Genomic DNA, 57,671 nt, shown 5'->3' on the forward strand with positions numbered 1-57,671 from the left:
CCGCACCAGAATCCAGCATTTTAGATTCTAGCGCCTTATATGATTCTATCTCCTTGCTTTGCTCTAAGTATTCGCTAAAGTTTAGATAGCTTTCCTCCACGCTAGATTTTGCGCTAGATTTTGCGCTAGATTTTGCGCTTGATTTTGCGCTTGATTTTGCACTATTTTTGCGCGTTTGCGCGGCGCTAGATTCTGACAAGCCCACGCCAAGCGACTCTGGGCCAAGCGACTCTGGACTATGTAGTATCAAAAGCTTGTGCGCTAGCTTATCCACAAAATACCTATCATGACTCACAAAAATCAGCGCGCCATCAAAGCGCCGCAGATGCTCTTCTAGGATATTTATCGTAGCCATGTCAAGGTCATTTGTCGGCTCATCGAGGATGAGGCAGTCATAAGAGCGCGTGAAAAGCAGGGCTAGCGCCACGCGATTTTTCTCGCCGCCACTTAGCGCGCCGATTTTTTGCGTCAGCATTTCTTTGGGGAAAAGGAAGCTTTTGAGATAGCCAAAAACATGGATATGCCGCCCCTGCACGCTTATGTGATCGCCGCCATTTGGGCAAAATGTCTCGATGAGGCTTTTGTCATCATCAAGGCTCGCGCGGTGCTGGTCGAAATACCCAATCTCTAGCTCGCCGCGCTTGATACTCCCGCTGCTGGGGGCTATCTGCCCTAGAAATGCTTTTAGCAGGCTTGATTTGCCAGAGCCATTGCGCCCGATGATGGCGATTTTGTCGCGCTGTAGGATTCGCAAGTTTAGATTCTCGACGAGTCTTTTTTGGCCTAGTTTTAGGCAGAGATTTTGGCATTCGATTATCATTTTTTGCGCGTTTTTGCCTTCAGCGCGGTTGAAATGGCGCGTGTGCGTCCTCTCGCGCTCAAGCTCTAGGCGCATATTTCGTATGATGCTGGGGTTTGATTTGGCTTTGGCGCGGAGTGTCTCTAGGCGCTCTTTGCGCCCCTCATTGCGCTTTCTGCGCGCTTTGACACCCTTTGCCAGCCACTCTTCTTCAGCTTTTAGGAGCTTTAGCAGCTGCTCGTGCTCTTTTGACATATTTTCCAAAATCGCAGCTTTTTGCGAAAGATAGCTCGCATACCCGCCTGCAAAAAAGCTAAGCTTGCTAGAATCCACCTCGATGATGCGCTTCGCACAGCGATCGATAAAGTAGCGATCATGGCTGATAAACACGACACTTGATTTAAGCGCTTGAATCCGCTCCTCGAGAAACTCCACAACCTCGACATCAAGGTGGTTTGTCGGCTCATCCAGCACATACAAATCCGCCGGCTGCATGAGAATCGTAGCCAGCGCCAGCCGCTTCTGCTCGCCGCCAGAAAGGCTCGCCGCCTGCCGCTCGCTCAAATCCTCCAGCCAAAAATGCTTCAGCAAATCCTGCGTCTTTTTCTCGACATCCCAGCCATCCATATTATCCAGCATCGCGCTAAGCGTGCCTAGCTCGGACAGGAGGTCTTTTTCGCTGGCGGGCGGTGGTTGGGTGGCGGTGGAGTTTTGGGGGGATTGCACGCTTTGTTGATTTTGCGGATTATTTAGATTCTGCGCTGGGTTTGTGGTTTGCGTGGATTGCAAACTTTGCTGATTGTTTGGATTCTTGGCTATATTTGCGTTTTGTGTCGTTTGCGAGCCTTGCCCTACTTGCGCGCTTTGCTCCGCTGCGTTTGGATGCGTGGTATTTTGATGTTTGCTAGATTCTAATACTTTGTGTATTTCTTGGATTCTGCGGTGGATTTGCGTGATTTTTTGCAGGCTTTGCGCGCAGATTTCTTTCACGCTTAAGTTTGCTGGGAATTGCGGATTTTGCGGGAGATAGAGGATTTTTAGCATCGGCTTTTGCGCGCGCTCGCCGCTGTCGATTTCAAGCCTTTGGCAAAGGATGTTGATGAGCGTGCTTTTGCCAGCGCCATTTTTGCCAACAATCGCTATGCGCTCGTTTTCCTCGATAGATAGGCTTATGGATTCTAGGATTTTTTTCGCGCCAAACTGCTTGCTGACTTGGTGTAGAGAGATGAGCGACACGCTTTTCCTTTGCTTAGGTTTAGTGTTTTTGATTTTTATTTTATTTGCTTGGTATTTTTGTGAGGTTTTATTTTTTTATTTTTTTGGATTCTGGTATTTTTATTTTTCTGCTTGCTTGTTCTTCCATTTGTTTATTCTTGCACTTATTTATTCTTGCACTTGCTTATTTTTTGTCGTTTTTTGTGATTTTGACTTCTGCGCGCTGGTTCGTTCGCTGGCTTGCCAGAATCTATTTTGTCAATTTTAGATTCTGCTTTTTGGCTAAAATTTATGCTAATCGCAAGCGGAATTCAAAAACTAAAATACAAATTTACCCTAGATTCTGGCTTTTATTTTATCAAATCTGCGCCAGCACGCGCACAAACGCGACAAACCAAGCCGCCTTATTCTAGCAAACTACCAGAATCTATGCTTTGGCGCATAAGTTCTTGCGATTTTCTGATAGCCTCAAGTCGCGCTTCTTGTGAGCTTTCTGCGTCATTTTGGCTATCTTTTGGCGATTGCGTTGATTGTGCTGGTGTTTGCGCTTTGTTTTGGGTCGCTTTTGGCGTCGCAGGTATCACGCCCGCGGGCATTTTGACAAATGTATCCTCATAATTTTTGCCATCTTTCCTGTGGCGGATATACACATCGCCGCTCTCGGTGTTGTAGATGTATGTGTCTTTGCCATCGCTAAACATCTGCCACGCGGCAAATGCGGGCGTGCCAGCAAGCGTGCCGATAGCGCAAATCGCCAGAATCCAGCGCGATTTTTTATATGAAATTTTCATAGCATTTCCTTAAATATTTCCTTGAAACTTTTTCTTAAAACACTTCAAAACACCTTCTTGAAAAAGGCATTTTAAAAAGCATTTTGGCAATCTAGATCCTGCCTAGAATCTAAAATATATCAAACAAAAACCGCGATTATACCACAAAAATGCTAAGCGCAGCAGAATCTAAATCAAAGCACGCAATCAAGCGAGCTAGCCAATCGCGATATTTTACATATAAAATATATTATATTTATGAAATTTAGCGCGATAAAATATTTTTATTTTCTAGAAATTTTTGGCTTACTTATTTTTCTCAAAACTCAAAGATAGCGAATTGACGCAATGTCGCGTGTTTTTGTCTGTAAAGCCCTCGCCTTCAAACACATGCCCCAGATGCCCGCCACACCGCGCGCATACGATCTCTACGCGCCGCCCATCAGCGTCCCTTTGCCTTTTTACCGCGCCATTTATCTCATCATCAAAGCTCGCCCAGCCGCATCCCGAGTGGAATTTGGCGCTTGAGTCATACAGCGGCGCGCCACATTGCCGACACACATAAACGCCGGGCTCAAAGTGATCGGTATAGATTCCGCTAAATGGTGGCTCGGTAGCCTTATGCAAAATCACCGCCCTCTCCATATCATCCAGCGGCAGCGTGGTTTGCCAATCTTGCGATTTTGCTTCTTTTTGCCTATCTTGCGACATTTTTATTTCCTTCTAGAATCTATATTTGCATTTTATTAGAATCTATTATTTTGTGTTTGCTGTATTTGCGCCAAATTTTAAATAAAAATATTTTGCGGCCCTTCTTTACTCCCACTCTATCGTGCCCGGCGGCTTGCTTGTGATGTCATACACCACGCGATTTACGCCCTCTACTTCGTTTATGATTCTATTTGCTACGCGCTCTAAAAAATCATGCGGGAGATGCGCGAAAGTCGCTGTCATGCCATCCAGCGCTTCTACTGCACGCACGCAGATTGTGTTATCATAAGTGCGGTTATCGCCCATAACACCAACACTGCGGACATTTAGCAACACGCAAAACGCCTGCCATACACTATCATACAGCCCATTTTTTCGCAATTCATCGATAAATACGCTATCAGCGCGCTTTAGCACCTCCAAATCCTCCCTATTCACCTCGCCCATGATGCGAATAGCAAGCCCCGGCCCCGGGAAAGGGTGGCGCATCAGCATAGATTCTGGCATACCAAGCTCGCGCCCAAGGCTCCTCACCTCGTCCTTAAACAGCTCACGCAGCGGCTCAATCAGCTCAAAACGCATCCATTCAGGCAGCCCGCCGACATTATGATGGCTTTTTATCGTTTTGCTCGGTCCCTTCACACTCACAGATTCGATGACATCAGGGTAGAGCGTGCCTTGCGCGAGGAATCTTATCTCGCCATGCGTATTGTGCTTTTTTGTCTCGCGCTCAAACACCTCAATAAAGGTCTCACCGATAATCTTACGCTTTTTTTCCGGGTCGCGCACGCCTTTTAGTCGGTTCAAAAACAGCTCGCTAGCATCCACGCTAATGAGCGGGACTTTCAAGTTTTCTTTAAACATTTTTTCCACAGCCTTGCGCTCGCCAAGCCGCAAAAGCCCGGTATCCACAAACACAGGGATAAGATTCTCGCCGATTGCCCGATAAAGCAGGGCGGCGACTACGCTAGAATCTACGCCGCCGCTTACAGCGCAAAGCACCTTGCCGGGCGTTGTCTCTTTACCGGGCGCGTCTTTTGGGTGAAAATCGCGGAGTTTGTCGCTCGCTTCGTCGATAGGCGCTCCAGCCTTATCTCCTTGCTCGCTTCCGCACAGCCGCGATTTTTCCTCCAAAATACTTTGCCCTTCTCTTGTTTTTTGAGTGTCGTTCCCTTCGTCATTGCGAGCGGAGACGAAGTCGGAGCGTGGCAATCCATTTTGGTCTTTGGGGGATTCTATGGATTGCTTCGGGCTGTCGCCCTCGCAATGACGGATGCTAGAATCCGCGCCCACAATTTCGCGCAGTTTGGCAATCTCCGCTTCTGCGAAATTTTTCATATTCCAATCATTGCTAGCGCCACAGATTCTAAGCGCGAAATTTTGCAGAATCTGCGCGCCCTGCTCGCTATGGACGACTTCTGGGTGAAACTGCAATGCGTAAATTTGTCGCGTAAAATCTGCAATCGCGCAATAATGCGTATTTCCACTTTTTGCTAATTCAACAAAGCCCTGTGGTAGCGTCTGCACTTTGTCAGCGTGGCTCATCCAGACGATAGAGTCTTGCTTTACTCCAGCAAACAAATCCTTATGTGGCGCTGTCTTTTGGGCGGGCGCGTCTTTTGGGCGTAAATCGCGGAGTTTGTCGCTCGCTTCGTCGATAGGCGCTCCAGCCTTATCTCCTTGCTCGCTTCCGCATAGCCGCGATTTCCCCTCCAAAATACTTTGCCCTTCTCCTGTTTTTTGAGTGTCGTCCCCTTCGTCATTGCGAGCGGAGACGCAGTCGGAGCGCGGCAATCTATTTTGCTCTTTGGGGGATTCTATGGATTGCTTCGGGCTGTCGCCCTCGCAATGACTGATAAGGGGCTGTGGATTCTGCGAATCCTCGCAATGACGCACAACGCCAGAATCTAAAGTTCTAGTATTTTGCGGTGTGGCTGTGGAGGCTTTTGCGGGATTTTCAGAGGTTAGCGCACTTGGCGTGCGTGCCTCTGGAAATTCCGCAAATCCTTCGCATTGCATACCCGAAGACGAATTTAATAAATGAGGCGCATTTAATGAAGCAGAATCCAAAATTGTCAAAACAGCCTTCCCAAACTCCTGCGCCTCCGCGCGCACCACCTCGCCCCCAAAATGATGCGCGATAAACTGCATCCCATAGCAGATTCCAAGCACCGGCACGCCCAGCTCAAACACCCTGCTATCCGGCTTATACGCACCCTCCTCATACACACTAGCAGGACCGCCACTTAGGATAATGCCACGCGCACTTTTAGCCTTTATGTTTTCGATACTTTCAAAATATGGCACAATCTCGGTATATACGCCCGCCTCACGCAACCGCCGCGCGATGAGCTGCGTGTATTGACTGCCAAAATCAAGGACTAAAATCTGTGGGCAAGCAGAAAGTTGCGCAACGGAAATATTTGTTTTGTGCATATACTTCTCCAAGGGCTATTTGCAAAATTTTTGCGCGTATTATAATCAATTTTTAACCAAAGTCTTGCTTTTGTAAGGGCATTTCTGTATAAAATTTCAAATATTAATATACTAAGTTAAATTTATTATAATTTAAAATCAAATAAAATGGACTGTAATGGCTTAAATGACAAGCGACGAATATCATGCCAATAAAGACCATAGTAAAAACGGGCTAGGCTAGTAAAGACATAGTATAATTTTTCCAAGTTAAGGCAATGCGGCTTTTGGCTGGGTTGTTATGAAAAATATTTACAATTTGCGAGAGGATAAAATTGCATAAATGGTTGCAAGGATAAATTTAATATAAATTATTCAAAAATTAAGAGGCAAAATATAGTAGATTCGCCGCTATTAAAAAGCTTTCTGCAGAACAACAAGCGCAGCGAATGAAGAGAAACAAAAACAGAATGGAGGAATTCTTTAGGGGGGAAAATATCGCAATAAAAGCATATTTTGTAGGTTTGGCCTTTTGATGTTTGCATTTTGCTTATAGGGCGCCTTGTATTGCTGATATAAGAACTGCAACAACTCTATATTTTTTATATCTAAATTGTATTTTCCTAGTATTTATACCCCACTTATGCCCAGAATTGCCTGCCGACTTCATAGGCTATCGTCGGTGCGCTGGAGGTGCCGGCGTAGTTGGTGGTGGAGATGGTGGGGTTTTTGGCATCTAGGATATTGTAGATGTCGATATTTACATATAGCGTGTTGCCACGCCACACATTGACTTCAAAGCCCACGCGCATATCCCAAGTGAAAGCATCGCGGATTCTCTGGGCTACAAACTGGTCTTTGTCGTTGTGGTTTGCATCATAGCCTTCTCTCGGGCAGTATCTTGAATCGGTAGCGCATCTATCGTAGCTAGTGCCTGCGGTGTGGATTTTAGCCACTGCATCATACGCGCTTCTATATCGGAAAAAGTTATTCCAAAGCCACTTTGTGCGCCACAGCCTAAATGTATGCGTAGTCGTAAGGCGCAGCGTGTATGGGCGCACGAAGTTACTCGCTGGGCGCTGGCTATATGGCACGACTTGCCCCTCCCACAAAATATCATTATCTTGCAGCTGGTCTTGCGTCATAGAGCTTGCATAGTCGGTGAAATTGCGCTTGACATTCGTCCAGTCAAAGGCAAATAGCACAAGATTCTGCACGCCTAGAATCTGCAAGGGCTTGGAGTTTTGCAGCGACACGGTGATGACATCTGTCCATGATTTGCCCTCATTGGTGTATGTGTAGTATGTCTGGGCGTAGTTTGGGTCGCTCGGCAGCCCCACATAGTCGCTCCGCACATAGCGTATGTCGTCTTTGCCCTCGCGATAGATGTATTTCGCGCCCAAATCAAGGCTGAAAAATCGCTGCGCGAAGCCTACCATTAGCTCATCGGTGTATGGGACTTTTAGTTGGGAGAATTTGGTGGTGTTTGAATAGTAAGATATGCAGTTGTTATAGTCTGCACTGCTGGAGCATTCTCTACCCATCGCCTCGACTTCATCCCACGATACGCCGGGATTACTCCTTCTTAGGCGGTATTCTAGAGCTTCTATTTTGTCTGCTAGCGCGTAGGCAAAAATATTGCGTCCATAGTAGCGATTTGCTCCGCCGGTGATTTGTGTGGCGAAGTTGTGCCCCCTTTGCCAAGTGTTCCAAGGAAACTCATAGCTTAAACTTAGGCGCGGTGCGAAAGTGATTTTCCCCATATAGCTATCAGCATCTACGCGCAAGCCCGGGCGCGCGTTTATAGAGCCTGCTCGCCCTAGTGTTATAGCGATATCATCTTGCAAAAATACGGCGCCAAGAGTGTTGTTTATATCAATCTTACCCTGTTTGTAGCGGTCTATATGTCTAATATACTGCCCATATTGCCAAACACCATTTGCTGAATAAGCTGGCGATGTATTGCACCATTGTATATCGGTTTGTTGGCACAATAAGCGGTCGGCTTCTGTTGTTATCTGAACAGCACTGCTATTATTGCGCGCGAAGTCAAAATCTTTTGCATAGCCTCGTTTCACATATTGATAGCCTATCTCCAAACCTACTTGGAAGCTATGCGTAGTATTTGCTAGCTTGAAAGGTGTAAAATCCTGTATAAGCTTATTGCTGGCGGTGTGCTGCGTGGATTCTGAAGGGATATATCCACCCTCTCGCACAAAGGCAGAGAAGCGCCCCCAATTTTTACTTTCAGATGGATACCAATATTTTGTGGCATCATAGTTTGCATCAATAGAATAATCCAAAAATCCATAACTTAGCGTATTGGTAAGCATCCCCAAGCCATTTTGCCAAATAGTCTTTAGTCCGACATTGTGCCCGCCAGAATCATATATATAGCGGTCATCTTTTGTGCTTGGCATAAAAATTTCATTGTATTGTGGTGCATAGGTGTAGGTAAGCTCTAGGCGCAGATTGTCGCTTGGGTCATAGTAGGTTTTTAGTAGATAGTTGTAGCTTTGGCGTTTTTGTGTGCGCTCGCGTGTGGTTTGGTCTGTGGGATCGACAGGGCTTGCTTGAGAGCTTGATATGCTGCTATTTGCTCGCAATGGGATGAAACTCTGCGTGGTAGTAAAGCTAGCCAGCACGCCAAAGCGGTCGCTGATTTTGGATTCTGCGCTAGCGCGGATGAGATGTTTGGTGAAGTTTGGCTGGTTGGATTCTGAACTAGAATTCAAGAAGTTATTTAGCGCTTCTGCATCTTCATCATAAATATGATAGTTTGTCATCGAAAATGCGCCGGGCGTGGCATCGCCCTGCGTGATTTGATAGCTGATATTTGCGCCAAATCTTTTAACCGGGCGGCGCGTATTTGCCTCGACAACCCCACCGGTGAATCCGCCATACGCCGCGCCCACATTGCTATCTTGCACTTTTATGGATTCTAGCAGGCTAGTGTCGATATTTAGCCCTTGAGAGTTGCCGGGTATGCCATCCCAGCCGCCCGATGCTGTGCCAGCGGGATTTATGTCATTATTTATTCCTACGCCATCGAGGGTAAAAAGGTTTTGGTAATGCAAGCCTCCGCTTATGCTGATTTTGGCAGGGTCGATTTCGCCGGGCGTGGTGGATTTGAGCTGTGAGTTGTCATACTGCACATTTGGCAGGATTCTAAGCAAGCTTGTGATGTCGCCATTGCCGCTTGGGTTTGACTCTATCATCCGCTGGCTGATGTCGCCGGCGGTGGATTGGTAGCGCTGCGTGGGCTCTTGGCTTCTTTTGTGCTTTGCAGTGACTTTGTTTAGGGTTTTGGATTCTAAATCTGTGGCGGTGGAGCTGGTGCTGGTATTGTCGGCGTTTGTGTTAGCGTCGTCTGCGATGGTAAAATCATCTAGATAATCCAGCCCGCCAAAGTCGCTAGAATCTGTGCTTATATCTGCAAATCTTATCGCTACTTTATTTTTGGTGAGTGGCTTGTTTAGCGCGTTTGCTTGGATGATTTGGCGCGAGATTTGGTTTGACTTCTCCGCAATCTCAGAGTGATGATAGGGTGCGCTCTGATAAAGTGCCGGTGGCATCAAATATATAGCCAATATATCGCCTTTTGCGTTTGTTGCCCCCCCCCCTATAGGATTATTATATGTTTTATTAGAAGCCACATTATAATGCATTTTGGCGCTTAAATGCGTGGTTTTGGCAGAATCTATTTTGGCGGGCTTGTGAGAATCTAGCGCAAAAGTAGCCAAACCAGAATCCATAGAATCTGCCAAAAGCGCCGAAGCGGGCAAAACGCTACAACTAAGCGCGCTCACACAAACGCACGCTAAACCAAAATTGCCAATGCCAAAATTACTGGCGCCAAACTTGCCAATGCCAAAACCACCAACACTAAAATTACTGGCACCAAAATCACTAGCGCGCATCATAAATCCTTTGAGGCTAGATTTTTAGATTCTACTTATCGCAAAGTCATAGGAACTATTATCAGAAATCAAGCGCGAATTGTAAGCCATTATCACTTAAATAAAAATAAGATTATCTATTATTTATAGGGCATTGTGAGAATTATAGATAGTTTTATGTAGGCAGGTTTCTGTCTTGTTAAAGAAGCTAGCTTTGTTTGGAACTATGCTGTTACTACTGCAATTTTGCAGCAAACCTTCGCTTGGAATCTATGTCAGCGAGGTGGTTTGGTATAATCGCATGAGTTCTGTGTAAAACTCTTCTTCGCTTTTGTGTAGCAGTATGCCTTCATTGGAAGGGATGAGATCATAATACAGCTTTTGGAGGTTTTTGAAGCGGTTTGGCGTGAGGTGCGCTAGTATCATCGCAGAGATTCTGGGGCGCACCAAAATCGCTGGCGGTAGCAGCCCCGTGCGGAAAAACTCCAAAATAGATTCTGCATCATAGCTTATATGATGATGCTTGCCATGCGGGCATGTTTGGTGATTTACAAGCATTTTGCAGACATTGCAATACACATACGCGCCTTTTATGGTAGCGCGGATGTCTTTGATATTATCAAGCATGGAGTGCGGGGCGTGATCATCATAAAACATCGAGAGATTTGGCGTGCTTTGCGAGACGATGAAATGCGTGCAGCCGTAGTTTTTCGCCACTATTGCGCGCAGCAGGACTTTGTTTGTCCCCATGAAAAGATAAGTGTCATCTAGCGGGATGATGCATATCCGCTCATTTAGCAAGAAATTTTTCGTCGCAAACTCAAGACAGCGCCGCTGCAACTCATAGCTTATGAAGCTTTTGGTGTAAGGCTTTAGCAAAAATACCACGACCAAATCGCTATCGCCAAGCGCATCTCTTATGAGTTTTTCATGTGCGCGGTGGAAAATCTGCCCATCAAGCATTATGCCTGTGATTGTTTTTGCCTTGTGCGCTTTGATTTTGGCGTTTAGCGTGGCTTTTGCTTGCGAAATGTCTGGGAAATCCACGCGATAATCCCCGCACACGCCATAATCTCCAAGCCTCGCATAAATGCGCTCAAACTCCTCGCCAGAATCTGCGTTGGCTAGATTCATCGCGCGCGCGTGTCTATCGATGCCAAAAACTTCTTTGACATGCAGGCTGCCTACGATTTTGGAATCTAGCACGATGTCTAGCTTCTCGCCGCTTTTGGCGCGCTTTAGCACTTCTTGGTTTTTCTTGCCAGCGGGATTTAGCGTAAAAGGCGTGAGATAGGGGTCAGCACTTTGCAAAGAGGCAGCGTCTGCGAGCTTAGAGATAGGTAAAAGCAGTCCTTCTTGCACGAGCGCTAGTGATGAAAGCGCTTCTTTGTCGATGTGGAGTTGCTTGGTGGATTCTGCTTTTGGCGCGGATTTTGGTGTGGTGGGTTTGGTGGTGGATTTTGCGCTGGCGGGCTTTGTGCGTGGTGCGCTAATGGATTTTGGGGCAGTAGATTTTTTGGCAGAATCTACTTTTGGCGCGCTAGCTTTTAGCGCAGTAGTTTTGGTGGTGGATTTTGCACTCTTTGGCGCGACTGCCTTTGTTGTGGCGGATTTGGATTCTGCTTTGGTGTTTTTGGCGGGGTTCATTTATATCCTTTTATTTGATTTATTGGCAAATAGAGATTCTAGCAAAAACTATAAAATATTTATGTTTATATTTTGGATTCTGTTTTGTAGCAAGCCTAAAAGCCAAGCCAAAGCAGGCAAAATCACGCCAGAATCCAAAAACTAGATTTTATGTAAAAATTAGATTCTACAAAATCCATAAATGAGAACTCAAACTAGAATCTAAAAAGATAGATTCTGCAAAATCCGCGCGCAAGAATCTAAAACAGATTCCAGAAAATCTGCGCGCTAGAATCCAAGCGTAAAAATCCAAAATTGGATTCTGCAAAATTGCACGAGAATCCAAAAGCGGATTCTGCCCCTAGAATCTAAATCGCGCCCGCCACCAGTCAGCCACCAAACACTGCGCGCCACCCTCCAAAATCCACCAAGCGCGTTTAAATCAGCCGATAAACGCCACAAGCGCACGCCAAAACGCCAAATCGCGCCAAAACGCCAAATCGCGCCAAAAAACACTAGGCGCCCCCTCCCAAAAACGCTTATTTCTTCCTCAAAATCCCGTATTTTTTCCTTTTTTCCCACAAGCTTTTGCGGCTCATCCCTAGTTTTTTGGCTAGCTCGATGTCTGGATAGCGATTTTCAAATTTCGCGATAATCGTTTTCACATAGTCTTTTATCGACATTATTTCGCCGCCTAGTTCTTGCGTGTTTGGTATGTCGCAGATATCGATGACTTGCGCGAAGCTTACTTTGTCAGTCGAGATAAAAGAAATGATGAGCGGATATTTGCACGCAAGATCTAGAAACTCCTTGCGGTCTTGCTTTTTTAGCTCTTCGAGATTTGTCACATAGCTTATTTTGTTTTTTTGTGGCGGGTTTTTGAAAATGCTTTTGTAGTCGATATTTTTTAGCGAGATAAACTCAAAAAGTATTTTTTTCTCCCTTGCATATTTCATCGCGTATATATCAGCGCTTCGTTGCGAGGTGCTTTTGATGATAAAAGGCGGGTTGTATTGCAGAGGGGCTGGCGTGTTTAGCTCTTTTTGCACGAAGTTAAAATACTCATTGTAAAAATCTAGCACCTTTTGCATTTGCGCGTATTCATTGTAATGGTGGATTTTACGCACGAGCTCATCTATCATAAAAGGCTTTAGCACATAGTCCTTCGCGCCCGCTAGCATGGGCTTACTCACGGTATCATCGCTGATATAAGAAATCATCATGATGATAATCGCATCCGGATGTCGTTTGATGAATTGCTCGCAATTTTGATTATAGATATTTGATGAAATCAAAATCACATGAAAATCCACTTTATCGACAGGCACACTTTGGCTAATCACACACTCATAGCCCACATCATTTAGCTTCCCAGCGATGCTTTGCGCCAAATACGCCTCATTTTCCAAAATCAAAAGCTTCATAAAACTCCCTTAAAATGAAATAAGCCTAGCTTAGGCTAGAAAGATTTAGCATCTCTGCCTGCCTTGCGACTTCTTGCAGCGAGCGCAGTCTAAGCGAGACGCTACTTATCACGCAAACCCCTTCCTCACGCCCCACAAAGCCTAGATGCTCCGTCGTCGTCGCTTTGACATTGATAGCAGAGAGCGGCGCGCCTAGCAGGCGTGCGATATTGGCGCGGATGGTTTGTTTGTAGATTGATAGTCTAGGTTTTTGTGCGATGATGGTGATGTCTGCGTTTTGTAGCGCAAAGCCCACACTCCGCGCAAACGCCCACACTTCGCCAAAAAGCACGCTAGAATCCGCCCCGGCAAACTTCATATCAGAATCCGGAAACCACTCGCCTATATCCCCAGCGCCCATCGCGCCCAAAATCGCATCTATCAAACTATGTAGCGCCACATCGCCATCGCTATGGGCTTTGAACCCATACTCACAAGGTATGCTAATCCCGCCTAGCTTCATCTCTTTGCCATCTTCAAAGCCATGCACATCTAAGCCATTGCCTATAAAGGTGTGGTTTGTGGAAATATTGTCAAAGCTATGTGGTGCGCCAAAAGGGCTTGCAAAATAGCTTGGGTAAAGATTTGGATTCTGCGCGCCATGCTCTTGCGCGCTGGCAAAAGCTATGAGTGAAGGCAAATCCTCGATGAAGGTAAGTTTTTCTAGCCTAGAATCCCCTTTGATATACTCTACTTTTGCGCCGATTGCGTGCATTATCGAGCTTTCATCAGTGCTTTGGCGGGATTTTAGCGCTTTTTGTAGTGTGGCGGTGCGCGATAGCTGGGGCGTTTGTATGCGAAGTAGCTTTTCCCTATTTATATATTTATCATCATAGATAGTCGTATCAGATACGCCTAGTGCTGGGACGATGCAGTCAGCGGGCGTTTTGTCTGGCGCGCTGGCGCTGGCTTTATCATCCGCGCTGTTTTCATCACGCGCGCTATTTGCGCTATTTTTTTGCGCGCATTGTATCAGCTCGCGCAGGATTCTGCTAGGTATGTGATAGCGCGCCACATCGCTCACCAGCACCCACTCGCTATTTACGCCATTTAGCGCGTTTTCTAGCGATTCTTGGCGAGTGGCGCCACCTTTGATAATCGTATAATCACAAAGTTTTTGCATATACGCAGCATCGCGCGCATTGGCAGTGATACGCACTTCTGCGAATGGATATGCCGCGCTTATGTAGTCTGCGACAAAAAGCCACAAAGGCTTATTTGCGATGCGAAGCCATTGCTTTTTGATAGGGATATATTGCGCGGTTTTGGGGTCGTTTGCCGATGTCTCTGATGTGTTTTTGGGTAGAAAGGCGCTTGTGAAGCGGCTAGATTCTCCGGCTGCCATGAGGATTAGCGTGATTTGCGGGGTAGAATCTAGGCTAAAATCAAGCTTAGAATCTCGCGCAAAATCCTTCTCAAAGTCAAAGGCAAAAAACTTAGGCATCAAAAACCTTTCAAAACCCCATATCATAGAATCTAAGTTTCAGAATCTCTGGAATCCGCGCTCAAATCTATGCCGAAATCTCTGTGAAATAATGTTACAAAATTATACGATTTTTTCCTTAAAGAAAATTGTAGATTCTGCTTATTGTGGAGTGGTTTTAAATATTGGCACTATGGGTGCGCCAGGATTTAAACACAATAAAATGTGTTTTGTGATATAATTGTGCTTTTCTCAAGAGGTGTTGTTTATAGGTGCGATTAGTGGTATTTTGACACTTTGGCATTTTGTTTGCTTAAGGCTTAGAATCCAAGGCATAAGTGCAGAATCTAGTGCTAATCTGTTAGAATCTGGCGCAAACTACAACACAAATCCACGATAAAGGATTATCCATGAATAGATTCCAATCAAATATCGATACAAAAAATACTGCAAAATCCAATATGCAAGGGTTTTGTCAAGCGGGCGTGCAAGCATCAGCCAAAAAGACATCTATATCCTCTATCGCCGCGCGCGTGGTGCTAGGCGCTAGCGTGGCTACTTGCGCGTGGCTAAACGCGCTAGAGTTTGGGCAAATGGGTAATATATCTGCGGGTATGGGCGGTGCTGGCGTGGCGCTCAAAAATTCGCAGTGGGCGATATACTACAACCCAGCACTTCTAGCGGTGAATAAAAAATCAGGCTTTGCCTATAGCTTTGGCGTGGGGTATAAAGAGACAAACCTCACGCGCGCCACATCGATTGATATGGATAATCTAGAATCTATGCCCGATAAAATCGATGGACTTTTCAAAAATCCGACTACGCGCACCACGCGGGCTGTGCGAGCACCTGGTGCTAGAGCTACAGATCTTGGCGTGAGCGGTGTGTTTGGCGATGTGCTAGGAAATATGGGTAGTGCTGGCGGAATCAAAACCGATGATGACTTGAAAAAATACTTGGAGGAAGTGGGTAACAAGAGCGGGATAGTCGTAGATACAAACAAAACGCCAGATCAAATCATGCAAGATATCCAAAATGATCCAAAAGGCGATGCTGCACTAGAATCTATCAAAAAAGATATGCAAGATGCTATAGTCAAGACAGAGCAAAATGATCCAAATGCTGATCTAGGATTTTTGGGCGCGATAGTTGGGGGGCTTACGACAGAGAATCTAGGCGGGCTTTTGGAAGCAGTAGGCAAGGGCGGCTCTGTCGAGCTAAAAGATTTATTAAAAAGCGGCATCACTCTAAGCACTGGCTCGGATGCCTCACTAAACCGCTTCATCCAAGATGTAGAAACTATCAATGCTATCATTAATAACAACGACTTAAGTGTCGTCAGCCAAAATGGGCTAGTGATGAATTTTGGCTCCAAGAAAAAGCGCGGGACGATATCGTTTGCTATCATGCCTAGTGCTTTTGCTAGTATGAATGCTAGAATAGATTCTACGCATAATAAAATCATCATAGACACCGGCAGCGGCGATTATGCAGAAGTAGGCATAGGCGATGGCAGGATAGTGATAGGCGCTTCAGATAAAGCAGGCTTTGACAGCGGCTCGATAATGAGCGATCAAGCCAAACACGAGCTGCGCGCTTCTAGCGTGGCTATCGCGGAAGTGCCTATTGGCTATGGGCATCTTTTTGAGACGAAAATCGGGAATTTTGCGGTGGGCTTGGCCGGGAAATATATCTTTGGCACAGGCTATATGATAGAGAAGCAAACCGGCTTTAGCGGGATGAGTGATATCACAAACTCGCTTATGCCAAAGCAAAGCGATATTTTTATGACGCATACTTTTGGGCTAGATGTGGGCTTTCTCTACTCGCCGCGCGGACTTAGCAGTTTCAATATCGGGCTTGTCGCCAAAAACCTAAACGCGCCCAAAATCAAAACAAACACTCGAAATGTCGTGCTAAATACGCAGGTGCGCGCGGGGCTTAGCTACTCTATGTGGAAGGAGAGGGTGACGATAGCAGCGGATGTGGATTTGCTGCCAAACGACACACTCTCACTTTCGCGCCCTAAATCACAAATGATAGGCGGGGGCGTGCTGGTGGATTTTAAATATGTCGATTTCCGCTTGGGGAGTATGTATGACTTCCGCAACAATGGCGATGAGGGCATGATACTCACAGCCGGGCTAAATATACTAGGATTCCTCGATGTCGCGGTGCAAAGCAACCTGCATCTAAGCTCGCAATATGAAGGCATCTCGGTGCCAAGCTACCTAAATATCAAAGTCGGCGGCGGGTTTAGTTGGTAGGCTGGCAAGATTTTACAAACAAGGGAGGGGATTATGGAAAAAATCACAGACAAAAAATTAAATGAAATAGAAGATAAGGTAGCAAAAGATGAGAAATATAGAAAATATTTCCCATTGATAAAAAATGCACTTACCGCATATAAAGATAATAATAATAAATCAATTGTTGTGATGAAAATTGCGCTTATTGATTTGACAAATGGGACTAACCTAGCAAGAAATCTAGGCAAGCGCGGTATGCTTGATGAGCTGGCAGAGCAAATAATGAAAGTAAATTTTGATGAGCGGGTGAAAGAGGGTGACTGGAAATTAGTCAATGAGTTAGCAGAATGGACTAAAGATAAAAAGAATATAGGCAAAAATCTATTTTCTTTCATTAGCAAATACTGCGCATATCATAATATATATTGCTATGACAGAGATGATTTTATGATTTATGATTCTGTGATGGCAAACAATATACATAAATATGTGGCGACAGAGCAATGCAAAAGTGTAAAAAATAAACTTGCAGAATGCAAGAAAAATTACAAAGAATATGTGGATATTATAGATTTGATAATAAGGCAAAATAATATAACAGTAGAAAAGCCGCGCCGCAAGGTTGATTTGTATATATGGAATAAGCATAAAAAAAGAAATAGTGACAAGGAAAATAACGAGGATGATTAAACTAGATTCTGCTATTTGTGCGATTGGCTAAGCAGAATCCAAAAGCACACCAGAATCTAATCTGCGCTAGAATCCAATCCGCGCTAGAATCTAAATTTGCTCCAAAATCCAAACTTGCACCAGAATCTAAACTTGTGCCAGAATCCAAACCGCACGAAACAAAACCTAATTCACACCAAAATCCACACCTACCAAAATCCATATCCACCAAAATTTACATCTGCCAGAATCCAACTCGCGCCAAAATCTACATCCACCAAAATCCACGCCTCTCCGCACCCGCTCAAAAGTCAAAACTTAGTTTATCTTTTTGCCGACATTTTGCCAGATAACGCAAAAAGGTTGTTTTTATTTTTACCAAATCATCGTTTATTGGCATTATCTTAGCCAATTTTAAGGTATATTTTAGTCTTTTCACTCTACAATCTTTCCCAGAATCCACAGCGTAATAGCAACAAATCACAACAACGCAAAAGGAGAGCACATGCAAATCAAGGATTCGACACAAGCGATGTTTGAGCGGGTTTCCAAGCGCCTAGCCGCGCTAGAGAGCCTCCCTGCTTGTAGCGACAAGCAGCTTGCTAGCGAGCTAGCAGACAAAGGATTTTCGCGCCGCGATTTTATGAAATGGGCGGGCGCGATGACAGCGGCACTTTCTCTGCCAGCTAGCTTTATCCCGCTAACCGCCAAAGCAGCGGAGATGGCGAGTCGCACGCCTGTCATTTGGCTACACATGGCAGAATGCACCGGCTGCAGCGAGAGCCTGCTTAGGAGCGAAGATCCAAGTATAGATTCTATACTTTTTGACATCATAAACCTCGAATATCACGAGACTGTCATGGCAGCCTCTGGCTATCAAGCAGAGCAGAATCTAGAAAATGCCATCAAAAAACATCATGGCAACTATATATTAATGGTAGAGGGCGGAATCCCCAAAAAGACAGAATACTTCTTGACGATAGGCGCTAGCGGGCGCACTGGCACAGAAGAGTGCCGCCATGCCGCAGAAGGCGCGCTAGCGATACTTACTATCGGGACTTGCTCTAGCTATGGGGGCGTGCAAGCCGCCGCGCCAAACCCTACCAATGCTCAACCGCTTGATAAAATCATCTCAAAACCCATGATAAAAGTGCCCGGCTGTCCGCCTAGCGAGAAAAATATCGTGGGAAATGTGCTTTATTTTGTGATGTTTGGTGCGACGCCGCCGGTGGATGCTTTTGGTCGTCCGACTTGGGCGTATGGACATAGAATCCATGATTTGTGCGAACGCAGGGGGCATTTTGATGCGGGCGAGTTTGTGCAAGAGTTTGGCGATGCCAACGCAGAAAAAGGCTACTGCCTCTATAAAGTCGGCTGCAAAGGTCCTTATACTTTCAACAACTGCTCCAAATTGCGATTCAACAGCCACACGAGCTGGCCTATCCAAGCAGGGCATGGGTGCATAGGCTGCAGTGAGCCAAACTTCTGGGATACGATGTCGCCATTTGAGCGACCTTTGGGAAATACGCCATTTCATACCGCATTTAGTGGCTATGGCGCGGACAAGACAGCAGACACCGTAGGCAGCGTGATACTAGGCGTAGCGGCTGTGGGATTGGCAGCGCACGCAGTCGTATCTAGTATGGTAAAATCCAAATAGCCAGAATCTAACAAAAGGGAGAGAGCATGACAAAAAGAATCATCGTAGATCCTATCACCAGAATCGAAGGACACCTAAGAATAGAGGTGATCGTGGATGAAAATAATGTAATACAAGATGCGTTTTCTGCTTCTACTTTGTGGCGCGGGCTAGAAAAAATCATCGTCGGGCGCGACCCGCGCGATGCTGGATTTATCGCGCAGAGAATCTGTGGCGTCTGCACCTATAGCCACTATAAAGCAGGTATCATGGCAGTAGAGGACGCGCTAGGGATAAAAGTCCCGCTAAATGCGCAAATGGTGCGAAGCCTCATGAATATAGCGCTTTTCTTGCACGATCACACGGTGCATTTTTACACGCTTCATGGGCTTGATTGGTGTGATATCGTAAATGCGCTAAGTGCCGACCCTGCCAAAGCAGCAAAAGAGGCATTCCAATACACAAGCGAGCCTATCTATACCGGCGAGGATGAGCTTAGAGCGGTGCAAAAACGCGTGGGTGATTTTGTCAAACAAGGCGCGCTTGGACCATTCCAAAATGCGTATTGGGGGCATAAGACTTATAGATTCTCGCCAGAGCAGAATCTCATCGTGCTTTCTCACTATCTCAAGCTTCTAGAAATCCAGCGCGAAGCAGCGAAGCTTATGGCGATTTTTGGCGCGAAGCAGCCACACCCTCAAAGCCTAACCGTGGGTGGCGTGACTTGTGTCATGGATATCATGGATCCAACAAGGCTTGGCGAATGGGAGTTTAAGTTTAAAAAAGTGGCGGATTTTGTGAAGCGCGCGTATTGGGCGGATCTAGTGATGGCTGGGCGCGTGTATGCCAAAGAGCCTTCAGTCGCAGAGCATGGCTGTGGCTTGAAAAACTTCATCTCTTATCGTGAGATGCAAATAGGCGCTGATGAGTGGCTCTATAGCACAGGTATCGTCAAAAATGGTGATATAAGCAAGCTAATCGAGATAAATGAAGACCTAATCTCTGAAGAAGTCACCAACTCTTGGTATAAATACGAAAATACCGATAAAGTGGGCTTGCATCCATACGATGGGCAGACGACGCCAGAATATACTGGCTTTGTCGATGGCACGAGCATCGGACCAGATGGCAAAGAAATCCCTACCAAAAACCTGCAGCATGAGGGCAAATACTCTTGGATAAAATCTCCAAGATATGATGGCGAGCCTATGGAAGTAGGACCGCTAGCCACTGTCGTCGTGGCACTAGCAGCCAAAAATAAATACATCACGCCTATCGCGCAGCAGTTTTTGAAAGAGACAGGGCTTCCGGTGGAGGCACTTTTCACGACACTTGGGCGCACAGCGGCGCGCGGTATCGAAGCACGCACGATTTGTGAGTATGGGTTGCAAGCACTAGAAACGCTCATCCAGAATCTAAAAGTGGATAAAACCACTTGCGCGCCTTATCATATCCATGAAAGCAAAGAATACAAAGGGCGCTACATCGGCAATGTCCCACGCGGTATGCTTAGCCACTGGGTGAGGATAAAAAATGGCAAGGTAGAAAACTATCAAGCGGTGGTGCCTTCTACTTGGAATGCGGGACCTAGAGACTCCAAAGGGCAAAAAGGACCTTATGAGATGAGCCTCATAGGCACAAAAGTGGCAAACATCACCCAGCCGCTAGAAATCATACGACATATACACTCATTTGACCCTTGTATCGCGTGCGCGGTGCATGTGACTGATACGAAGGGCAATAAGATTAGCGAGTATAAAGTCGAGCCAAGCTTTGCTAGAATCTAGATTTTGGGATTCTGGGCGCATTTGGATTCTAGGCGTTTATTTTGGCGTCTAGATTTTAGATTCTAAGCGCATTTGGATTTTGCTTTTTGATTCTAGTGCTTTTAGATTCTAGTATGCAGATTCTGGCATTTTGGCACTTTAAGGAGGATTTATGAGAGATGCTATTGATTCTGGGCTTCAAGAGTTTAAAGCCCACACCGAGTTTTCAGGGCTCACGCGCCTTTTTCACTGGCTTAGGGCATTGAGCATTTTTGTGCTTATTTTCACAGGCACCTACATCGCTATGCCATTTTTACAAAGCACCCCAAGCACCGAGCCCACGATATTTACGCAAGCATATATCCGCAGCGCGCATATTATTTTTGGCTTTGTGCTGATAGCGATTTCATGCTTTAGGGTGTATTTGTTTTTCTTTGACAAAGGCAGCAAGGAAGAGCGCGCATCATTCCCGCAGATAAAACAGCCAAAAGTTTGGATAAAAACCGTGCTTAGCTATATGCTAGTTGGCAAACATCCACATATCGATGGTGCGTATAATCCGCTGCAATTTGTCACATATTTTACGCTGGCGATTTTGGTGCTGCTTATAAGCATCACAGGCGTCGCACTCTATGCCAATGTCTATCACAGCGGGCTTGGCGGCGTGCTAGGCGTGTGTTTTAAATGGGTAGAAGTCGTGTGCGGCGGGCTTGCCAATGTGCGCGTGATACATCATATCCTTACTTGGGGATTTGTGATTTTTATCCCGGTGCATATTTATATGGCGGTTTGGAATGCGATAAAATACCCCAATGGCGGCGTGGATTCTATCGTAAGCGGCATAAGATACACCAAAGATCTCAAAGTCTAGGCTAAAGGCGATTTGGCGTTGAAAGTCCTTGTGCTTGGCATTGGCAATATTTTGTTTGGCGATGAGGGGATCGGCGTGCATTTGTGTAATTATCTAAAGGTTAATTACGCATTTGAATCCGAGCAGCACCAAATAGAATTCATTGATGGCGGCACGCTAGCCCAAGCGCTCATCCCGCTCATCGTAGAATACGACCACATACTGATGCTAGATAGCGTGGCTGTGGAGGGCGCAGCGATAGGCGATGTGTATAGCTTCCCTTTTAGTGCGCTGCCCGAGCAAGTCACATGGGCTGGGAGCGCGCATGAAGTCGAGATGCTCCAAACCCTGCGCCTCACTGAAGTCATGGGCGATCTGCCGCCGCTTCATATCGTAGGCATCATCCCAGAAATCATCGGCGAAGATACGAGCTTTGCGCTCTCACGCGAGCTTTTGGCAAATGTCGCGACTATGGAAAAAGAGGCGCTGCGCTACATAGAAAATCTGGGCTTTGCTATCAAAAAAGTAGATTCTATCCCTCTGCAAGAAATAGCCAATCATTCCTATAAAGGCTACTAATTGTTTTGCTTATATTTTAAAACACAAAAAAACAGGGCGTATTTGCGCGGATTTGAGGCGCTGCTGGCGCGCTTTGCGCTGGATTCTGGGCTGGAGTATCGAGCGGATTTTGCAGAATGTGGAGGTGCAGAATCTAGAGGGGAGGCGGGGCGTGTGGATTCTGCCTCTGTGTCTTCTGCCACGCCTGCTGCTGCGCTTGCGGATTCTGGCGCGCCAATGGATTCTAGCGCGGATTCTGCTAGCACTAGTCATACTGCGCCCGCTTCAAGCGCGCCAAACAGCGCAAAAGCCTTGCATGAACTGCGCTTTTTTGTGCGACTAAATAGCGCAAACATTGACAACAAAGATACTATTAAAAAGATAGAATCTAGAATCGCGCAAGATTTCGCTAGCGATTCTAGCGCCAGCATTTCTAGCATTTCTAACGATTCTAACGCCGATGATTCTAGCAATTCCAGCGACTTATCAAACGCCGAGCTAGGCATAGAGCAGCAGCGCGTGCTAGTTTTTGCAGAGATCATCAGCACTAGCTTGCCTCTAAGCATTTATGTGGTGTTTGACCGCATGGAATACATAGACCCCGCAGCAAAACCCGCAGAATCCGCGCGCCCCAAGCGCTTCCATCGCAAGCCGCTCAAATCACTGCCAATCACTATGCCAAGCATCTTCGCGCTAAATAATCTTATCGCCAGCTTTTTGAAGCTCAAAGATTCTGATGCGTTGGAAATCCCCAAAATGTCAGAGCGCCTAAGGGCACTAGAATCTAGAATAAGGCAAAAGGCGCTAGATTCTTTGGATAGGCGAATACGCGCTATTTTTACCTCTATAGATTATGCGCCTAGCGCGCAAGCCAAACTCGCAGAATCTACTACAAAAACAAGCACAAAAACCACCCAAAAATCAAGCGCGCGCCAGACTACAAAAGCCGCAAAAGCCACAAAATCTGCCACCACAGACACGCTAAATCACGCCTATATTTTTAGCGCGCTAGATTCTATGCTTTGCGCGCTAAAATCGCACCGCGACATCACCTTTCACACACCGCGCGGCACTCTCACGCTAAGCCTAGAAAAAACCGATAGTATTATGTTTTTTGACATTAGCGCGCTGCAAACTTTTATGCGCGTGGATTCTGCTGCGCTTGCGGTGCTGGCGAGCTTTGAGAAGCCTAGCATGCGCCTTTGTGCCAAAGAAGTTTTTGCCAAAGATTTGATGCTTGAGCGCGAAGTCGAGGCTATTTGCTCGCTTTGCCCAGATCCCATGCTTGCGCTTTTTGGCGCGCTGGCTCGGGCTAGCGGGCTTGAGTATGCCTTCATCAAGCAAAAATCTTTGGCAAAAACAGCGCCAGCGCCACATGTATCGACACTAAATCCACTTGCACTTCGCTACACGCTATCATACAGCCTGCCAGCATCGCAGCTCCTAGTTTGTGAGAAAAGCGGTATTATCTTAGAAGAGCGTTTTGCCAAAGCTAGCCTTTTTGAGCTTATCAAAAGGCATTATCCGCTAGATTCTAGCGCGCGAGCATCCAGCGTCCAAACTCCGCCAAACGCAGATTCTGCCGCGCCAAAAGCAAATTCTGACAAAAGCGCGCGCGATTCTAATATATCAGTATCCAAAGCGCAAACATCCAAAGCAGTAGAATCCAAAACGCCGGAATCTAGCGCTTCAGAATCCACCTTCATCCACGCGCAAAAAAAGCTCATCATCTATCTCTCTACGCGCCATGATAGCGCGATATGGGCGTATGATGGGACTTCGTTTTTTCAGCTTCTAGAGATTTCTTTCCCAAGCGATGTGCGCACGCTGCTAGCCACGCTAGAATCCAACTACCAAGACGCCGACAAACTCATCGCCAATTTCGGCGCAGCATTTGGCAAGGAGAGCTTGGATTTTAGCGCACCAAGCACTTCAGACACGCCACACACTTCAAGCGCGCAGAATCCGCCAAGCGCGGCAAATACGCCACGCATACCAACCACACCAACTACACCCACCAAAAACCTCCTCGACATCCTAGCGCCAATCGCCAAGATTTTAGGCTACTGCGACAAAAGCGCGCCAAACGCCGCCGCGACAAAAGCCATCCTAAATAGCGCCAAACTCTGCATCCGCGACAAAGGACCGCGCATAGATTACAAGCTTATCAAAACAAATGAAGGCGCGCTGGCGCTCGATGCGCCAAAAATCCTTCGCAGCTGCATGAGCTTCCACCTAGCGGGCGTTGAGCGCGAGATTTTGAGCTATGGGATTTTGGATTCTATGGCGGAGTTTTTTGGCAATTTCGCGCGCGATATGCAGCAAAACTACTCGATGCAAGAGGCGTTTATTTGCGGCGATATGCTCGCGCACAAGGTTTTTTTGGATAAAATCATCCACTATTTTCCCAAAAACATTTCGCTGACCTTGCCAGAAGATGGCTGGCTTGACATCGCGACAAAGGATAAAAATGCAGTTTGAGATGCTATATGCCAAAATCCACCGCGCGCGCGTGAGCGACGCGAACCTAAACTATGTCGGCTCTATCACCATAGACCGCGCGCTTTGCGAGGCGGCGGGGCTGTGTGAGGGGATGAAAGTCGATGTGCTAGACATCAACAACGGCGAGCGCTTCAGCACCTATGTCATCGTGGGCGACAAAGCGGGCGAGGTGTGCGTGAATGGCGCAGCGGCGCGCAAAGTCGCGATAGATGACATCATCATCATCATCGCATACGCTCACATGGATGCCACCGAAGCGCGCGCCCACAAGCCAAAAGTCGTCCTAGTAGATGAAAACAACCGCATAAAACCGCATTGAAACTTGTGGAAATTTTTGCTGAAACTACACTAAAACACCACCAACAAACACACTGCACTGGCAAACGTGCAGCATTTTCTAGATTCTAGATTTATTCTGGTTTTGCGCGCATTTTTAGATTCCAAGGTTGCACCAACAAAAGCGTGATATTTTGGATTCTGGATTCGCGCGGTATTTTAGTTTTTAGGATTTGCGTAGCATGTTGGATTCTAGGATTTATAGCCCGCTTTGTCAGCCACACTCTTTATTAATAACGATAATCTTGCCACAAACTTACATCTTTATAGTTGCTTCGTCGGCTGTGCCTCCTTGCAATGACAATTTACAGATTCTAAACTGTCGCAGAATCTAAAAAACTTTTCTGTCATTACTAAAGAAACTTCGTCTTTGGCTTGTTTTGAGAAAATTCTCTTGCTTTGCAAGGTGAGCGCGGAGATAAGCCTGTGATGGCTATCGCACAAGCGAGCCGAAGCAATCAAGAGAATTTGCCAAAAAGACAAGCCGATTGAGGAAAAAATGATAGAAAACAAAGCAGAGATCCGCGCATACTTTGAGCTGCACTCCTTTTCACCCAAAGAAGTAGCACAAAAATTTGGCATAAGCTATCGCACGCTCGCACATTGGATAAAGGCGGAGGGCTGGCAAAAAGGCAAAGCAATAGCAAAGGTGCAGGGTGAAGTAGTGCGCGATGAGCTGGCAAATCACAAGATAGACACCTTTTTAGGCGCTACCAAAAATCGCCTAAAAAGAGAAGTGCGCCAAGAATTAAGCGTGCAAGCGCGCGATATTGATGAGCTGGTGTTAAATAATCTGCTAGATTCTAGCACTGATGAGATTTTATTAAAGGCTATGAGCCTAAATTTTAACCAAAAGAATCTCTCACTAACCGCGCTTATCGCCAAAGATGAGCTCATGCGTATGCTCTCAATCCGCGATAAAAACGACAAGCCCGATCCTTTGCTTATCGCGTGCGCTGAAAAAGTATCAAAAATGCTGCTGGATTTGAAAGTGTCGCTTTATGGCAAAGAAGCGAGTATCGTAGATAATGCAAACGCAGAATGCGATATTACCAAGCTTTCAACAAATGAGCTAATAAAAATGCTAGAAAATGAGCGTAAATGAAGTAAAAGGCAAAGTGGAAAACCCCTAGCGCGTATGCTTACGCACCAAAAGCGGTGCCTCTAGGGGGCTCTATAGGCGCACCTATAGAGGAAGCACTGCAATTATATCAAAAATTTTATTTTCACGCAAACAAATTTCCTATGACTTTGTGCGCTAGCCTATCTTTGCTCTGCTTGATAAAATCCTCATCAATTTCAGTTCCGATAAACTCGCGATTTAGGCTCTTGCACGCGTGTGCTGTAGTCCCGCTGCCACTAAAAGGATCATAGACTATCTGCCCTTTGTTTGAGCTATTTAAAATCAGATTTTCAATAAGTTTTAAAGGCTTTTCGGTTGGGTGCGTGGTGTAGCGTTCAGCCTTGCTTAGAATCTTATCACTGTAAAGCTTTGAGCTTGTCTCAAAAGTGTTATTCATACTCTTTTTATCATCGCAAATAAAAAGGATATATTCCAAATCCTGCAAATAGTGGTATTTAAATGCAGGCAGCGGGTTTGTCTTATGATAAATTAGCACATCGATATGATAAACGCCAAGATTATGATAATAATTTAGCAGCTTTTGCAAAAGGCGCGCGTTGCAGAAAATATATAAATTACGCGATTTTTGGATTCTCTCAAACTCATCTAAAAGCGCAAAATCAAAGCCAAAAGCAAAATTTTTTGCTTTGCTAGCGATATTTTTCCAATAAGGCTGCTTGGTAACAAATCCGCCACCACTATGCGCTTGCGCGAAGTCATAGGGCGGATCGGTTATGATTAAATCGATGCTGTCATTTGGGATTGTTTTGGCAAATTCTAGCGCCTCGCGGTGGTGTAAGCCCAAAAGATTTTGGATAGGCTGACTTTGGATAGGCTGGCTCATAGGCTCGCCTTGATAGTGGGGGGGGGGGGTAATATTTTGCTTTTTATCTAAAGAAACTGCGCTGCGTTCGCTTCGCACAAAAATTATTTTTTGCTCGCTTTCTATTTCTTTTAGGACTTCTTGCGTGATTTGTTTGGCAATTTCTGGCGTCATTTCCTTACCTTTCACCAAAAACAAAATATACACACAAAAAAAATAATCATAAGGCAAAAAGGCAAAAAATCACCAAAAATAACTTTTTTCTCTATATTATCTTTATAAAGCCAAGCAAGTATTTTCCCGCAAATTGTCCCGCCAAGCAAAAGCAAAGCCAAAAACAAATCTATATCCATTTTAGCCCCTAATCCAAGTCTATATCAAAATCAAAATTTGCCACTGCTTTATCTACATCAAATCTTTTTGGCGTTTGGCTAGCAAAATAAATATCGCCAGAATCTAAGCCGCTATCTGCGATTCCACCCTCCAAGATTTCATCCATAAAAGAAGTATCCATTGCGGGGATTTGCACCACGCTTATGGTTCTAGTGGCTGTCTTTTTTGCGCTCGCTATATCACCCATAAATCACCTGCCTTTTCTTGCGCTTGTTTTTGATTTTGCGCTTGCTTTCCTTGCGCTTGTTTCTCTTTAGCCTCCTTTTTTTGGCGACTTCTTTATCCCATCTTTCCATTATCCCTTCTTCATGCCAAAGCGACATGCTAATGCAAAGACATATAAAACCTGCAAAAGCCAAAACGCTGCAGATGTTATCGCCTAAAGCTGCGTATTCTGTATTCTCTGTGCCGCCCAGCACGCTTATACAAAGCTACAATACATATGATACAAATGCCAAATAAAATTTTCATTGCGGTTTCCATTACATTGCCTTTTTTGACTAAATCCAAGATACCCTCTTGCTTTAAGGCAAAAGCAAGCAAGCTCCACTCACGAAGCAAAGTTCTTGGATAGGCGCAGTATAGAATCTAGTGTAGGATAAAAAAAGGGTTAAAAGGTAGGTTAAGCTTGACTTTGGGGGCACCTCGCGCGTTATCCCAAAGTTTAAGTTTTGTGTTAGCAAAATATGCTATCATTATGCAGGTCTAGCAAAAGAATTAGCGTTTGCCTCGTAAGCTTAAGTAGCGTTTGAGCTAGACCTTTTAAATGCTTCGTTATTCTCTAGTTTTCCATTTTCAAAATACATAGTCTTAAAACTAAGTTCATTTTGCCCCTTTCTTATTTGCTCTACAATCACATAATATCCATTAATTTGCTTGCCACTGATAATTACAGGTTTCTTTTCATTATCAATACCAACGACTTGTTTGTCAGCGTTATCAGCATACTTTACATAATTGCTTATATCCTCAAGTTCCACTGCCTTTTGTTTGCTCTGCTTCACAAGCGCACTTTCTTTGCCATGCCTTTTTAATGTGTGCAGTATCTCATCGCTACTTATCGTCCTACGCACATCATCGGTGTATTTAAAGCCAAGTTTTTTCGCATCTTGCGGATTTATTTTCTCGATAGCCACCCTAGCTTTGTTTTGCAAGCTCCAACCCAAAATCTCTGGCGTTAAATTCTCCCTGCCAATCACTGGCATATCGCGCCCTTTGTTTGGGCTAGATTCTAATAACTTGATAATATCATTACTTGCCACTTGTTTGCCTTGTGTATTTTTTGGCATTATACCAAATTCCTCTTTGCCACTTTCTTTATACTTTGGCATTTGCGCCTCTTTAAAATAAAGTAAATCCTCATCTTTGCCTTGCATCATTTTTTTAATCTTACTAAGATTGGTATTGCCGAGTGGATAAAAAGTAGTATTTACAAGATTGCCATTTATGTCAAGTGCATAGCCTACCATATATTTAAATCCATTTTCCATACTAAAAGGTTTAAAGAAAGCATAAGAATCTTGGGCTATAATTTGCCTATCAATACTTTGGCTTAAGTTCCCATTCTGCATTTTGGCATTTTTGGCAGTTTGCGGTAAGTGCGATAATGTGTTCGACACTCCATTGTATTTTTGCTTGACTACAAATAGCGGGTCTCGCAATGTTAGTAAAAATGCCCCGCTATATCTACTTCTATCTTTCCTGTATGTATTTTTCCTATTCATATGTTCCCAAGCGCCTTTAACATTCACGATTAATTTTCCCATTGGTGTTTGCAGAATCGTGTTTTGATTTTTGTCTGTTTGTGGGAAGCTTTTTAAAAACTCCTCCCTATTCAAAGCCTTAGGTAAAGGTGTGGTATAAGCATTCAGCTTTTTTGTATCCACTCTCCCGCTACTATCCAAAAACGCCTTTTCTAGTCTCTGACTTTTTGCTGTTATATCCCCAATCTTTGCGCCTGTGTGTATTTGGTCTAGTGGGATGTCTATTGTCTCGTGCGGGTGTAGTGAGCTAGGATTGTCTATCACTCTTTTTTGTGCTAGCAGGCTTTCTAGTCGCTTTTGTTGCAGTTTATCGACTTTGGCTTGCAGTTCTTTTTCGTAGTTTTCTAGTTCTTGTGAGTGTCTGCCTTGCACTCTCCATTTTCAAAACATATCTTTAAAGCTAAGACTAAATTAAGCAAAATGTGCTATACTCTAAAACACCTTCGATAGAAACCTATCTAACCAAGCTTGAGCTCATAACTCAAACGACTTGGGGGCGTTTAGCCTTAGGCGTTCGAGGGTGTTTTTATCTTTCAGATTCCCCTTATCAAAATACATGGTTTTAAATGAAAGTTCATTGAGCTTCATTCTTATTTGCTCTACCACGACATAAAATTCATTATCTACTTGTTTGGCGCTTACCAAAACAGCCCTTTTGCCTTTATCAAAACTTATCTGCTTAATATCCGCTTTGTCTGCATAATCTTGATATTTTGCAATATCATCCAAACTTACAGCCCTTTGTCTGCTTCGCTTTACAAGAGCGGAGTCTTCACCATGTCTTTTTAAAGTATGTATTATGTCGCTTGCTTGTATAGTCCTTCTAACATCGTCGGGATATTTAAAACCTAATTCTAAAGCTTTTTCTTTGTCTAGTTTGTTAAAAGCCGCTCTTGTATTTTTGGCAACGATGTAAGCTAGAGTATCTTGACTCAAAGCTTCTTTTCCAAGCAAAGACATATTGCGCCCATTTTTTTGCGAATCGCCTATTTTTTTATAAATTTCATACTGCAAAGGATTTTCCTTTTTCGTTCTTATTCTTTGCATTGTAGCATATTTTTTAGCCAACGCACTCAATGCTTTATATCCTGCTGCACCGCCTAAAAAGCCTAGAATGAAGTTTTGCGGGTTAAATGTGTAGTTGCCATTTTCATCTTGCTCGATTCCTGCGATACTGCCACCACCGCCGACAGAATACATAATATTCGGATTCCTACCATTAAAGCCGCCTTTGTTTTCTACACTTTTTATTTGATTGCTATCAAATACACTAAATTGATAGTCATTAAACTTTATGCCATCATAACCCTTTGCTTTTAGCTTGGTTTTAAACTCCTCGCCCTTATTTGCTCTGAAAATATTATTATATTCTAGTGTGGAGGGGCTCATAATATCTCTTAGCAGCGCATCTAGCTCATTTCTACACCAGCCAATGTTTTGTTTCTCAAAGCCTTGCAAAAAGCCTAGCTCGCCTTTTAGATTCTCATCATCAAGGCTGCTTCTATAGGCTTTGTTGTTTTTTATGATAGTAAAGTTGTCTCCATTAAACTCGCTTAGCTTAAAGCCATGCTTTTCTATCAAGTTTTTAAACGCCAAAAACTTCTCTTTTCTATCCAAAAAGTCTGCAAACTCTTTGTCAGTGAGTTTATAGGGCTTGTATGTATCTATATCTACAAGCCCAAAGCTATCGATGAGCTCTTGCGCTTTGGCTTTGGTGTTTATGCTTATTTTATCTGCTTCAAATGGATTTTTCATTTTTAGATAGAGGCTATAAGTTTTTCCACCATCTTTGCTATAGGTATCTGCTTCATCTTTTATGCTTGAAAAAAAGTGTCCGTAGTTGTTGTTGCTTTGGAATGTTTCTAGGTTATTGATACCTGTGCCGTGATAAAACACTTTAGGCGTGCCATCCTCGTTTTTGGTAAGCTTGTGACTTCCTTTGTGCCACCTTGCTAGATTCTCATCATAGCTTTTTTGATTGAGAAGTATGGTGATACTGCCTAGCTTGCCGCTTTTTTCCCTAAATTCATTTATAGTCTCTACGCTTTGTTTTAGAGGGGCTATTTTCTCATTCTCTTTTTCTACTATTTCCAAAAGTCTCTTTTTCTCTTTGGTGGGTAGATTTATGATGTCTTGAAACTTGCCTGCTTTTTGCATTTCAAAAAGATTATCAAGGGTTAAGGCGGTATCTTGTTTTGTTAGCTTTGGCGTGGTAGAATTATTGGCGTCAGTCTTGTTGGTGAAAGATTGCGAAGCCTGTAAAAAATCGATGCGGGATGACTTGAGATTTGGAGACTGATACAAAACTTCTGCGCCTGCTGAAATTTTATTATTTAGCGTCCTGTCTTGTTTTATGTGATTAGAAATGCTTACAAGATAATCCCCTTTATCGACATTTACACTGACGATATATTTTTCATCCCTAATATGCTTAACAAATAAAATCCCATTGTCTAAATCTCTTATAATCGCTTCTGGCTCATCTAGCACTTGTTTGATTTGTGGTATTAGCTCCTCGCGCCCTTGTGCGACAAGCTTTAGCAAACTACCCTTTTGCAAACGCACTTCTTTACCTTGCAGGGCTTTTTGTATGTCTTGATTGTGCTTTGGGATATAGGTTTCATCGATATTTTTTAAGCCAAAGGTATTGAGCCAAAGTTCTTGGGTTTGCGGGCTTATGGTGTGCGTGATGCCTTTTTGGTCTTGAAAAACTAGCCCTTTCCCGCCACTCGCCCCTTTTGCGCCCTTTACAAATATATCCTTTCCAAATCTAGACTCTAGCCACTCTCTACCATAAAGCACCGCTTCAGCCAGCGAGTAAAAATCTGTCTTGTTGTAGTGCATAGAGGTGTGATGCCAGCCTTTTTGCCCATTTAGCTTTAGAAACTCTTTTAAATCTTTTAGCGATATTTTAGCGCCTAGCAGCTCGCTAAACGCATCGGCATCCTCTTTATTCCACTTGCTTAGTGGCTTTATGTTGTGGCTGTAGGCATCCCTTGCATTGTTACTCATAGAATACCCATCATACCCTCTGCCTATAGCTTCTGTATCGTAGTTTTCTAGTATCTCTTGAGCGCGGATATTTCTATCATAGGCTTTGCTTTTGAGTGCGTTTATTTGCTCTTGTGTGTAGCCATCCTCCAAAAGCGCTTTTACATTCTGCTCCACTTCCTCATCAAATCCCCTGCGTTCAGCTGAAAGCATAGTAGGCATTTCATCAAATATGAAGTTGATTTTATCTCTTATGGCTATATTGTGTTTTTCTATATCTCTATTTTTCCATTTTACATCACTTTGCATTGAGCTTATTTTAGATTCTAGCTTTTTTTCTTGCTCGCGCAAAAAGCGCAAATGATTTGCCTGTGCTTCTTGCTCTTTGGTGAGTATGCCACCTTGTGCTCTTTTCCACTCTTTTATCTTTCTATTATTCAAGCCTATGTTAGAAAGCTCATGCCTTACTTCTTTGAGTTCATTTTCCAAAGCTTTGGTATCTGCCTCTGGCAGATAGGATTTCCTTTGTGCGCGTAGTTTAGAGATTTCTTGTTCTGCAAAGGCATCCATTTCATCTAGGGTTTTTAGCTTTGCTATAGCAGATTTGATACGCAGCTCCTCTGCATTATCTTGAAAGACTTTAAACAGCCTTTCTGCATCATCTTTTTGTCTCACTAGTGGGGAGTATGCTTGCCTTAGAGATTCTATTTGTGTCTCAAGCTCATAAAATCTCTTTACACTCTCCTCTTGTTCGCTTGTAAGGATGCCTTTTTGTTCTTGTTTGAGTGCCCTTATATCTGATTCGTCCCTAAAGCCTGTCGTTTGTGCTCTATTATCTATCGCATCTTTAAACGCCTTTTGTGCTGCTTCATATTTAGGCGTTATTTCATTGAGATTGGATTCTAGCCTTGTGCGCTCTTTTTGTATCAAATCCCAATCCACTCTATGGATATCCATATCTTCAAACCATTTGTTTAAATCTTTTATGTGGTCGTGAATATCTTTAACTTCTTTTTCTAGCGTGTTTTTTATTTGATTGGCAGCCTTAGCTGGATTTACCATAAAGGCTCGAGCATCAAGGGCTTTTGTGAGTCCTTTGCCAAAGGTATGATAGAGCTGTTCTTGCACGCGCTCGCCTAGATTAGAATCTTGCAAAGTGGCTTTTGACTTTTCAAAAGCCACTTTGGCAAATTTTTCTGCTTTAGTCTTGATTTTTGGATTTTTAAACGCGGCTTGCGTTGCCTTACTCGCTGCTGCGCCGCCTAAAAATCCTAGAATGAAGTTTTGTGGGTTAAATGTGTAGTTGCCATTTTCATCTTGCTCGATTCCCGCTACCATTCCGCCAAGTATCCCACTGCCTATATGCGCGTTTGATTGCAGTATTATGGGGTTTATTTGACTTTGGGCGTCTTTTGTAGTAGAATCTTTGGCAGAGTTTAAAGGGAGATCATCCCCTTTAGTTAAAGGCTCAGATGATATACTTGAGCCTTTCTCGCCTTTTGCTTCATAGCTTGTTACTATCCACTTATTTTTTGTCGGCTCACCTTTCCAGTTTGACTTCAGCACGACTTTATAATCATCTTTTAGAATCTGTATCGCTTCATTTTTTTGTCTTTTGAGTGTTCCATTATTTATAATATCCGCTAGAATCTCGGGCGTGATTTCGGGATGTTTGTCTAAAATCTTGCTAAGCCCATAGCCTTGTATTTCCCCCTTTTCATCCCTCCATACTTTTCCCCAAACTAAATCTATATCGCCTAGCTCTTTGCGCTCATACGCCCCAGCTATCTGCCCGCTTTGCTCTGCTTGGAGCTTTTTAAAGGCTTCTATAGGCTTATGGTAAAATTCTGCATAATTTGTGCCAAACTCTTTGATAGGCGTTATATTTAGGCTAGATTCTATGCCCTCTCTTAGCCTTTTTATCTGCTCGTTTGCCAATTCCTCATAAAGCGCCAAATCCTTGCCACTTCTTATATCTGATAAAAGCTTGGTATTTACGATGTTATCTAGGTTTTGCACTTGTGCTCTTGGCAGGATTTTGCTTAGCTCATAGCGCAAATTTTCTTTTGATTTTTTGGCATCGGTGTTTTGCAAGGCGTTTTTGCAGTCGGTTTTTGTAGTCTGCTTGGTATGCCTCTATCGCTGCTTTTGGGTTATTTTTTAGATATATCGCGGTATTTGATAGGGCTTTGTTACTTTCAAAGCCAAATTTTGCAAGGATCTCATCGAGCTCTTTTGGATACTCTTTGCCAAAGTAGGCTTTTTCTATGGGCTTTAGAATCTCTCTTGCTCTAAAGCCTCGCAGTATTTGTTTGGTCTCTTGGCTCATAGGGTTGCCTTGAGAGAGCATCTCTTTGGCGGATTTTTCTATTTCATCATTGATATGCAAAAGTTTAGATTCTAGCTCTTTAAATTCGGATGCTTCTTTTGGTGCTGGCGCATTTGTTTGTGCTGTTGGCTTTGGTGTGGTAGAATCTTTGGCAAAGGTTTCAAAGGGACTATCTTTGGAAGCAATGGAGTTAGTGCGGATCGACTTAACTCCGCCTTTATCCATATTTTCTACTTCATACGCTGTTATAATCCACTTATTTGGTGTCGGCTCACCTTTCCAGTTTGATTTTAATCCCACTCTATATTTATCAAACACTAAAGAATAGCGCCCATTTGCATTTTCTACCGCGCCCTTTCTCACTATCTCATCCAGCAAATCTGCTGTGATTTCGGGATGTTTGTCTAAAATCTTGCTAAGCCCATAGCCTTGTATTTCCCCCTTTTCATCCCTCCATACTTTTCCCCAAACTAAATCTATATCGCCTAGCTCTTTGCGCTCATACGCCCCAGCTATCTGCCCGCTTTGCTCTGCTTGGAGCTTTTTAAAGGCTTCTATAGGCTTATGGTAAAATTCCGCATAATTTGTGCCAAACTCTTTGATAGGTTCTATCCCAAAAAACTCCTCTCTAGTCTCCCTTACTTTTCTATAAGCCCAAAGCGTATCATTGTTTATTTCTTTTAGCGTGTTTGGTTGGAATTGATAGCTGTCATTTTTGATTTTCACCAAATCTTTGGTGGTAAAATCCACTTTATTGCCTGTCATTTTCTTTAGTATTTCGTGTATTTGCGCTGTTTTTTGCCCTGTATCTTTTGCCTCTTTTAGCGCATCTTGCATTTGTTTGTAGGTGTTTTCTAGGCTTTTTTGCGCGAGTGCTTCATCGCTTAGAGGCTCGCTTAGGCGTTTTATTGCAGGATTTTCTACAATCGCTTTGTATCTGCTATCGCCAAAGCCTAAATCCTCCCTAAACTCCTTTGGTAGATTCTCCAAATCATTGGCATAATCGCGCCTTATTTTAAAGGTGGCTTGGTGTTCTATATCATCTAGCGTGTGTCTTATGCTACTTGCAGTCTCATCAGTGATTTTGCCTAGAGTTTGCGCGTCTTTTTCTATCATTTCGCGCATTTGACTTAGCAAAGCCTCGCCCTCTTGCGCGCTTATGCCTTTATGGTTTATGAGGTTTTGGATTTGGGAATGCGCGCTTTGTGGGTTATTGGCATCGCTTAGATATTCTTGCCACTCTTTTATGGTTTGGGCGTCTTGTGGTGCTGGTGTGAAGTGTTGCATTTTTTGCAATGGTTGTTCTAACTTTTCGGATTTTCCGAATAGTTCATTTGCTGGCGCCTCCTCTTTTGGTGTTGGTGGTGTTATTTCGTCATTGCGAGCGTAGCGAAGCAAAGCCTCTGGCTTCTTTAGTAATCCATCTTGCGTAGATTCTGCGCCTTGTGTGGATTGCTTCGCAACTGCGTTGCTCGCAAAGCCTCTGGCTTCTTTAGTAATGACGGATGGATTTTCTCTTGTAATGACAGATTCTCCCCCTTTTGCGCCACTTTCAAAAAGCCTTTGTTTCTCCCTTAGCTTTGGCAGCATCTCTATCACGCTAGAAGTTGCTTCGCTTCTTTCACCTGTGCGGATAAGGTATTCTATGAAGTCATAAATATCTGCATCTTTTAATGCTTTGCCGCCTTGATTAAAGAGTGCTGGCTCTATCATATGCGCTATTTCTGCGGGCGCATCTTTTAGCACTTCATACAAACTCCCAGCAGGATTCTCAAGGCGCACAAATCTAGCCAAACTCGCACCCAGCAATTCCCCTAGCGTGTCTTTATACACACTAGGCATTGTTTCTAGCATAGCATTAGCGCCATTTTTATCAGTGGTATCTAGCAGGGCTTTTATATCTTTGGCTAATCTTTCAAAGTTTTCAGCCCTAGTATGTGTGAGTGCATTTGCAGTAGCAGAGATAGAATCTAGCAGATATGGGCGTAACTCTAGGCTTTGGATTCTATGGCTTGCTGCTTGATTGCATAGATTATGCAGTTCTCCTGCATTTTTTACAAACATATCTTTGATTTTTACTCTATCGGTTGGCTCTAGCCTTGAAAGGCTGTTTAGCACTTCTGCTATGTTTCTACCATTGCTATTTTTAGCGAGGTGTGAAAGCAAGGCTAGGTTTGTGCTTTCTATGTCGGGATAGGTATTATCTTTTTCTAAAAGCTTAGCGACTTTAGCACTTAGCTCATCGACACTTTCGCTTTGGATTTGGTTTGGAATGTCTTTTATAGCTTTATCATATTTGCCTAGACTTGCTAGGGCTTTATCGCCTAGATTATCGAGATTATCTTTGTTGCTAAGGAATGCTAGGTTTAGCTCATCTTGCGCGCTTAGATTCTTTGGTGTTCGCATAAGCAATTCATCATCTTTTAGCGTGATACCATATTGCTCTTTTATAGCATTCTCATAGGCAGCCCTGCTTTCTTGGCTAAACTCTAGCATGCCTTGAGTTCTATGGTTGCCACTTATGATTGCGCCATCTTTGCGGATGATTGGCAGATCTTGGAAGCCGCCGCGTCCTAGAATCTTTTGAGGGTTGAAGTTATTGGCTATGTCTTGTATGGTGTGTGTGTTTGCTTCGGTGCGTCCTTGTAATTCGCTAGCGTTGAAGTTTGGTTTCAAATCTTGCTTTTTTACTATGACAAAATCTAGGGGGTAGATTTCATTTTCATTGATAGCAATACTTGTGCTAGGGAGATTTTCTACCTTTTGCATAGGGATTGACTCGCCTATGTTTAGCACGCGCTCATTGGCAGCTAGTCCTGCTATGGCTTGCTTTTGTGCTATGATGTCTGCGTGAAGCTTTGCGAGTTCTTTTGCTTTAGATTCTGCGAGTTCTTGCTCTTTGGCTAGTCTTTGCTCTGCTTCTTTGATTTGTGCTTGCTTTTCTTGCAGGGCGCGAGTAAAGAGGGAGTCTTGCGTTGTTGGTTTTGTTTGTGTTATAATGTCATCGCTAGCCTTGCTGGTTGAGGACAGGACGCCTGTAGAAGCTTTATGTGCTGAGGACTCCCGAAGCTCGGAGGCTGGCTCAAGAATAATTTCTCTTGCTGAAGCAAGTCTGTTTTTTAAAGTATTTTCTTTCTTAGGACTTAGGCTAAGATTTCTAAATGCTTCTCCATAATCCCTGCTAACACTTGTGAAAAATAAAGAATCACCCAAATCTTTTGCTACAATCAAATCACCACCACTATCTATAAACGCATAATCAGGATTTTTAAGCGTAGGCATTATTTCTTTTATGTATTTGTCGCGCCCTTTTTCTATAATTTTCTCAAAGTCTCTTGGTGTGATTTCTAGATCTTTCCCCAAAGCTTCCCTTATAAGTGGGTGTATCTCTACCTTTTTGCTTTGGTTAATATCACTTAGCCCAAACTCTCTTATCCAAGTTTCCTCTGCTTGTATAGTGCGTGCTATCTGCTCATCTGCTTGCGTAGAAAGCTTTGCTATCTTTGCTTCGCCTTTTTCGACTTCGCCTAGAATTTGTGCTAGCAAATCTTTTGTAGGTGTGTTTATCGGTGCGCGTGCGATTTTATCTCGCAGCTGGAATTTAAAATCACTCACCTCTACGCTTTTGCTTAGCGCACTTCTTAAATGGTGGCGCACTGCTGCACCTTGTATCTTTTCATTGAGTCCGCGCAAAAATGGGATTTGAGGCATAAGCCGCACGACTTGCTCAAATAGCATTTTCACTGCTTGAAACTTCACAGCGCCCTCGATTATAGTAGCGATGCTTGAGCCTATTTTATCAGGGCTTGCTGGGGCTAGCAGGCGCGCTAAGCGCACATCGTTTGAAAACAAAGAATCAAAGCCTTTAGCTATGGTGATAAACTCTTTTGCTTGCGGGCTTAAAAAGCTGCTTTCACCTATGGAGTCTATCTTCTTGAAAAATGCTTTAGAATCAAATACTGCTAGTTCTTGGGCTTCATAGAGTGATTTTTGAAAAATATCATTTAAAAGCTGGATTTCTACTCTAGCGCGGTTTTCCTCGCCGATGCTTTTGGTGAGTTTATTTAGGTTTCTTATCGCAGTTGAAAGCTCGGCTTGTTTGGCGCTTCCTTGCCCGCTGGCGTATTTTTGTAAGTTTTCCAGCGCGCGCTCATAGCTCACCGCTTCATCGCGTAGTTTTAGCTTATCAGCGATTTTTAGCGTGGATTTCATTGTGGCATAATCATTTAGCGCAGTGTCAAAGAGATCTCTTGCGTAGTTATACGCAGTGGGGTTTTGTGCGAAAATGTTATCAATGCCCTTTTTTATGTCATCTTTTAGAAACTTCTCTGCACTATTTCTAACAAAATCGCGAAAATTTGGATCGGTAGCGTCTTTGTGATAGTTGTTTATATAAAATCTAGCATATGTTGGATTCTGGATAGGATTTTGCTTACTAGAATCTACATTTATCCAACACAAAAGGAGATGCGATGAGCAATGTTTTTGTAAAAATCGTGCGGGGCGAGATCCCTTGCAAAAAGGTGCATGAAAATGACGCGTTTTTGGCGTTTTATGATATCAATCCAAAGGCGGCGATCCATATTTTAGCCATACCAAAGCGCGCGGTGAAAGACTTCAGCGAGGCGACGCCAGAGCTGATGCAGGGGATGACAAGCTTCATCCATGAGGTCGCAGAAATCGCTGGCATCAAAAACAGCGGATATCGCCTAGTCACCAACATCGGCGAGGACAGCGGGCAGGAAGTGCCGCATCTGCATTTTCACATACTTGGCGGTGAGAAGCTGGGCGGGTTTTGAGGGCGTTTATTGGTGAGTTTTAGGCGGTTTTGAGAGGCGAGGTTTTAATTATTTTGCGTTTTTAGGCGGTTTGCTTTTTGCTTGGGATTTGACTTGGGATTTGATGCGTCTAGGGTTTTAAGCGTTTTGGCGCTTCTGGTGTTTGGGTGCTTTGGTGCTTTGGTGCTTTGTAGAAGCCCAAAAGCTTTGCATAATGTCTTTGTTACCCAGAATCTAAAATGCCTTATATGAAGCGCAAAGTCAAGCAACCAGCAAAAGCGACTAGCCCAAACTGCTTTAAGTCTCACTAAATATCTTGACTATTGAAGCACGCAAGCTATTTTAGTCACGCAAGCTATCTTAGTCGTGCAAGTTATTTTGGCCACGCAGGCTATTTTGGTCGCGCAAGCTATTTTAGCCACACAAGCTATTTTGGCCGCGCAAATGCCGCCAAAATCATCCTAGCTGCACCAAGCCACCTTCATCGCCCAAATCATTTAGCCACAAACCACCTTAATCCAATTGCCATTTTTGTTGAAAATAAGCTCCTCTGGATAAAGCAGGGCAATCTCTTTGATTTTGTCATGCGTCAAAATATTGCGATAGCCCAGCGTTTTGACTTCGCTGCGGATTCTTTTGATAGTCACGGAGCTGTTGGCGGCTTTTGCGTGCCGCTTGTTGTGCTTTAGCACGATGTCGCGGATAATATCTTTGTATTCTTGCTCATCCTGCGCGGTTTGCAGGCGCAATGCTGTGATTTTCCCCTCGATATTTGTTTTTGCAAAAATAATATTTCCTTCTAGCACGATTTTGGTGCATATTTGCTCCCAATCTTTTTTGAAAGCAAACTCACGAAGCGCTTGAATAGCAGCCTTATAATCCACCCAGCCACTAGGCGTTTTATCGCGCGTCAATACATAGATAATCTTTTGCGTATCAGCATCATATTTTTCACTATCTGGGATATCAAAATCTTGCAGATGAATAAAAATATCAAATTTATTTTTTGACAAAGAATCAAATGTCGTCAAAGCGATAGAGTGCCGCTTGTGTTTCCTGATAGCATCGGTCAAAAGCGTGAAATCTTGGTCATTGCTTACAATAGCGATATGCGTGATATCTGGCCTGTATAATAGCGTCTCCATGACATCGATAATAATGAGCGTGTCGGCATAATTTTTCCATTTATTTATAGGCAGCTCTATCATTTTGCCATTATTTTTTTCGATTATCGAGGCGAGAAAATGATGATGCATCGTGAAGTGCCCATAAAACTGCTTGCTAGCAACATGGCCTATTTTTTCTAGATTCTCAAAAGCCATTTTGATAAAGGCGATATTGTTGATATTTTCACAATCGACAAATAGCGCGATTTTTGCGTATTTTATATGGAATAATCTGCCAAAAAAGTGCTTCCAAAATAATAAAAATTCATTTCGTATATATTTTATATCGAGTTGCATTACAAACCTGCTTTTTATAATTTTTGGATTCTAGCATATTAATGCAAATCGATAGGAAGTTGTTTTTGAGGAAGTTGCTTTGAGATAGCGCGCTTTAGGCTGCTTTAGAAAGCCTTAAAATGATGTTTAGCAAGATGCGAAGTTTTGGGATTTGGCAGGGCAAATTTTATGCGCCTTTGAAGTACTCTTTAAATAGCAAAAATTTATTTGGATTCATAAAGTGGATTTTGTTATTTAGCTTTTGGAGTTTTTGGAGTAAAATCGCGCTTTGTTTAAAGCCCACCTTTTCCTCCTCTTGCTTGCTGATTTTTGAAGCAGATTCTAGGCTTTTGATAAGGCTTTCTGGCACAAACACGCCGGGCAATTTATCGCGCAAAAAAAGCGCAGTTTTGTAACTCAAAATGGGATAAAATCCAAAAATAAGCACGCTTTTGCGCCCATACTCGCTATTGAGACGCTCTAGGCTATTTAGCAAAAACTCCCCACTTTTCTCATCATACACAGGCTGGGTGAAAAAGCCCTCCACATCGCTATTGCTTAGCTTTTTAGCAAGCTTTGTTTTAAGGCTTTCCATATTATTTGCATAAGAATTAATGACATGAAAATTATAGATTTTTTGCACGCGCTCACTTAGGGGCTTGTGATTTATGCCATAGCCGCTATTTAGCGTGTCAATAATGCGCGCGAGTTTCAAGGAATTATCCTCAAACACGCCTTTAGATTCTATGCAATCCCCAAGCTTGATAGAGTCCCCTGTAAGGCTCAAAAACGCGCGCACGCCAAGTTCATTTGCCGCTAAAATATCGCCACAAAGCGCGATAGAATTGCGATCTCGCATGCTAAGCGTGCAAATGAGGGGCTTTTGTAAGAAATTTTGCAGTTTGAGCGAGCTAAGAATGGATGAGGGCTTAAAGCGCGCTAGCGGGGAATCCGTGCAGACAAAGGCATTGATATAGTCTAAATTTTTGAGCTCTCTTATAGAATCTACTTCGATTTTCCCGCTTAAAGGCGGAGTGATTTCAAGGCTCAAAAATGGCGCGCTTGTGTGGAGGTTGGCAATGGTAGATTCTAAATCTATGCCTAAAATTTTTGCTTCCATTTTTTGCCTTTTTGCTCTCTTGTTTTAATCCGCTCGCACCCAGCGTTTCAGGCGCGCAGCCCACACAAATGCGCGAGAATCCCAGAATCTACTTTTAAAACTCTCGCGCCAGATTCTGAAATGCGCGCTAGATTCTAAATCCACACACAAAAATCTAAAATTACAGCTTCGCGCGCACCGCTTTTGTCGCCTCTACCATATTTTTAAGGCTCGGCTTTACCTCTTCCCATTTACGCGTCTTAAGCCCGCAGTCTGGGTTTATCCAAAGCTGTTCTTTTGGCAGCACTTCTAGCAGCGCCTTGATTTGCGCTTCTATCTCTTCCACGCTTGGGATTCTCGGGCTGTGGATATCATACACGCCCGGACCCACCTCGTGCGTGTAGCCCACTTGTTTAAAGATTTTTAGCAGGCTATTGCCACTGCGCGCGGTTTCGATGCTTATCACATCTGCATCCATCGCCTCGATGGTTTTGATGATATCATTAAACTCGCTATAGCACATATGCGTGTGAATCTGCGTGCTAGATTCCGCCACGGCGGTGGAGATTTTGAAGCATTTAAGCGCCCATTCCTCATACGCCTTGATATTTTCCGCGCGCAAAGGATAGCCCTCTTTAAACGCCGCTTCATCGACCTGAATAATCCTAATCCCGCCTTTTTGCAAATCATCAATCTCATCAGCGATGCCTAGCGAGATTTGCTCGCACACTTGCGCGCGTGAGAGATCATCGCGCACAAAGCTCCAGTTTAGGATAGTCACTGGACCTGTGAGCATCCCTTTCATAATCTTTTGTGTGAGGCTTTGGGCGTATTTACTCCACTCTAGTGTCATGGCTTTTGGTCGGCTCACATCACCAAAGATGATAGGCGGCTTCACGCAGCGGCTGCCATAGCTTTGCACCCAACCATTTGCGCTAAACACAAAGCCCTCCATCTGCTCGCCAAAATACTCCACCATATCATTGCGCTCTGGCTCGCCATGCACGAGGACATCAAGTCCGATTTCCTCTTGGAATTTCACGCAGTCTTTGATATATTCCTTAATGCCCTCATCATAGGCATTTTTATCAATCACGCCTTTTTTGTAGTTTTGGCGCAATGCGCGTAGTTCTGGCGTTTGCGGGAATGAGCCGATGGTCGTCGTAGCCAAATCGCCATAGCCAAGATTCTCGCGCTGAATCTTAATGCGCGTCGCAAAATCTTCTTTGCGCGCTTTTAGCGTGTTTGCACTCACGCGCTCGCGCACAGCTTTATTGTTGGTGCGTGAAGAGTTCGCGCGCGCAGAGTTGATCGCTTTATTTTGCGCTAGGAATTCTTTAGATTCTGCCTTTGGTGCGCTAGATTTGAAAAGATCCTCTAGCACCTCTAGCTCGATGAGCTTTTCTTGCGCGAAACTTAGCCATGAGAGAATCTCTTTATCCATTTTGCTTTCGTCATCTTTGCCAAAAGGCACATGCAAAAGCGAACACGACGCGCTTACGACGATTCTATTTTTTGGCACAACTTGCGCGATTTTTTCTAAAAGTGCAAGTTTAGATTCCAAATTTGCCACCCAAATATTGCGCCCATCAATCACGCCCGCGAAAAGCACCTTATCGCTATTTGCGATAGCCTGCAGGCTTTCAAGGTTTTTCTCACCATGCACGAAGTCAAGTCCGATACCATAGATTGGCGTTTTTAGCAAAATCTCGGTAAATTCCTTGCTATGCTCAAAAAATGTGCTGACAATGGCTTTCACGCCTTTTTTAGCGATGTTTTCATACACGCTTGCCACTTCATTTTTATCAAACGCGCTAGATTCTGCTGCGCCAAACACCTCCTTTTCGCCTCGCACGAAAATCGGCTCGCTAAACTCAATCACGACATTCGGAATCTTTGCCACGATCTCATCGATAAGCGCTAGATAGGCATTTTTCACCTTGCTATAAATCTCTTTTGGTTCGCCTTTGATGATTTTGCTAAGTCCAAAAAATGTAAAAAGCCCGATGAGGCTGATTTTTGGGCTATAGCCTAGATTTTTGGCTTCATTATACTGCGCGATGATAGCGCTCGCATCGGCTTTGTAGCTATCATCAGCGCTAAGCTCTGGCACGACATAGTGATAGTTTGTGTTAAACCATTTTGTCATCTCACATGCCACCGCGCCTTTCGCCCCACGCGCTAGCGCGAAATAGCCCTCTAGCCCGCTTGCGTTTTTGAAGCGCGCAGGCTTTGCATTTAGCGCATAAGCCAAATCTAGCACATTGTCATAGTAGCTGAAGTCATTCACGCATACATATTCTAGGTTTTTTTGCTTCGCCCAGTGCTTTGCGCGCAACTCTTTTGCCACGCTTTCAAGCTCGCTTTGGCTACATTTGCCACTCCAAAACGCCTCTAGCGCTTTTTTGAGTTCTCGATTCTGCCCGATTCTTGGGAATCCGATGATGTTGCTCATAGTTGTCCTTTGTGATGAAATGATTTTGTAAGTGCAATTGTGGCACAAAATTTTAAAAATACAATATGTGTTTGCATAAAATTTGTGAAAAATTTTGCTATCACACGCTAACAAAATCACTCCAAACCTCGATATTTGCGAGAAAAAAGCCAAAAATATCCGCCCGCGCAAAGGCATAACAAAAAGTAACAAACACGCATTGTGTTTAGCAAAAATTGGCAAAAAGCTGGGCTAGAATCTATATTTGGCATTGTCAAAAAGTAATAAGATAGGCAAAGTATGAAGCGGCGGAGATAATGCCAAAAGAATTATAAAGCCCAAAGAAATATAAAGCCAAAGAAATATAAAGCGGGAGCATAAAACAAAGAGGCGCAAGCTGGCAAAGCAAGCTTTAAGCTTTTTGCCTATCTTATTGGGTATAATCCTAGTCCATGAGCTGCCATTTGATAAAAGATAATTGTGCCTAATGATAATTTAAGATAATATTTGCAGGCAAAAGTGGCGACTAAATACGACAGATAAAGGCTTATTATGCAAATCAAATTAATGGGTGTTTTATTTATGCTTTTTAATTTTTACACCCAATCTTTAGTAGCTAGCACCAATTCTTGGTTTCTTAATCCACTAAAAACCGATTTTCTTTCGATAAAAGAGGAATTTGACTTCACTAAAAAAGGCAATGTCTATGAAAAGACCTTTAGAATGCCTCTTGATTTATTAAGAGCGTGGGGAGGCAATTATGTAGATATTTTTGTCTCTTTTGATTATGCGGATGGTTTAAAATCTGTAAAATCAGATTACTGGGAGACAATGCCAATACAAAATGCGAGAGATTTTTCTTATAGGGTTGAGGAAATAAGATATCCATACATCGATAAGGTTCGTGGTGAGCCTGCTTATTGGATACCAGAACGCAAAGAAAGGGTTAAACAACTCCTAGAAGCTTATCATCCAAATCAAGACATTAAACTTAAAATAACCTTTATGCCCTTAGGAAATCCCAAAAAAAAAGCAAGAGCAAATCATAGAATTTCCTTTGTATTTTGTAGGAAGCAAAAAAAATTATTTAACAAAAATGAGAGCCTATATAAAAACTTGGAGAAGGTATTATGTCAAAATAGAAGTTTTAGAAAATGCAACTTTGCCAATATGGTATTACACCAATTGTGGTTATTGAGTCCTCATTTTACAAATAGGAGTTTTATGTCAAGCTACTACATTCAAATTTTTATAGAGAAAGCTAAAGCCCCCTTAAATAATGGCAAGAAATCTTGGGCGGGGCATATGTGGTTTAAAATCTACGCGTTTGATGAGTGGGCAGATAAACGCTCATTATTAAAAATATCAATATTTTAGGTAAAATTTGATTTATCAAAAGGAGCAAAAATGGGTGGTGGGTTAGTTTATGGAGCTCTTCTGATAGTATTTGTAAGCATTGTGTCTTTGACTAGCTTTTTATTTATCGCCAATATATTATGTTTATTTATATTTGCCTGCATAAAATCTACAACAAGATTTATTAATTTATATTTTATCATTGGCGAATTTTTTGGGGCTTTTGCAGCTATTGTGCTTGGATTTTGTATTTATGCTCTTTTGGGGCATCATTATTTTTATGAGTTTTTTAAAGAGCCTATTTTTTATATTATTTTTGCCTTTCTTATATCTTTTTTCTTTACTATACCAAATATGCTCCTTTTACTCATAATATTTATAGTGTTTAGGTATGAGCTAGGTGACAAAAATGCCCTAAATAAAAATAGAGAAATAAAAAACTATAGAATCAAAAGCATTGTCGCTGGGATATTGCTTTCATTATTTGCCGCTAGTTTATGTATGGGTGTTTTTTATTCAATTTCAAATTAAAATATAAAAAGGAGCAAAAATGAAATTTTTGTTAGGGGCGTATTGATGGGCTTGGTTTATTTTAATTTTGAAAATTTATCGACTTTATTTTTTTATATGTTTAATAATTTTACAGCATGGATATTATATGGACTTTTTCTTGCCTCTTTTGCATTAATACCAAAAATTAGGCAGTATTATGCAATCAAAAACTTTGTCTTGATTTTCTGCATTAGCAGTTTTTTATATAGCGCTATATGTCTTTTAATTTTTTATTTTCTAGCATTTATTATGCAATCATTTAATTTTATAATAAACGGCTCCATCACTGCGATAGTTAGCATCTATTTGATTGCTGGTTGTTTTATGGGTGTTGTATCAAGCATACTTTTTATATTAATTTGTTTTCTGATGCCTAAAAATGAAGTCGATGCAAAATCATCTGGCAACCAAATAAAAATAGTCTGCATTATAAGCCTTATACATTATATCTTATCGCCTCTTTTTTGTTTGGTTTTTATGTTTTTGAGAGGGCGAGGTTATTGATGAGTCGCGCTGACTTTCTTGATTTTATCTTTTTTACTATTCTTTTATATGGTTTGGTGCTTCTTATTTGGAGCATAATCCCACAAGTCAAAAAGTGCCTTTTCAAAAAAGATTTTATAAGATATTGGAGCATTTGTGGCATATTATATTGGATATTAGCTGCAATCTTTTGGAAAATTTACGCAGGCTTAAAAATTAGTAGCGGCATTTTTAGATGGCTTGAATGGTCTGAATACTTTTTATTTTCTATAGTGCTATGTGTCGTGTCTATTATATATTTTATGATTTTTAGATTTTTTAGCGACTACAAAACTAGCCAAAAGACCAGCCAGAAACCCGATACAAAATATTTATCAAAAAATGAAAAAATAGGAGTTGTCATAGCGAGTTTTATACATTTTTTGATTTCACCCATACCCTCTATGGCATTTTATTATATAATATGCCGCATCATAAGTTTTTTGCTAAAAAATATTCTTGGAGGATAGATAATGACTGATGGTTGGGGATTTTTGCTGTATATGGCTTTAATTTATGGGTTGATTGCAGCTGGGCTATCTTTCCTGCTAGTTTTATTTTTTTTGATATTTAGATCATTTCGTATTTTTCTGTGTTCAAAAAGCTTTTGGATTGCTTGGATTTTGCCCTGTTTATTGCTTTCTACTATATGCGTTAGTACAGGTTTGCGTATTGGCATGGAATGGAGGTGGTTGGAACTGCATATAGGCGGACTATCTTTACCTTTGGTATATTTTTTGAGAAAAGCTTTTATAAGAAAGCATCTAAATCTAGTCCCAAATAAATTGTCATCATGGATTATATGGATTATTCCGATGAGTATTTGTTCTTTTTTATTCATCTTGGTTTGTATATTGTTTGGTTTATATGTAAATACATATATCATATAATATGAGGAGAAAATACAATCAATGTTAAATCATTACCAAAACACCCAAACATACTTCAATCTAGGCTGCGATTTTAGAATCCTTACTCCCACATTTAAAGATATAGAAGTCTATCCCTCATCAATGCCTATAAATGTGAGGATTGATTGATGGATTGGAGAGGATTATTAGAGTTATCTGTATTGTATGGATTTATGCTTCTTATTTGGACTCTTATCAGACCTGGTTATAGGGCTTGTCATAAAAAAGATTTTCTAAAATGGTGGAATATCTGTAGCGTGCTCTATTGGATATTGATTATAATTGCTTGGAAAATATACGAGATTTTAGGGATTTATCCTTTTTTTGATTGGCTATCACTATGCATTGGTCCCTGTGTTGTATCTAATATATACTTTATGGTTTTTAGATTTTTTAGCAGCATGGTTTCTAGATTTTTTAGCAACATTGTCTTTAGATTTTTTAGCGACCAAAAAACTAGTCAAAAGCCCGGCCAGAAACCCAATACAAAATATTTATCAAAAAATGAGAAAATAGAAGTTGTCATAGCGAGTTTTATACACTTTTTTTGATTGCTCCTGTGCCCGCTACGCTATTCTTTTTTCTGTTGCATTAAGGAAAGACACAATGTTTAACAAAGATTACCAAAACACTCAAATATGCTTCAACCCAGACTGCGATTTATAGCTGCATTTTTAGGCCGCGTTTTTTGACCCAACCAAAAATCCTCAAGGAATTTTTGTATAAATAAAATAAGGGCGTGCTAGCGCCAAACCTAGATTCTAGTTTTTAAAAAAACTAGAATCCAAAATTTGCAAGGCAAATTTTCAGTCAAATCAAATCTTCGCGCTTTAGCGCGGCACCTTAAAGGCGTGACAGGGGTAAGGGGATGCCAAAATAAATTAATGGACGACTAGGGGGCAGTCTTGCCAAAACAAACCAAGCGAGTTTCTTTAGCAAAGCGTTGGTTTCTTTAGTAATGATGGAAATGATTTTTTTGGATTCTGCAATCAGTTTAAATTTGCCAAATCGTCGTTGTGAGTGGGTTCGCCACGAAGCAAAGCGCCAGCTTCGCATCTAGAATCCAAACGCCAAAAATTTAGATTCTCAAATCTATGCAAAATCCAAACGCCTAGAATCTAAATCGCAGAATCCGCATCAAATCTAAACACCCAAAATCTAGAATCTACATCCTGCTAAGCCATAGCGCGACATTGTCTTGCTCGTATTTTAGGTGCGTGCTGTCGCCATGCCCGGGGAAAATTTCAAGGTTTGGCATATCAAGCGCCTGAAAGCGCTGCAAAGATTCTCGCATATCTTCCACGCTTGAGTATGGAAAATCATAGCGCCCGATGCTTCGCTTGAAAATAAAATCGCCGCTATATATTTTATCCCCCACGATTACTATCGAGCAGCCCGGCGTGTGCCCCGGGAAATGCAGATAAGTCACACGCTCACTTTGTATATCAAGCTCCGCCCTGCCTTTTTTGCACTCCACCAGCACGCTAGGCGCACAAGGTGTGAGCCCTGTGTCAAAGCAGTCACTCTCCATCATAAACGCATCCGCGCTAGGGCAGTATATAGGCAAATCCGGCAGCGCCTCGTGGATGCGCGCGACATCATAGATATGGTCAAAATGCCCGTGCGTGATGAGGATAGCAAGCGGGTTTGGCGCGGATTCTAGCACCCACGGCGCGCTTCCCATACCGGGGTCTATGATGAGCTCGCCTTGCGGCGTTTGCACGATGTAGCAGTTTGTCTCATAAGGTCCAAATGCCTTGCATAAATGCGGATAGCTTGGGGTTTGCATTTGTTTGCTCCGTTTTTGTGATTGTTGTGTTTGCGTTCTTGCTGTGCGTTTTTGTGCTTGCGCTTGTGTTTAGCGCGCGATTTACGCTTGATTTGCGGGCGTCAAAGATAGCGGGCTAAAGCGGGCTTTTGCGCCAGAATCTAGAATCTAAAATTTCAGAATCTAGAATCCCAGAATCTAGATTCTCGCGCATCGCACCTCTAAAGCCAAAGCCAAACTAAGCCAAAGCCGCGCCCAGCTAAACCAAGCTAAACCAAGCTAAACCAAGCCAAACCAAGCTAAACCAAGCTAAACCAAGCCAAACCAAGCCAAACCAAGCTAAACCAAGCCAAAGCCGCGCGCCTACACCGCCTCTTCTTTTTTGCGCTCGATTTTTGCGCCAAGCATCGTTAGCTTATCCTCTAGCTTTTCATAGCCTCTATCTAGGTGGTAGATTCTATGCACTCTGGTGCTTCCCTGCGCGACAAGCCCAGCTAGCACGAGCGCGGATGATGCGCGCAAATCTGTAGCCATCACATCCGCGCCCACTAGCCCATTTTTGCTATCATTGATACCGCCATTTCCGACGATTGTAGCGCTATTGCCTTTTAGCGTGATGTTGGCACCCAGCCTTTGCAGCTCGCTTACATGCATGAAGCGGTTTTCAAAAAGCCGCTCTTGGATGAAGCTCGTCCCCTCGCACTGCGTGGCTAGCGCCATAAACTGCGCTTGCATATCCGTGGGGAATCCGGGGTGCTCGGTAGTGACTATCTCAAAGCCCACGCGCTTTTTTGCAGGCGTGATTTCTATGCTATTTTTGCTAGCATTTATGCCAAAGCCGATTTGCTTTAGCTTCTCTAGCATGGCTTGCATATGCGTAGGATTGGCATTTGTGAGGCGTATTTGGCTATTTGTCATAGCACCCGCGCATAGATATGTGCCTGCCTCTATCCTATCTGGTATCACCTCTATAGGCGCAAAATCAAGCGCCTCCCTATCGCTCCCCTCTATCTCTAGCGTGGAAGTCCCTATGCCTTCTATCTTCACGCCTGCACTCATCAGCACTTCGCACAGCTGCACGACTTCTGGCTCTCTGGCGGCGTTTATGATTTGCGTGCGCCCTTTGGCGAGCGCTGCTGCCATGATGACATTTTCACAACCTGTGACGGTGATTTTGTCAAACACGATTTGCGCGCCTTTTAGCCCCTTTGGCGCGCTAGCGATGATGTAGCCGCTATGTATGTTTATCTCTGCGCCCATTTTCTCCATCGCCGCTATATGTAGATCAACAGGGCGCGCGCCGATAGCGCAGCCGCCGGGCAGGCTCACTTCGCAATGCCCGCAGCGCGCGAGCAGCGGTCCTAGCACAAGGATAGAAGCGCGCATTTTACGCACTATGTCATAAATCGCTTTGGTGTGGATGATCTGGCTCGCATCGATGGATAGGCTATGTGGATTCTCCCACTCGATATTGCAGCCCAGATGCTCGAGCAGTTTGGCTAGAGTTTTTACATCGGCGACATTTGGGAGGTTTTGTATATGCACTTTGTTTTTTGCCAAAAGCGCGGCGGAGAGCAGCGGCAGGGCGGCATTTTTCGCGCCGGATATGGCGACTTCGCCCTTTAGCTCGCTTCCGCCTATGATTTCCAAATAATCCATAATGCCTCCTTGAAATATAAAAATCGCGAAAATATAAAATGTCGCAAAATAATGCCACAAAATGTCGTGGCTGGCGCTTTGCACGCGGATTTTGCGCGGATTCTGCGCTGGCTAGATCCTGCTGGATTTTGCGCGCTAGATTCTGGCGTTTTAGGTTCTAGTGCTAGAATCTAAAATCTGCAAATAACCCACAAAATCCACAAATAACTTGGTATTATAGCAGAATCTATCCATAAAATGCGCTATAATGCAAGCTTTTGATGCGACGCTTAAGAATCGCAAAACGCAAAACGCGCGACATTTGCAAAACCGCGCAAACTCGCAAAAATTTGCTAAATCACAACTCTACCCAAAGGACAACCATGAAAAAACTTTTCACCCCCATCACCTGCACGCTAGATTTTATCACGAAATATTTCAAAACTTTTGTGTTTTTGACTATCTTGGCATTTATCGCGCTAGCCACGAGCGAGCCCACGCAGACGCTAAACCTCGCTAGAATCTACATAAAAGGCATGATTTTAGATTCTGCCTCTTTGCGCGCGCAAATCGATGAGATAAACAAATACTCCTCCATAAAAGGCGCGCTTTTGGTGATAGATTCTCCCGGTGGTGCGCTTGGCGCTAGCGTGGAGATGGCAGATCTCATCAAATCGCTAAAGGCAAAAATGCCCGTAGTCGCGCACGCAGAGGGCGTGATGGCTAGCGGATCGTATTATGCAGGCGCGTATGCTAGCGAAGTATATGCCAATCGCGGAAGCCTAGTAGGCAGCATCGGCGTGATTTTCAATGGCTTCAACATCGAAGAACTCCTGCAAAAAATCGGCTACAAACCAAGCGTGATAAGCGCTGGCGAATACAAAGAAGTGGGCGCGTATTATCGCCAGTGGAGTGCCAAAGAGCGCGCATATATCGAGAATCTAATCAAAGAAGAATACGAGATGTTTGTAGCCGATATAGCAAGCGCGCGCGGGCTAAAGGTAGCGGATTCTGATAGCTTCGCGCAGGGCAAAATATTCAACGCGCCAAAAGCCAAAAGTCTAGGACTCATCGATGACATAGGCTCAAGGGATGATGCGATAGAAGCGCTAAAACGCCTAAGCGGCGTGGAAAATCCGCAATGGCTAGAAAAAAGCGCGCTGCAAAGCTATATGGATCGCGCACTAGAATCAAGCGCTAGCATCGCACTCGGCGCACTTTTTGGCATGGGGCTACGATGAGATATATACTCCGCATAAGCGCGCATGATGCGCTGGGGCTTGTGTATAAGGTGTCGCGCGTGCTGTATGAGGCGGGGCTAAATATCGAGAAAAATGATGAGTTTGTGGATAATGAGCATGATTTGTTTTATATGCGCACGCAAATCACAGGCACGCTAGATATAGGCGAGGTGGAATCAAAACTTCGCGCAGAGCTAGCGCCGGATACGAAGCTAGAGCTAAAGCAGGCAAAGCCAAAATCGCTAGTTATCCTAGCGACGAAGGAAAATCACTGCCTAGGCGATCTGCTGCTGCGATATGAAAATGGTGAGCTAAACGCGCATATCCAAGCAGTCATCGCAAATCATAATGATTTGCGCGATTTGGCGGGGCGGTTTGGGATTCCGTTTTTTTGCATAGAATCTAGCGGGATGAGTAGAGAGGAGCATGAGCGCGCGCTGAAGGCTAGGCTGGATGCGTTTGCGCCGGATTTCATCGCGCTGGCAAAGTATATGAGAATCCTATCGAGCGAGTTTGTCGCGCACTATCCGGAGCGCATGATAAACATACATCATGGATTTTTGCCGGCATTTATCGGCGCAAATCCTTACAAACAAGCCTTTGATAGAGGCGTGAAAATCATCGGCGCGACGGCGCATTTTGTCACCAAAGATCTAGATGAGGGACCTATCATCACGCAAGACATCATCAAAATCGACCACAACTACACTTGGCAGGATATGCAGCGTGCTGGGCGCGACATAGAAAAAAGCGTGTTTGCGCATGCGCTTGATTTGGTGCTAAATGATAGGGTATTTGTCAATGGAAATAAAACGATAGTGTTTTAGTTTTTGGCGGGTTTTTGGTAGTTTTTTGGCACTTAATTTTGGATGGCATTTTGTTTTAATATTTTTTTAGCTTTTGGTGATATTCTGTTTTTATTATATTTTAGTTTTTTAGTTTTTTAGTTTTTTGGATTTTTTTGGCGAGTAACTTGGCTTTTTAGATTCTGGCGCGCATAGTGTCATTGCGAGACTTGCGCTAGCAATGCAAAGCAATCCATAGAAAACAAAGTGTTATTTAGATTCTGGATTTATGACAGAATCTGAAAAATTGTTAGATTCTATACTTTTGGATTCTGGCTTTTTAGTCGCTAGTCTTTTGCCTTTATCCTTGCCGCTAGTCGCCAGCTTCTTGCAGGGGGACAGGGGGCTTAAATTGCCGAAGTAAATCGCAGAATCTAATTTTAGATTCTGGTGCAAAATTTAGCCTTTTGACAAGAAAGTTTTAGCCCTCGGGATTTACCATAACTAGCCCAAGAACTAGCAAAAGCCGATTCTGCATTATTTTTTATCTTATTTATCCACTTTTTATTTGTCATTTTTATTCCTCTTGAATATTGGCCAAATCATCGCATCCCAATTCTTTTGTATCTTCAGTAAAAAGCCACCCATAATACCACGCAAAAGACCCTCTCATATCTTTCCAAGTCGCAAAAAGCACCGCATCCCTATCTATAATCTCATCATTTTCAATAGTAACGCGTATCTCAAAATGATAAGACAGCCTGCCGCTATAGGCAATATTGTCAAAATTATAAAAAAATTTGTTTGGCACAATATCGCCATCCACATTTTTAAGGCTATTTCTTTCTTTGACTTGTATCATCGTATCCCAGTCCATATCTGCCAAGGCGAGCAATCTGGCGAAATACTCATCATCTAGATGACCTTTGCGTTTTTGATATATTTTTGGGTCTAGCTCGCATACTTTTTTAAACTTATGATAACTCGGCTGGGCTGCATAAGGCACAAGCCAACCATATCCATAACACCCGCCAAACAAAAACACAAGAGGGGCTATAGTGGCAAAAGGCCTAAGAGACTTGAAAAGCGTGAGAAGCTTAAGCGTTGCTGGTGATTTGTATTTTTTTGTCATTTTATTTTTCCTTTTGTGCTTCATAGATTCTATGGAATCTATAGATGGGATAAAATTAGATGGAATGAAAATTTTATCTTATTATTTTGTTTGTTTTATGATTTGGATTCTGATAGATTCCATTAGTCATTGCGAGCAAGTGAAATAAGCGCGGCAATCTATTTTGAAATATTTAGAAAAATTATGATTTTACGATGTTGATTATCTTATGGATTGCTTCGCCTTGCTGGCGCAAGTCTCGCAATGACGCGCAATGTTTCTTGCCATTACTAATTGTGAAAATAGCATATAGGCCACGCTATTGTGGCGTTTTCTCGCCTTTGTTATCGCTACTGCGTGAGTCATTTTTGTTGTCGCCATTGCGTAAGTCGCTTTTGGCAAATTCTACGATTTTGGAGGCGATTTTATCTAGCGGGAGTATCTCATCGACAGCGCCCACTTCTATCGCGCGCTTTGGCATGCCAAACACCACGCAGGTTTGCTCATCTTGCGCGATGGTTTTTGAGCCATTGTCATGCAGCTCTTTGATGCCTATGCAGCCATCATCGCCCATGCCTGTAAGCATGATAGCTAGCGTGTTTTTGCCAGCGGTGTTGTTGGCTGCGCGAAATAGCACATCCACGCTTGGGCGGTGTCTGGAGATTCTGGGTGCCATCACCATGGGATATGCGGAGTATCTGCCGCTGTCATAGCTTAGCATTATCTGCGTGCCGCCTTTTGCTAGGTAGGCGCAGTCGTTTTTGAGCGTCAAGCGCTCATTTACTTCAAACACGCTTAGCCGCGATTTGGAATCTAGCCTTTTGGCAAGTGTGAGGCTAAAAGTCTCTGGGATATGTTGGGCGATGACGATTGGCGGGAGGTTGCAAGTGGGGAGCATCGACATTATCTCTTCTAGCGCGAGCGGTCCGCCGGTCGATGAGCCAATGACGATGAGTTTTTCGCGCGTGATGAGGCAGGGCGAGCTTTTGATAAGCACATCTGGATGCAGTCTTTCTTCTATCTCGCGCTGGGGTTTTGTGTCCCTTTGTGGTTTTGGAGGCTGGAGCTCTTTTGGATTGATGATAGCCATAGATTCTGCCTATTCTTTTATCTTTATATAAGTTTTGTTGCCAAGCCGCTCGAGCTTTTCTTTGAGCCCTAGCACATCCTCGGCATGCCCGATGTAGAGCGTGCCATTCATCTTTAGATGTCTAAAAAGCCTATGCAAAATCGTGTTTTGGTCATGCACTTTGAAATAAATCAGCACATTGCGACAAAAAATAACATCAAACTCATCTTTGCGGAAGGGGTAGTTGTTGTCAAAAAGATTGAGTGGGAAAAATTTTATCATTCTTTTTAGTTCATCTTTTGCGCGGATTTTGCGCGTGCCATCGGCGCATTTTTGCAAGGTGTCAAAGTATTTATCCATATTTACCCAGTTTGGCAGATTTAGCGTGGGGCTTAGGGTGAAAAGCCCTTCTTCTGCCTCTTGCAGCACGCTCGTATCGATATCACTTGCTAGAATCTCGACATTGCACGAGGAGTTATAAATCTCGCTAGCATGCAGCACGGTAGCAGCGATAGAGTAGGGCTCTTCGCCAGTGGATGAGGCGGCGCAGTAGATTCTGATGTTGAACTGGTTTTTAAAAAGGCTTGGAAGCACCCTATCTAGCATATCTTGGAAATGCGCTTTCTCGCGGAAAAAATCGGTTTGGTTGGTGGTAAATGCGTTTATAAAAAGCTGCCTTGCTTGCGCGTTTCTGCTAGCAAGCGCGATGAGCTCGCCTGTCGTCGTGATGCCTTCAAAGACGGGGAATTTTTTTAGCGTTTCAAGGCGGTTTTTTATCATGGTTTGCTTGGAAGTATCGAGATAAATACCCGTGATTTTGTAGAGATATTCTTGGATATCTTTCAATGATTTGCTGATATCAGTTAGCAAGCGGGTATCCTTTGTGTTTGGTTGGCGCATTTTGGCTTAAGGCGTTTTGGTTAAGGCTTGGGCTTTGATGCGTTTGGTGTGATACTTTAGAGCTAGATTCTAGAATCTAGCCAGCTTCAAATCTCTAAAAGCCTTTTCAAAGCGACTCGCTCAAAAAGGCTTGCAGCTAGCAAACATATCTTCAAAGTATTTTAGCGATTTTCTCACAATATGTGTATCATCATCGTAAAATAATGTCTCATAGTTGTTTTCAAACGCGTTTTTGCTCCAGTTTGCCGAGCCGATGAAAAGCAGATTCTCATCGATTATCGCCATTTTTTGGTGCATTATACCATGATAGTTTCCATTTTGCGCTTTTTTGCCTTTTAGCAAGCAGGCGGTTATGTTGTTGTATTTATCAAGATAGCCAATGACAGAGCGAGAATCTTTTCTATTGCCTTCATCAAAGATGATGCGCACCTTTACGCCGCGTTTGGCGCTATCACGCAGGGTTTTGGCAAGCTCTCGATTAGTAAAGCTATATATGGATATATCGATGCTTTTTTGCGCCGTTTTTAGCGCGGTTTGCAGGCTTTTTAGCGCTTGGGCTTGCTCGTATGGCATCATAAATAGCTCACTTCTAGCGTGGCTAAAAGCGCATAGGCATAAGCAGAGTGCTAGTATTTTTCTCATCTTAAATCCTCTTTTAGGCGAAAAAGTATGGTATAATGCGCGAATTCTACTCAAAATAGGTAACTTTATGAAGATAGTTTTGCTAAACACAGATCCAATGGTAGCCAAGCTCATAGAAGCCACCGCCAAAAAGACGGGGCTAGAGCTTGAGGGGTATGCGAGTGTGAGCGAGCTTGATGCAAGCAGGCTTGGGAAAGATTGTTTCGTGTTTGTCGATGAGAGCGCGGTGGGCGAGCATGGCGATGTGGCAAAGCAGCTTGGCAAGGACTTTTTGAGCTGTTTTCTCTATGCCAAAACAAAGGCGCTAGATACATATAAATACTTGGTGAAAAAGCCGTTTTTGCCTACGCAGATTCTGGATATGCTAGAGGATGAGCTACGCAAAATAGGGCGCGATCTAAGCAATGCTGCCTCTGCGCCGGCAAAAGCAGATATAGCAAAAGTGGATGCGGAATCTGAAGATGTGGATTCTGGCGCTTTAGATTCTGGTGTGACTGGTGATTTAGATTCTGGTGCGCGCGGCGCTGGTGTGGCTGGCGCTGGCTCGTTTGGCGCTGGCGTTGGTGCTTTGGATGCGGGCGCAGAATCTAGCATTGGTGCAGAATCTAGTGCCGGCGCTTTGGATTCTGGCGTGGGATCTAGCGCTGGTGCGCGCGCGGGGCTAGATTCTAGCGCGCTGGATAATCTCGGGGATTTTGACATCACGCAGGATTTTGACGCAGATTTGCCATTGCCGCCACTGCCTGAAATCGATGGGCTAGATTTGGGCGCTGGCGATGCTGGCGGCATCGATGATGCTGGCGCCAAAAAAGTGGATTCTGAAGCCAAAAGCGCGGATTCTAGCGCTGGCGATGAAAAGGTGGATTCTGAAGCCAAAAGCGCGGATTCTAGCGCGCTAGATTCTGGTTTGAGCGCGGATGCTGGCGCAAGTGCTGATGATGCAAAGATGCCAGATATTATGAGTGCCGAGGAGCTGGAAAACAAGCTTAGCGCGATTGATGATTTTGATTTGGGTGCGCTTGGAGAGCCTAGCGAGATGGGCGATGCTGGCGATTTGGGATTGCCGGATGCGTTGGCAAATGACGAAGTGCTACCAAATGATACAGAGCTA

At 43.5% G+C, this 57,671-nt stretch carries 46 protein-coding genes (1 of these 46 running past the window's edge); 20 read left to right on the forward strand and 26 right to left on the reverse strand.

Annotation, left to right across the window (positions count from 1 at the left end; genetic code table 11):
* The 9 genes from BKN38_RS04695 to ispF all read right to left on the reverse strand — a co-directional run.
* Positions 1 to 2,035 (reverse strand): ABC-F family ATP-binding cassette domain-containing protein (locus tag BKN38_RS04695; protein ID WP_070957710.1); only part of this gene is annotated, 2,035 nt, incomplete at its 3' end.
* Between the two features lie 383 nt (positions 2,036 to 2,418).
* Positions 2,419 to 2,805: a hypothetical protein gene (locus BKN38_RS04700; RefSeq protein WP_233712818.1), complete on the reverse strand. Its 387-nt coding sequence runs from the start codon at positions 2,803 to 2,805 to the stop codon at positions 2,419 to 2,421.
* Positions 2,806 to 3,090: 285 nt separating this feature from the next.
* Positions 3,091 to 3,429, reverse strand: coding sequence for a methionine-R-sulfoxide reductase (locus BKN38_RS04705; RefSeq protein ID WP_104720751.1), 339 nt, complete (start codon positions 3,427 to 3,429; stop codon positions 3,091 to 3,093).
* Between the two features lie 171 nt (positions 3,430 to 3,600).
* A complete protein-coding gene (gene guaA / locus BKN38_RS11810) occupies positions 3,601 to 5,931 on the reverse strand; it encodes a glutamine-hydrolyzing GMP synthase (protein WP_083329089.1) in 2,331 nt (776 codons plus the stop codon).
* Positions 5,932 to 6,551: 620 nt separating this feature from the next.
* Complete coding sequence (locus tag BKN38_RS04715) at positions 6,552 to 9,833, reverse strand: Plug domain-containing protein (RefSeq protein ID WP_082942549.1); 3,282 nt, start codon at positions 9,831 to 9,833, stop codon at positions 6,552 to 6,554.
* A gap of 246 nt (positions 9,834 to 10,079) precedes the next feature.
* A complete protein-coding gene (locus BKN38_RS04720) occupies positions 10,080 to 11,456 on the reverse strand; it encodes a hypothetical protein (protein ID WP_082942548.1) in 1,377 nt (458 codons plus the stop codon).
* A gap of 267 nt (positions 11,457 to 11,723) precedes the next feature.
* The gene (locus BKN38_RS04725) at positions 11,724 to 11,951 is read right to left on the reverse strand and encodes a hypothetical protein (protein WP_143000204.1); all 228 of its coding nucleotides are present in this window, start codon (positions 11,949 to 11,951) and stop codon (positions 11,724 to 11,726) included.
* 23 nt (positions 11,952 to 11,974) lie between these two features.
* Positions 11,975 to 12,859: a response regulator gene (locus BKN38_RS04730; protein WP_066455869.1), complete on the reverse strand. Its 885-nt coding sequence runs from the start codon at positions 12,857 to 12,859 to the stop codon at positions 11,975 to 11,977.
* 25 nt (positions 12,860 to 12,884) lie between these two features.
* Positions 12,885 to 14,342, reverse strand: a complete 1,458-nt coding sequence (gene ispF / locus BKN38_RS04735) for a 2-C-methyl-D-erythritol 2,4-cyclodiphosphate synthase (protein WP_233712817.1) — start codon at positions 14,340 to 14,342, stop codon at positions 12,885 to 12,887.
* A gap of 389 nt (positions 14,343 to 14,731) precedes the next feature.
* Here ispF and traF point away from each other — a divergent pair, with 389 nt between their 5' ends.
* The 10 genes from traF to BKN38_RS04785 all read left to right on the forward strand — a co-directional run bounded on the left by traF (position 14,732) and on the right by BKN38_RS04785 (position 25,995).
* Complete coding sequence (traF, locus tag BKN38_RS04740; protein WP_066455867.1) at positions 14,732 to 16,588, forward strand: conjugal transfer protein TraF; 1,857 nt, start codon at positions 14,732 to 14,734, stop codon at positions 16,586 to 16,588.
* 33 nt (positions 16,589 to 16,621) lie between these two features.
* On the forward strand, positions 16,622 to 17,260 hold the full coding sequence (locus BKN38_RS04745) for a hypothetical protein (RefSeq protein WP_066455865.1): 639 nt from the start codon (positions 16,622 to 16,624) through the stop codon (positions 17,258 to 17,260).
* 17 nt (positions 17,261 to 17,277) lie between these two features.
* Positions 17,278 to 17,592 (forward strand): hypothetical protein, encoded by a 315-nt coding sequence (locus BKN38_RS04750; protein ID WP_143000205.1) that lies wholly within the window; start codon positions 17,278 to 17,280, stop codon positions 17,590 to 17,592.
* 152 nt (positions 17,593 to 17,744) lie between these two features.
* Positions 17,745 to 18,899: a hydrogenase small subunit gene (locus tag BKN38_RS04755; protein WP_066455860.1), complete on the forward strand. Its 1,155-nt coding sequence runs from the start codon at positions 17,745 to 17,747 to the stop codon at positions 18,897 to 18,899.
* A 26-nt stretch (positions 18,900 to 18,925) separates the two neighbouring features.
* Positions 18,926 to 20,665: a nickel-dependent hydrogenase large subunit gene (locus tag BKN38_RS04760; RefSeq protein ID WP_066455857.1), complete on the forward strand. Its 1,740-nt coding sequence runs from the start codon at positions 18,926 to 18,928 to the stop codon at positions 20,663 to 20,665.
* 151 nt (positions 20,666 to 20,816) lie between these two features.
* Positions 20,817 to 21,515 carry a Ni/Fe-hydrogenase, b-type cytochrome subunit gene (gene cybH / locus BKN38_RS04765; protein WP_066455855.1) on the forward strand — a complete coding sequence of 233 codons (699 nt, stop codon included), beginning with the start codon at positions 20,817 to 20,819 and terminating at the stop codon, positions 21,513 to 21,515.
* Positions 21,516 to 21,533: 18 nt separating this feature from the next.
* Positions 21,534 to 22,073 (forward strand): HyaD/HybD family hydrogenase maturation endopeptidase, encoded by a 540-nt coding sequence (locus BKN38_RS04770; RefSeq protein WP_066455852.1) that lies wholly within the window; start codon positions 21,534 to 21,536, stop codon positions 22,071 to 22,073.
* Positions 22,074 to 24,533, forward strand: coding sequence for a hypothetical protein (locus tag BKN38_RS04775; RefSeq protein ID WP_066455847.1), 2,460 nt, complete (start codon positions 22,074 to 22,076; stop codon positions 24,531 to 24,533). It begins immediately after the preceding gene.
* Positions 24,523 to 24,873: an aspartate 1-decarboxylase gene (gene panD / locus BKN38_RS04780; RefSeq protein WP_066455846.1), complete on the forward strand. Its 351-nt coding sequence runs from the start codon at positions 24,523 to 24,525 to the stop codon at positions 24,871 to 24,873. The genes BKN38_RS04775 and panD overlap by 11 nt, the downstream gene beginning before the upstream one ends.
* A 516-nt stretch (positions 24,874 to 25,389) precedes the next feature.
* On the forward strand, positions 25,390 to 25,995 hold the full coding sequence (locus BKN38_RS04785; RefSeq protein ID WP_082942547.1) for a helix-turn-helix domain-containing protein: 606 nt from the start codon (positions 25,390 to 25,392) through the stop codon (positions 25,993 to 25,995).
* 121 nt (positions 25,996 to 26,116) lie between these two features.
* On the opposite strand, the gene BKN38_RS04790 is transcribed toward BKN38_RS04785, so the two are convergent.
* Complete coding sequence (locus BKN38_RS04790; RefSeq protein ID WP_070957711.1) at positions 26,117 to 27,010, reverse strand: site-specific DNA-methyltransferase; 894 nt, start codon at positions 27,008 to 27,010, stop codon at positions 26,117 to 26,119.
* Positions 27,011 to 27,197: 187 nt separating this feature from the next.
* Positions 27,198 to 27,416: a hypothetical protein gene (locus BKN38_RS04795; protein WP_066458486.1), complete on the reverse strand. Its 219-nt coding sequence runs from the start codon at positions 27,414 to 27,416 to the stop codon at positions 27,198 to 27,200.
* A 140-nt stretch (positions 27,417 to 27,556) separates the two neighbouring features.
* Here BKN38_RS04795 and BKN38_RS11815 point away from each other — a divergent pair, with 140 nt between their 5' ends.
* Entirely contained in the window at positions 27,557 to 27,691 is a 135-nt protein-coding gene (locus tag BKN38_RS11815) for a hypothetical protein (protein WP_256325537.1), read from the forward strand.
* 275 nt (positions 27,692 to 27,966) lie between these two features.
* Here the strand turns inward: BKN38_RS11815 and BKN38_RS04800 are convergent, their stop codons facing one another.
* The 3 genes from BKN38_RS04800 to BKN38_RS04810 form a co-directional block, all read right to left on the reverse strand.
* The gene (locus BKN38_RS04800; RefSeq protein WP_143000206.1) at positions 27,967 to 29,133 is read right to left on the reverse strand and encodes a hypothetical protein; all 1,167 of its coding nucleotides are present in this window, start codon (positions 29,131 to 29,133) and stop codon (positions 27,967 to 27,969) included.
* Positions 29,134 to 29,466: 333 nt separating this feature from the next.
* Entirely contained in the window at positions 29,467 to 34,077 is a 4,611-nt protein-coding gene (locus BKN38_RS04805) for a PBECR2 nuclease fold domain-containing protein (protein WP_070957712.1), read from the reverse strand.
* Positions 34,031 to 38,773 (reverse strand): hypothetical protein, encoded by a 4,743-nt coding sequence (locus tag BKN38_RS04810; protein ID WP_070957713.1) that lies wholly within the window; start codon positions 38,771 to 38,773, stop codon positions 34,031 to 34,033. The genes BKN38_RS04805 and BKN38_RS04810 overlap by 47 nt, the downstream gene beginning before the upstream one ends.
* Before the next feature lie 11 nt (positions 38,774 to 38,784).
* On the opposite strand from BKN38_RS04810, the gene BKN38_RS04815 reads away from it, so the two are divergent.
* Positions 38,785 to 39,111 carry a histidine triad nucleotide-binding protein gene (locus BKN38_RS04815; protein ID WP_066456851.1) on the forward strand — a complete coding sequence of 109 codons (327 nt, stop codon included), beginning with the start codon at positions 38,785 to 38,787 and terminating at the stop codon, positions 39,109 to 39,111.
* 476 nt (positions 39,112 to 39,587) lie between these two features.
* Here BKN38_RS04815 and BKN38_RS04825 read toward each other — a convergent pair whose 3' ends face one another.
* The 4 genes from BKN38_RS04825 to metE all read right to left on the reverse strand — a co-directional run bounded on the left by BKN38_RS04825 (position 39,588) and on the right by metE (position 44,086).
* Positions 39,588 to 40,553 carry an NYN domain-containing protein gene (locus BKN38_RS04825; RefSeq protein ID WP_066456857.1) on the reverse strand — a complete coding sequence of 322 codons (966 nt, stop codon included), beginning with the start codon at positions 40,551 to 40,553 and terminating at the stop codon, positions 39,588 to 39,590.
* Between the two features lie 166 nt (positions 40,554 to 40,719).
* On the reverse strand, positions 40,720 to 41,652 hold the full coding sequence (locus BKN38_RS04830; RefSeq protein ID WP_066456859.1) for a methylenetetrahydrofolate reductase: 933 nt from the start codon (positions 41,650 to 41,652) through the stop codon (positions 40,720 to 40,722).
* Positions 41,653 to 41,676: 24 nt separating this feature from the next.
* Complete coding sequence (locus tag BKN38_RS11820; RefSeq protein ID WP_256325538.1) at positions 41,677 to 41,802, reverse strand: hypothetical protein; 126 nt, start codon at positions 41,800 to 41,802, stop codon at positions 41,677 to 41,679.
* A gap of 10 nt (positions 41,803 to 41,812) precedes the next feature.
* Entirely contained in the window at positions 41,813 to 44,086 is a 2,274-nt protein-coding gene (metE, locus tag BKN38_RS04835; protein ID WP_070957714.1) for a 5-methyltetrahydropteroyltriglutamate--homocysteine S-methyltransferase, read from the reverse strand.
* 531 nt (positions 44,087 to 44,617) lie between these two features.
* Between metE and BKN38_RS04840 the strand changes: the two genes are divergently transcribed.
* Together BKN38_RS04840 and BKN38_RS04845 are read left to right on the forward strand one after the other, a co-directional pair.
* A complete protein-coding gene (locus BKN38_RS04840) occupies positions 44,618 to 45,442 on the forward strand; it encodes a hypothetical protein (RefSeq protein ID WP_233712903.1) in 825 nt (274 codons plus the stop codon).
* Positions 45,443 to 45,472: 30 nt separating this feature from the next.
* Positions 45,473 to 45,952 carry a hypothetical protein gene (locus BKN38_RS04845; protein ID WP_066456868.1) on the forward strand — a complete coding sequence of 160 codons (480 nt, stop codon included), beginning with the start codon at positions 45,473 to 45,475 and terminating at the stop codon, positions 45,950 to 45,952.
* Positions 45,953 to 46,275: 323 nt separating this feature from the next.
* On the opposite strand, the gene BKN38_RS11825 is transcribed toward BKN38_RS04845, so the two are convergent.
* Complete coding sequence (locus BKN38_RS11825) at positions 46,276 to 46,401, reverse strand: hypothetical protein (protein WP_256325539.1); 126 nt, start codon at positions 46,399 to 46,401, stop codon at positions 46,276 to 46,278.
* 75 nt (positions 46,402 to 46,476) lie between these two features.
* Between BKN38_RS11825 and BKN38_RS04855 the strand changes: the two genes are divergently transcribed.
* Both BKN38_RS04855 and BKN38_RS11830 read left to right on the forward strand, forming a co-directional pair.
* Entirely contained in the window at positions 46,477 to 46,965 is a 489-nt protein-coding gene (locus BKN38_RS04855; RefSeq protein WP_066456875.1) for a hypothetical protein, read from the forward strand.
* Between the two features lie 441 nt (positions 46,966 to 47,406).
* The gene (locus BKN38_RS11830) at positions 47,407 to 47,535 is read left to right on the forward strand and encodes a hypothetical protein (protein ID WP_256325540.1); all 129 of its coding nucleotides are present in this window, start codon (positions 47,407 to 47,409) and stop codon (positions 47,533 to 47,535) included.
* 1,036 nt (positions 47,536 to 48,571) lie between these two features.
* Here the strand turns inward: BKN38_RS11830 and BKN38_RS04870 are convergent.
* Complete coding sequence (locus BKN38_RS04870; RefSeq protein WP_066456889.1) at positions 48,572 to 49,195, reverse strand: MBL fold metallo-hydrolase; 624 nt, start codon at positions 49,193 to 49,195, stop codon at positions 48,572 to 48,574.
* A gap of 342 nt (positions 49,196 to 49,537) precedes the next feature.
* Complete coding sequence (murA, locus tag BKN38_RS04875) at positions 49,538 to 50,833, reverse strand: UDP-N-acetylglucosamine 1-carboxyvinyltransferase (protein ID WP_066456896.1); 1,296 nt, start codon at positions 50,831 to 50,833, stop codon at positions 49,538 to 49,540.
* Positions 50,834 to 50,884: 51 nt separating this feature from the next.
* Between murA and BKN38_RS11835 the strand changes: the two genes are divergently transcribed.
* The 3 genes from BKN38_RS11835 (at position 50,885) to purU (ending at position 52,880) form a co-directional block, all read left to right on the forward strand.
* A complete protein-coding gene (locus BKN38_RS11835) occupies positions 50,885 to 51,007 on the forward strand; it encodes a hypothetical protein (protein ID WP_256325541.1) in 123 nt (40 codons plus the stop codon).
* A 188-nt stretch (positions 51,008 to 51,195) separates the two neighbouring features.
* Positions 51,196 to 52,053 (forward strand): signal peptide peptidase SppA, encoded by an 858-nt coding sequence (gene sppA / locus BKN38_RS04880; protein ID WP_066456899.1) that lies wholly within the window; start codon positions 51,196 to 51,198, stop codon positions 52,051 to 52,053.
* On the forward strand, positions 52,050 to 52,880 hold the full coding sequence (gene purU / locus BKN38_RS04885; RefSeq protein ID WP_066456903.1) for a formyltetrahydrofolate deformylase: 831 nt from the start codon (positions 52,050 to 52,052) through the stop codon (positions 52,878 to 52,880). The genes sppA and purU overlap by 4 nt, the downstream gene beginning before the upstream one ends.
* 228 nt (positions 52,881 to 53,108) lie before the next feature.
* Here purU and BKN38_RS04890 read toward each other — a convergent pair whose 3' ends face one another.
* From BKN38_RS04890 to BKN38_RS04910, 5 genes are all read right to left on the reverse strand, one after another.
* On the reverse strand, positions 53,109 to 53,294 hold the full coding sequence (locus tag BKN38_RS04890; RefSeq protein WP_066458043.1) for a hypothetical protein: 186 nt from the start codon (positions 53,292 to 53,294) through the stop codon (positions 53,109 to 53,111).
* Positions 53,295 to 53,415: 121 nt separating this feature from the next.
* On the reverse strand, positions 53,416 to 53,970 hold the full coding sequence (locus tag BKN38_RS04895; protein ID WP_066458040.1) for a hypothetical protein: 555 nt from the start codon (positions 53,968 to 53,970) through the stop codon (positions 53,416 to 53,418).
* A 298-nt stretch (positions 53,971 to 54,268) separates the two neighbouring features.
* Positions 54,269 to 55,039: a CheB methylesterase domain-containing protein gene (locus tag BKN38_RS04900; RefSeq protein WP_083329090.1), complete on the reverse strand. Its 771-nt coding sequence runs from the start codon at positions 55,037 to 55,039 to the stop codon at positions 54,269 to 54,271.
* A gap of 9 nt (positions 55,040 to 55,048) precedes the next feature.
* Complete coding sequence (locus tag BKN38_RS04905) at positions 55,049 to 55,888, reverse strand: protein-glutamate O-methyltransferase CheR (protein ID WP_233712902.1); 840 nt, start codon at positions 55,886 to 55,888, stop codon at positions 55,049 to 55,051.
* A gap of 150 nt (positions 55,889 to 56,038) precedes the next feature.
* Positions 56,039 to 56,560 (reverse strand): phospholipase D-like domain-containing protein, encoded by a 522-nt coding sequence (locus BKN38_RS04910; RefSeq protein WP_066458035.1) that lies wholly within the window; start codon positions 56,558 to 56,560, stop codon positions 56,039 to 56,041.
* Between the two features lie 67 nt (positions 56,561 to 56,627).
* Here BKN38_RS04910 and BKN38_RS04915 point away from each other — a divergent pair, with 67 nt between their 5' ends.
* On the forward strand, positions 56,628 to 57,671 hold the 5' portion of the coding sequence (locus BKN38_RS04915) for a hypothetical protein (RefSeq protein ID WP_066458032.1). Its footprint extends 1,911 nt past the window's final position; 1,044 of the gene's 2,955 nt are visible here — the first part of the coding sequence; it begins with the start codon at positions 56,628 to 56,630; its stop codon lies beyond the right edge, outside the window.

The organism is Helicobacter sp. CLO-3, assembly GCF_001854545.1.
Lineage (GTDB): Bacteria > Campylobacterota > Campylobacteria > Campylobacterales > Helicobacteraceae > Helicobacter_B.

Excerpts from the sequence above, each read along its gene's own strand:
- BKN38_RS04700 (WP_233712818.1), bottom strand. The coding sequence starts at position 2,805 with ATGAAAATTTCATATAAAAAATCGCGCTGGATTCTGGCGATTTGCGCT.
- BKN38_RS04705 (WP_104720751.1), bottom strand. The coding sequence starts at position 3,429 with ATGGAGAGGGCGGTGATTTTGCATAAGGCTACCGAGCCACCATTTAGC.
- guaA (WP_083329089.1), bottom strand. The coding sequence starts at position 5,931 with ATGCACAAAACAAATATTTCCGTTGCGCAACTTTCTGCTTGCCCACAG.
- BKN38_RS04715 (WP_082942549.1), bottom strand. The coding sequence starts at position 9,833 with ATGATGCGCGCTAGTGATTTTGGTGCCAGTAATTTTAGTGTTGGTGGT.
- BKN38_RS04720 (WP_082942548.1), bottom strand. The coding sequence starts at position 11,456 with ATGAACCCCGCCAAAAACACCAAAGCAGAATCCAAATCCGCCACAACA.
- BKN38_RS04730 (WP_066455869.1), bottom strand. The coding sequence starts at position 12,859 with ATGAAGCTTTTGATTTTGGAAAATGAGGCGTATTTGGCGCAAAGCATC.
- ispF (WP_233712817.1), bottom strand. The coding sequence starts at position 14,342 with ATGCCTAAGTTTTTTGCCTTTGACTTTGAGAAGGATTTTGCGCGAGAT.
- traF (WP_066455867.1), top strand. The coding sequence starts at position 14,732 with ATGAATAGATTCCAATCAAATATCGATACAAAAAATACTGCAAAATCC.
- BKN38_RS04745 (WP_066455865.1), top strand. The coding sequence starts at position 16,622 with ATGGAAAAAATCACAGACAAAAAATTAAATGAAATAGAAGATAAGGTA.
- BKN38_RS04755 (WP_066455860.1), top strand. The coding sequence starts at position 17,745 with ATGCAAATCAAGGATTCGACACAAGCGATGTTTGAGCGGGTTTCCAAG.
- BKN38_RS04760 (WP_066455857.1), top strand. The coding sequence starts at position 18,926 with ATGACAAAAAGAATCATCGTAGATCCTATCACCAGAATCGAAGGACAC.
- cybH (WP_066455855.1), top strand. The coding sequence starts at position 20,817 with ATGAGAGATGCTATTGATTCTGGGCTTCAAGAGTTTAAAGCCCACACC.
- panD (WP_066455846.1), top strand. The coding sequence starts at position 24,523 with ATGCAGTTTGAGATGCTATATGCCAAAATCCACCGCGCGCGCGTGAGC.
- BKN38_RS04785 (WP_082942547.1), top strand. The coding sequence starts at position 25,390 with ATGATAGAAAACAAAGCAGAGATCCGCGCATACTTTGAGCTGCACTCC.
- BKN38_RS04790 (WP_070957711.1), bottom strand. The coding sequence starts at position 27,010 with ATGACGCCAGAAATTGCCAAACAAATCACGCAAGAAGTCCTAAAAGAA.
- BKN38_RS04795 (WP_066458486.1), bottom strand. The coding sequence starts at position 27,416 with ATGGGTGATATAGCGAGCGCAAAAAAGACAGCCACTAGAACCATAAGC.
- BKN38_RS11815 (WP_256325537.1), top strand. The coding sequence starts at position 27,557 with ATGCAAAGACATATAAAACCTGCAAAAGCCAAAACGCTGCAGATGTTA.
- BKN38_RS04815 (WP_066456851.1), top strand. The coding sequence starts at position 38,785 with ATGAGCAATGTTTTTGTAAAAATCGTGCGGGGCGAGATCCCTTGCAAA.
- BKN38_RS04825 (WP_066456857.1), bottom strand. The coding sequence starts at position 40,553 with ATGCAACTCGATATAAAATATATACGAAATGAATTTTTATTATTTTGG.
- BKN38_RS04830 (WP_066456859.1), bottom strand. The coding sequence starts at position 41,652 with ATGGAAGCAAAAATTTTAGGCATAGATTTAGAATCTACCATTGCCAAC.
- metE (WP_070957714.1), bottom strand. The coding sequence starts at position 44,086 with ATGAGCAACATCATCGGATTCCCAAGAATCGGGCAGAATCGAGAACTC.
- BKN38_RS04840 (WP_233712903.1), top strand. The coding sequence starts at position 44,618 with ATGCAAATCAAATTAATGGGTGTTTTATTTATGCTTTTTAATTTTTAC.
- BKN38_RS04845 (WP_066456868.1), top strand. The coding sequence starts at position 45,473 with ATGGGTGGTGGGTTAGTTTATGGAGCTCTTCTGATAGTATTTGTAAGC.
- BKN38_RS11825 (WP_256325539.1), bottom strand. The coding sequence starts at position 46,401 with ATGCAGACTATTTTTATTTGGTTGCCAGATGATTTTGCATCGACTTCA.
- BKN38_RS04855 (WP_066456875.1), top strand. The coding sequence starts at position 46,477 with ATGAGTCGCGCTGACTTTCTTGATTTTATCTTTTTTACTATTCTTTTA.
- BKN38_RS11830 (WP_256325540.1), top strand. The coding sequence starts at position 47,407 with ATGTTAAATCATTACCAAAACACCCAAACATACTTCAATCTAGGCTGC.
- BKN38_RS04870 (WP_066456889.1), bottom strand. The coding sequence starts at position 49,195 with ATGCAAACCCCAAGCTATCCGCATTTATGCAAGGCATTTGGACCTTAT.
- murA (WP_066456896.1), bottom strand. The coding sequence starts at position 50,833 with ATGGATTATTTGGAAATCATAGGCGGAAGCGAGCTAAAGGGCGAAGTC.
- BKN38_RS11835 (WP_256325541.1), top strand. The coding sequence starts at position 50,885 with ATGCCACAAAATGTCGTGGCTGGCGCTTTGCACGCGGATTTTGCGCGG.
- sppA (WP_066456899.1), top strand. The coding sequence starts at position 51,196 with ATGAAAAAACTTTTCACCCCCATCACCTGCACGCTAGATTTTATCACG.
- purU (WP_066456903.1), top strand. The coding sequence starts at position 52,050 with ATGAGATATATACTCCGCATAAGCGCGCATGATGCGCTGGGGCTTGTG.
- BKN38_RS04895 (WP_066458040.1), bottom strand. The coding sequence starts at position 53,970 with ATGACAAAAAAATACAAATCACCAGCAACGCTTAAGCTTCTCACGCTT.
- BKN38_RS04900 (WP_083329090.1), bottom strand. The coding sequence starts at position 55,039 with ATGGCTATCATCAATCCAAAAGAGCTCCAGCCTCCAAAACCACAAAGG.
- BKN38_RS04910 (WP_066458035.1), bottom strand. The coding sequence starts at position 56,560 with ATGAGAAAAATACTAGCACTCTGCTTATGCCTATGCGCTTTTAGCCAC.